The sequence below is a fragment of the Anaeromassilibacillus sp. D41t1_190614_C2 genome (genome assembly GCF_015558525.1).
Lineage (GTDB): Bacteria > Bacillota > Clostridia > Oscillospirales > Acutalibacteraceae > Anaeromassilibacillus > Anaeromassilibacillus stercoravium.
Window position 1 is genome coordinate 1 of the sequence record NZ_JADMOD010000022.1, and the last position, 43,525, is coordinate 43,525.

Here is a 43,525-nt window from a genome sequence, read left to right on the forward strand (position 1 = left end):
GCACAGCGTCTTTCACGCCTACGGCGGGCACGCAGTGCCTTTTCGCGCCTACGGCGTTCCCTAAGGAAGCAAACTGCAAGGAGTTTGCTTTCCGCTCCATATTGGAAGCCCTAAAGAAACACTTAGCCAATCGTCACGGCACAATGCTTAACAGCGTTCTGGCCCGGCAGGGTCGTATAAACGCCCGTGCTCTGGCCCGGCGTGCCGATCGCATAGACTCTGTAATAGTAGTCGTTGCCGATCTTCGCCACGAACTGCGTCTTCAGCACATCGCCGTTGCCGACCGTGAAGCTCGGTGTCATGGCGTTGCCGTTCACGACCGTCATCTTGAAGCAGTATGCGCTGCCTCTCTTCAGGGTGAAGTTCACCGTCGTGTCGGAAACCACATACGCCTGCTGGCTGGCCACGCCCTGCGCTGCGGATACAACGCCCGCTGCGCCGTATGCGTTGCCAACGTTGGCAGACGTGCTGCCCTTGCCGCTGTTGCCTGTGCCCGGCTTCTCCGCCTTGACCAGGTTATTCGCGGCAGCTTCCAGGTTGGTATATGCCTTTGCAATCGCCTGGCCGTCTGCGGTCTCGTCCGCGGCAACCGTCTTCGCAACGCTCAGCGCTGCCTTAAAGGTTGCCACGCTGCGGTCGGTGTAGCCGTCCAGATCCTTCTGCTCCATCTCCGCGATCAGCTTGTTCAGTTCATCCTTGTTCGGGATCTTCCGCAGGGCTGCCATCGCTCTCGTCAGGGCCTCGGCCTTTGCATCCACGTCGGCCTGGTCTGCATTCGCATTCGCGAGCAGTTCTTCCGCCTCTGCCAGCACGCTCTTGAAGGTATCGAACGCTTCATCCTGGATATAGTCGTCCGGGTCGAGGGTGTTCGCTTCGTCCACCAAGCTTTGCAGCTCGCTCATATCCGCACTGAATTCCAACTTTTCAATCGCTGCTTGCAAGTTGTCATATGCCTCGTCCACGTCCGCCTTCAGCGGGTTCTCCTCGGCATAGACGTCCTTCGCCGCGTTGAGCGCTTTCTCGAAGCCCTCGGTCGTGCCCGGCTTGAACTGATCCAGCATGTCTTTCAGCTGCTCTGCAATGTTGATCAGCGGCAGCAGGGTTTCCTTATCGCCCGCTTCGAATTCCAAGAGGTGCATTGCGTCCAGAAGGTCGCTCCAAGCCTCGTTGACCTCTTCCTGGGTGGCATTCGCGTTGTCATAAACGGTCTGTGCGTTCTCCAGGGCGTTCTCGAAGAATTCCTTGGCAGACGGCACCAGGCTGTCGATCACGTCCTGCGGCACCGCGTTGGCCTCTTCCAATACGATGCCCAAGATGCTCTTATCCACGCTTGTGAACGTGAAGTGCAGGGTCGTGCTCTCGCCCGGCATCGTGAAGGTGTACGTGCAGCCGTCCGCTGCAAACTTGATGTCCTCGCCGTTGAGCTGCGCTCCGGAGAACCCGTCCTTGGTCGGGGTGAAGGTGAAGGTCAGCTCTTCACCCGGCTGTACCTTTGCGCCGTAGATCGCATCTGTGAAGATGATTCCCTCCGCTTCGCCCTCGACGCTCATGGATGCGTTGCCGCTCCACTGCACCGTCAGAAGCTGCGGTTCTTCAATACTGCTGCCAGCCAAAACGACTTGGATAGTGACAGCACACGGGGGCATGACAAATGTATATGTGCCATCTTCCTGCGGGGTAACGTCAACCGTAAATCCATCTTCGTCAATGACCGTTACCGATTCGACGTACTTTCCACTTTCGACATCCGCCACGGTAACAGTGACGAGATCGTTTTCCAGGGCTTCGGCTTGGTCAACGGTGACCGTCGCCGTTCCACCTGTTACATCTGCCACGGAGACATCATACGTTGGAGGATTCACCAGATCGCCCCATGCATCGAAGGTGTACAGGGAATACCCAAAAGAGGTACTGCGCGACACGCCCTGCATGCGGAGATAGCGGCCCGTTCCCTGGACTTCCAAAATCTGTTCCCCGTCCTCAGAAGCCGTGCCGGAATAAATGGTCGTGTAGGTTTGGTTATCGTCTGAAGTCTGGATGAGATATTCCGTTGCATAGGCCGCTTCCCAAGCGAGACGAACCTTATTGATGTTGTACATATCGCCGAGATCGATGGTGATCCAAGCATTGTCGAGGTCTTCCGCAGGGGAACCTTCGATATAGGAACTCCAGCGGGTAGAATCGCTGCCATCCGTTACATTGTTGGCGGGATAGTCTTCCTCTTCAAGGCTTGCAAAGGCCTCTTTGCCTTCTGCAATGCTGACCGGACTAGTATCGATGGTCCAGGTGCGCGTGCTGGAAACCGTTTCCCCATCGCGGACATAGGAAGCCACAACGGTATATTCACCGGTGGTGGTTCTGGGAATGCGGACGGTAAAGTTCTGTACTTGGCGGTCCCCGCCGTCCGGATCTCCTGCCGCTTTCACATCGTATGCAATGGTTTCACTGGAGACTTGCTGGCCGTCTTTTTCCACAGCCAAAGTGACTTCCAGACCGTTCAGATCTTCGTTTAGTTCATTGACGATAGTAACAGGCAATTCTTTGACCGTGCCCGGGCGGACGGTCTCCGACCAATCCTTGATAATGATTCCGACCGGTGCGAATGCATTGCGGAACGCTTCCTTGATGCAGGGGCGCACCGTTGGATCGGTGATATCCGGCATCAGAATATCGCTGGTTGCACCGCCCGCGTTCGGTTTGGAATACGTCAAGCCAGCGAAGTGCATGATGCCCACATAGTGGCGTCCTTCACGCCAGAATTCCGTAGTCTGTGCAATCGCTTTTGCGTAGAATTCCAGGCGTTCTTCGCGTGTTGCATCAGGCATCCATGTGTTGTAATATCCGCCGGTCAGCGAGGTTGGGTCCCCATAGCGGTCCAACCAGAGCCAGCCATACTCATTTAGGATTTTGGGGTTGTCGTTTCCCCACGAGTCCCGGTTACTGCTCTTCATCTCGGTGTTGGGGAAACTGTTCAAATCAGACAGAGTAAACGAATTATTCAGGAATAGGTACGGATGGCATTCACAGGAGTCCGTATCGCTTTGCGGCTCCGTCCAGCCGTTGTCCCAAGGACGGTTCTGAATATCGTAATCGCGCGCTGCGCGAATGGTCGCCGAGTATTCCGGAAGGTTCGTCGCCTCATTTTGAATATCCCAGATGATCAAAGACGGATTGTTGCACCGTTCATCAATCCAGGCGAGGATTTCCGGTGTGAGGGTTTCCTGGGTGCAGCCATCGGAGCAGCCGCCGAAAACGGCGTACTCGTCCATGATTAACATTCCTTCTTCATCCGCAACATCGTACCAGATGTCCGGCGCAAAGCCGACGTGGAAGCGGAAGGAATCCCAGTGCATATCCTTAAACTCCTGATAGAGCGCGCGCGCCCATTCAGGATCAAACGGATGATCCGCACGGAGCGGGTCTTCATAGAAGCGGTTCATGGCAATATTCGTGCCGTTTAGATAATGCACCTTGCCGTTCAACATGGGGAGTTTTGTCTCCGGGTCAAAGTAGAAGGTGCGCATACCAAAGCGGTCCGAGTAGGTGTCGCCGTTGGTGATGACTTCGATCTCATACAGGAAGGGGTTACTCGGAGTCCAGAACTTGTCCTCTGTGCAATCCTCGATGGTGATCGCATCGACGTCAAATTTCATGCTGCTGTTGGCCGGAACGGTGACACCCGGTTCCGTATATGTGCCAACCAGCTTCTTTTCCTGGGTGGGTTCCCCGTTTTCATAGACGCCCAGCTCGTAGATGTGGAAAGTGACATCCGTCGTCACATCGGTATCCGATGTGTTTTCCAATGTGGTGCGGGCCTGGATGGAGCCATTTCCCAGATCGGGCGCGGTTTGCAATGCAGTGACCGTCGGATCGTCATTGAGAACCAGCGTCACGCTGTCGATGATTCCAGAATAGAAGGAATTGCGTTCGCCGTCGGTACCGACATGCGCCGGGCAGTTGGGATCGTCCCTTTGCTGGATGTAGTTCCCTAGCATAATGACGATTTCGTTTTCTCCGGCATGGAGATAGGGGGTGATGTCTGTGTTCGACGAGGTATAGTTGTATTGGTAGTCGCCGGCATATTGTCCATTCACATAGATATAGCGTCCATAGTACGCTTTTCCAATGCGCAGGGTCGCATTTCCCGTAGGGGCCTCCGGCAGGGTGACCGTCGTGCGATACCACAATGCGGAAGTCACATAATTGGGCATTTCAATGCTCGCCTGATCCCAGAAACCAGGAACGGGGATGGAATTGTCAAAGGTTTGCGGGATCGCCTGCGGGACAGCGTCCCCGGCAGCGAACGATGTACTCGTGCACTCCCAGATGCCGTTCATATTGAGTTCGATACGTTCGCCTTCTTCCGGCAAACGCTCCACCGTGAAACGGTCGATCGGCTTTGCATAGCTGAAGGCGATGCTGTCCAGATACAGCTCTCCATCTTCAAGGAGCGTGACGGTCACGATATCTCCCGACTGGAGGGGGATTTCTTTTTCGCCTGCGCTCGCATAATAATGGGGACGGGTGGCGGCAAGCGTAGTTTCCTTTGAAGAGTCGTTGATTGCGAGGGATATGGGTGTATCCGATCCTGCGCGGTATTTCAGATTATAAACGTTGATTTCCCCGATATCCTCCGGAATGGTAAAGGAGACGGATTGGCCTGCCTGGTCCAGCTTGGCAACCGTTCCAATTGTGGACATAATATCTTCCGTAACAGTTGCGCCATTCAAAGTGGCGTTTTTCGCCAGCACCGTGCTGGCGGCAATGTTTTCCTCCGTATTGAGCGGTCCATAGGAGAGCGTGAAATAGTCCAGGTTGACGTCCACCTGCGGCACTAGCTTAATCGTGGAACCCTCCGGGATATAGAGAGCGTCGGACTGGGCAATCTTCAGGGAATCCATGTACCATCCCTGTGTAGTCGAGAAGTTAATGGTGCCGATTTCCTCATAGGAACCATCGCTTTGGAGCAGGTATACCAGGATTGTAGCGGTGTTTGGGGAGGCATATGCAACGGAGATGCGGTTTGCCTGGGTGGTGCTCTCCAAGATAAACCCCTTCCCGCCGGTGCTACCCATGTATGCCCCGCCGCTGGCTAGCTCGTCCTGAACAATGTTTCCATTGATGACTTCCCCGTCTGCGTTGACGACCGTGGTGCTTTCCGCCTCAAAACGGGAGGAAGGGACGCGGCGGTAGGTGGGGACGATGGACAAATCGGTATCCGCCTGGCAGATGAGCGTGCCGTCTTCCTGGACTTGGCCGATCATTTCCTCGCCATTTACCAAGACGGATTCCAATTGGCAATTGTCCGATGGCAAAAAGCGGATAAGGGTCTCTCCACCTTTCGGGGCCCAAGTGCCAGTGGAGCAGATCGTCCAACCATTGGAAGAACTTTCAATCGCTACGTTGACCGTATCCGTTGTAACGGGCTGCTCTTCGGAAAGGGTTCCGTATACTTCAAACTCATAGAGCGAGGTGCCGTAATCTTGGCGGTATACGGAATTTGCATACATACGGATGTAACGGCCTGTTCCAGAGAGCTCCAGGTTCTGGACGGATGCTCCGCTGGCGGAACCGTTGTAAATGGTGGTAAACGTTGTGTAATCGTTGGATACCTGGATGTCGTAATCCGGCGAATAAGCGGCTTCCCAATTGAGAACAACGCGGGAAATGTCATAGACAGCGCCGAGATCAATGCAGATCCAGTTTTCATCTGTGGGGCCGTGCTGCTGCGGATAATAAGGACCGGAAGCCCATCGTGTGCTAGTGGTTCCATCCACCGCCATAGATGGGGTGATCTCCGGATTATTATAATCGGCGCGGCTTGTAGTAGCTGGTTTGTTTAATGCGATGTTCTCTTCCGCTGCAAAGGCTGCCGTGGGAGAGAATCCGATGCAGGTTAGCACCATGGACAGCGCTAATAAAAGCGCTGTAAGCCTCTTTTTCATAATCTGTTGTTTCCCCCTTTTTTCAAATGCTGTTTGCTTTGGACTTTTTGTATACGGCCCTCCTTTCTGTAATAGCAGATTCAGATTTGGATTCCCCAAATGATTGATAAAGTTGAAAAAATACTTCAAGGTTATATATAATATAATCACAAATTAAAATGAATTTCAATCTACTTTATAGAATCATTCAACAAAAAAGCGCCGTTAAAATACACAATTTATTGCTTTCAAAATTTACCTTGCTCTTGAGGGAAGCGAATGATACAATGAAGCTGGAAAGAAGGGATACTGTGGAAGGATCGGATTATTTTTTAGACTCCGGAGGGTTGAACTTACAGCAGGATATCTGGCACATCTTTGAAACCATCCAAGCGCCGCGTACCTATGCAAAAGGAGAAATGATCTATTTGCAAGGGGAACGGGCGGATTGTCTCTACTATTTGAAAGCAGGGCGGGTAAAAATTTTTCTGACCTCTGAAAATGGGATGGAAAAGACACTGACCATTTTAGAAAGCGGGAAGCTCTTTGGGGAAGCAGCCTTTTTAGACCGCCTGCCGCGCATGTCTTCCGCACGGGCCCAGATCCAATCCGAAATTATCGCCGTAGACCGGCCGCACTTGATGCAATATTTTAGTGAGAAGCCTGCCTTGGCGATGGACTTGCTGGAATATTTAGCGCGCACGGTGCGGATGCTTTCGGCGCAGGTGGATCATATGACCTTCCTTCAAGCAGACCAGCGGATTGCCCAGTTGCTTTTGAACTTGGCGGCCGCGCAAGAGCGGCATACGGTACATTGTACCCATGAGGAGCTTGCTGGGCTGGCAGGCGCCTCCCGTGTAACGGTGAGTAAAACTTTGGGGGACTTTGTCCGCCGTGGCTGGATTGCCACGCATTACCGGGAAATCGGGATTTTAAATGGGGAAGCGTTGCGCAGGTTTGCATTTGCTTCGCGCGATAAATAAAAAAGCTGCATGGCAGAATGCCATGCAGCTTTTTTATACCGGTTTGGTTCAAGCAAACGGTTTAGCGTTCCTCCAACGGGACATACTTCCGATGCTCGGAAATGCTCTTATATGCAGGGCGGATGATCTTGCCGACGTTGATCTGCTCCTCCAGCAAGTGCGCGCTCCAGCCTGCGATACGCGCCATAGCGAATACCGGGGTAAAGAGTTCCGACGGCAGGCCGAGCATGTGATAAACAAATCCACTGTAGAAATCGATGTTGGCGCTGACGCCCTTATAGGTTTTGCGCTCTTCTCCAATTACGATCGGCGCGAGACGTTCCACACGGGAATACAGGCCGTATTCGTCGGAGAGTCCCTTTTCTTCCGAAAGCTTTTTGACAAACTTCTTAAAGACGTTGGCGCGCGGGTCGGAAATGGAGTAGACCGCGTGGCCCATGCCATAGATCAAGCCGGACTTATCGAACGCCTGCTTGTTGAGCAGGGCGTGCAGGTAACTGCGGATCTCATCCTCATCTGTCCAATCCTTGATGTTCTTTTTCATGTCCTCGAACATCCTGACGACCTTGATATTGGCGCCGCCGTGTTTCGGCCCTTTCAGGGAGCCAAGTGCAGCGGCGATGACCGAATAGGTGTCCGTACCGGAAGAAGCGACGACGTGCGTTGTAAAGCTCGAATTGTTGCCGCCGCCATGCTCCGCATGCAGCACCAGGGCAAGATCCAGGATGCGGGCTTCCAGATCGGTATACGTATGATCCAGACGCAGCATATAAAGGATATTCTCTGCGATGGAGAGTTCCGGTTGGGGCGCATGGATGAAAAAGCTGTTAGAAGGATGCAGCTCACGGTAGTATGCCTGGTAGCCATAGACAGCCAACTGCGGGAACAGGGCGATCAGTTCGATGCACTGGCGCAGGACGTTGGGGAGGGAGGTGTCGTTCCCCTTCTCGTCGTAGGCATACAGGGTCAATACACTGCGCGCCAAGGTATTCATCATATCGGAGGTCGGCGCCTTCATGATAATATCCCGCACGAAGTTGGTTGGCAAGGTGCGGTATTTGTTCATAATCTGCTTAAAATCGTCCAGCTGCTGCGCATTGGGTAGTTCACCAAACAACAGAAGATAGACGGTTTCCGCAAAGCCAAAACGGTTTTCGCGGAGGAAGCCTGCGACCAGCTCTTCCACGTCGATGCCGCGGTAGTACAATTTACCCTCGCAGGGTACCGTCTTTCCGTCCACCACTTTTGAAGAAATAATATCGGAAATTTCCGTCAAGCCGGTCAGTACGCCCTTTCCGTTGATATCGCGGAGGCCGCGTTTCACGTCGTATTTTGCATATAGGCTGGTGTCGATGGTACTATGCGATTTACAAAGTTCAGTCAACTCCAAAATCTCCGGCGTAATTTCAAAGAATTCGTTGTTCTCGTTTTTTGCCATTCTGATTCCCCTTTTCCAAGTATGATAATAGGGGGAGACATCGCACGAAACTCCCCCGGGGCGAGACCGGCAGATCCTTCTTTCCCGTCCCACCGGGTTCCTTTTTGCCCAAAACAATTAACTAATATAATTAAGTATATAACATTTCGAATATTTTAGCAAGAATTCTTGTGTTAACGAACTGTGAACTCTGTGCGAAATTGCATAAAATTCACAAAGGATAGGGGAGGAAACACGCAAAAACAATGCAATATAGGTGGTGTTTCTTAAATAAAATATGTATAAAAATTCAATATATACATATGGGTTTAGAGGGCTGTGCCCTTGCAAGGATGATCCGGCTGGATTAAAATAAGAAAAAAAAGAGTCCCCTGCGGGGTGGAGAAACGAGGGATTTTCTTGCTGAAAGAATTGTTGAAACAGAACCGAAGTTACCGAGGATTCGATGAAAGCCGCAAAATTACAAGGGAAGAGCTGGAAGACCTGGTGGACTGCACGCGCTATACGCCTTCCAGCGTCAACATGCAGCCGTTCAAATACTATTTGGCCTGTGAGCCTGAGACGGTGGCTAAGATTCAGCCGCTCACAAAATGGGCCCGCGCCTTGCCGCAGATGACCCTGCCGCACCCGGGCCATTGCCCAACAGCCTTTATTGTCATCTGCCAGGATACCAACCTGAATCCGGCGCTCCAGCGGTTTCAGAAGGATGTCGGAATCGTGGCGCAGACCATGCTTCTGGCCGCTGTAGAAAAAGGGCTGGGCGGCTGCATGATCGGCAATTACAATCCGGATGAGGTGAAGCAGGCGCTCAGCCTGGCAGACCACCTGACGCCGGTGCTTTTGGTTGCCTTGGGTAAGCCGGATGAAACCATTGTCCTGACTGAGGTGGGGGAGGACGGTTCCACCGATTATTACCGCGATGAAAACGACGTGCATTATGTCCCCAAGCGCCGCTTGCAGGATATTTTGCTTTGAGGAGGGATGAGGCTTTGGACCGTTCGCCTCTTGTGGTTGGCATTGCGGGAGGAACGGGCTCCGGCAAAACGACGTTGGCCAATAAATTGAAGGCAGCTATCGCGGAAGATGCGCTGATCCTGTCCCACGATTTTTATTATCGTGCAAATACGGAGATCCCATTCGAAGAGCGGGCCAAAAGGAATTACGACCACCCGGATGCGTTTGATACCGATCAAATGATTACGGATGTAAAAAAGCTCAAAAACTTTCAGGCGGTCGACCATCCGGAATATTCCTTCGTCACGCATTCCCGCACGGAGCATACTGTCCATGTGGAGCCCGCGCCGGTGATTATCCTAGAAGGGATCTTGATCTTTGCGAATGAACAGCTGCGCGATCTGATGGATATCAAGGTGTTTGTCGATGCGGATGCAGATATCCGTTTGATCCGCCGCCTGCTGCGCGATGTGAAAGAGCGGGGACGCAGCATGGATTCTGTGCTTCAGCAGTACACGAGTACGGTAAAACCGATGCATGAGAAGTTTGTCGAACCGAGCAAACGGTATGCGGACATCATCGTCCCGGAAGGCGGGGAAAACCAAGTGGCACTGCATATGCTGGTAGACCGGATACAAGCGCTCCTGCACCATACGACTCTACATGATCTCTGCTGAGAGGCGTTTGCCGGATAAAGTGGCCGAAAGTCCAGTATGCTTGGATTTCCAGGCCGTCTTTTATGGATAGGCTGCTTTATCCTGATGGATATGAAAATTCCCACAGGATAGAAAAGGGAGACCAAATGCGATGCTGTGAAGGAAAGCCATTTGCCCGCTTTTGGATTCCATTGAAAAAACGGCTGGGTTGCAGTAAAATAAAGTTAGATTTATCTATAAAATGCGGCAACTAGGAAAAAAGGAGTGAAAGCAATATGGTGTATAAGACGTTTCAAGATATGAAATTATCGGCGTTGGGCATGGGCTGTATGCGATTGCCGGTGTTGAACGGCGACGACGCGAAAGTGGATGAAAAGGCCGCCGCTGAGATGGTCGGCTATGCGATGGCGCACGGCGTCAACTACTACGATACCGCTTGGGGCTATCACAGCGGCCAATCGGAGCTTGTCCTTGGCAAGGCTTTGGCGCAATATCCCCGGGAAACGTTCTATCTGGCGGACAAGTTCCCTGGCTATGACCTTTCCAACATGGGTAAGGTCCAGGAGATCTTTGAAGAACAGCTGAAAAAATGCGGCGTGGATTATTTTGATTTCTATCTGTTCCACAATGTCTGCGAGATGAATATCGACGCCTATCTGGACCCGCAGTATGGCATCTTCGAGTATCTGATGGAACAGAAGAAGAACGGCCGGATCCGGCATTTGGGCTTCTCCTGCCATGGGAATCTCCCCGTGTTGAAGCGGTTCCTGGAGGCTTACGGCAGCCACATGGAGTTCTGCCAGCTACAGATCAACTATATAGACTGGACGTTCCAAAACGGCAAGGAAAAGGTGGATTTGCTCAACGAGTACCATATCCCTGTCTGGGTGATGGAGCCGCTGCGCGGCGGACGGCTGGCCCGCCTCTCCGAGCAGGAGGCCGCGCCACTGAAGGCTATGCGTCCGGAGGAGACCATCCCCGCTTGGGCGTTCCGCTTTTTGCAGAGCATCCCGAGCGTGACGATGATTTTGTCCGGTATGTCCGACATGGAACAGATGAAGGCAAACATCGCTACCTTTGCGGAGGAAAAGCCCCTGAGTGCAGGGGAGATGGAGGGCCTGCTGGAGATGGCCCAGGGAATGGTGAGCAAGAGCGCGCTGCCCTGCACAGCCTGCCACTACTGCGTCAGCCACTGCCCGCAGGGGCTTGACATTCCATCGTTGTTGGCGCTGTATAATGAGCATAGTTTTACCGGAGGCGGCTTTATCGCGCCCATGGTGGTCTCCACGATTCCCAAGGAGAAGCAGCCGAGCGCCTGCATTGGATGCCGGAGCTGCGAAGCGGTCTGCCCGCAGCAGTTGAAAATCTCGGAGGCAATGGCCGATTTTGCAGCAAAACTGGGCGCTTGAGATACGGCCCGATCGGATTTCCTTCCGAAAAGAATACAAAGACGGCCGGCAGCGGGACATCCCGTTGCCGGCCGTTTTCCGGCCACATTTTCTTTGTCCCGTTCAGCCCGTTCCCCGAAAAAACTCTAAGGGTGCCAATCGTTTGCCACGTACTTTGCGGGAAAGCGGATGCAGCGGATTTCGTGCGGTGGATTTCAGCGGTTCCAAGTGATTTTATCCCTGGTAATGTCTGAAAGCGTTGCGCAGCCGGTCATTTTCATCACATCGCGCAGCTCCGCGAGGACTTTCTGGGTGTACACCGTTACGCCCTCTGCGCCGCCTCCACAGGCGGCAACCACATAAGGCCGCCCGATCAGGACAGCGTCGGCCCCCAAAGCGAGCGCTTTAAAGACGTCTACGCCGGTGCGGATGGCGCCATCCACGAGAATTTTGACCCGTGTGCCCACGGCGTCCCGGATGGCGGGAAGCATCCCCGCCGGCGCCGGGGTATGGTCCAAAACGCGCCCGCCGTGATTGGACACCACGATGCCATAGGCGCCGGTTTCAACGGCCTTCCTGGCACCCTCCGGCGTCATAATGCCCTTGAGCAGGAACGGGAGTTTGGTGGACGCGAGGATTGCTTTCAATTCGTCTACATCCTTCGAGCAGACCGGTTTCCCGGCGGCAGCTAGGAGAGGGAGCCCGGCAGAGTCGATGTCCATGCAGAGCGCCATTGCGCCAGCTTGCTCGGCCAGATGGATTTTTTCCAGGACCTTCTCCCGGTCCCAGGGTTTTATGGTCGGGACAGCGGCGCCGCCTGCCGCTGCCACGGCGGTGAGCGGGTCGGTAAAATAGTAATCCGCCGCGCCATCCCCGGTGAACGCGGCGCATCCTGCCGCAATCGTCCCGGGCACTAACGCTTCCGCGTAGGTTTTTTCGTTTAAGTAGCCATTATAGTTGTTGGACAGGCCGCTGATGGGTGCGGCAAACACCGGGCCCGCGAACGTTTTATCAAAGAAGGAACAAGAGGTGTCCTGCCCCCGGTCGGTGTAGAGCAAATCCATGTGGATTTTGATGCTTGCCAAATATTCGTAGCTGTGTGTAAAAGAGCTCCCCGTACCCTTGCCGCCGGTTCCCGGGATTTCTCCGCGGCAGGCAATGCCGTTGCATTCGCGGCATACCCGGCAATTCGGGGCCATTGTTTTTCGAGCATTTTCCAAAATTTCGCGATACTCCATGATACATTCCGCCTTTCTTGAGAGAAAGTATACCATATTTTTCACTGGTTTCCAATGCAGAATGGCCGAATGTATCCATGCTTAAAAGGGCGTGGCAATTTTTGCCACGCCCAATGGGTGCGATCTTCTAGGAAAGCGCTTCGTGGGGCTGCAACGTAAAATCGGTGATAACCTCCTTTTCGCTGCCCTCCGGGGAATAGACAAAGCGGTCGATATGTTCCCCTTCATAAAAGTATTTTGGCGGCGCGGGCCGGTAATGATAATCAAAGGTGTCGATGATGACCAATTTCACCTTCATCCGCGCGGGGAGGATGCTCTTTATGTAGACGCTTGCCTGCTGGCCGGGGATGACGTCCTCGCGGGTTTCCGCCAATCCCGCCAGGTTGGGCGATAGCTCCACAAAGATCCCATATGGTTCCACGGAACGCACAATCCCGGCGACGGTCTCCCCTGCGGAAAACAGGGCGACGTTTTCCTCCCAGGTGCCGAGCAGCTCCTTGTGGCTCAGAGTGATGCGGCCGTTTTCAATGGACTTCACCACCGCCCGGATGTTCATGCCAACGGTAAACCGTTCGCGGGGATGATCGATGCGGGAGACCGAAATGGCGTCGATGGGAAGCAGGGAGACAATTCCGCAGCCAATGTCTGCAAATGCCCCGAAGTTTTCCAAATGGGTGATCTGGGCGTTGATGATGTCGCCCGGGACCAGGCGGCGGATGAACGCCTCCCGGCATTTTTCCTGCGCGGCCCTGCGGGAAAGCAGCGCGGTTGTGCGGCCGTCCCCATCCTTCTGAAAGCCGGTCACAACGAAGCAGACGGGCCGGTTTACGCGGGAGATGATGGCGATGTCGCGCACCGTGCCTTCGCGAATCCCAAGGGCCCCCTCATCGCGCGGGATAATCCCTTTGACACACCCCAAATCGACGAGCAGGTTGTGCGAACTGTCGCATACCAGCGCGCGCCCCTCCAAAATTTGACCCGTACGGCAGGCTTCGATCAGTGCAGCGGTGCTTTGCAGTGCGGCGCGGTTTTCTGCCGTATCGATCAGCCAGCCCTCGGGATAGTATTCAACCATTTTGAACCCTCCTTATCTCTTACATGGTTATCTATATGCGTTTTAAGGCGGTGGCATTCGTTCGGAAGGAGGGCCGCAGGCAGTTTTCTTTGTGCATTTCCGCAGGGTGCCGGCCGCAAAAGTGATTTTTTTGTGAATTTCCGACGGCTTATCTTGCATATTTACCGAGAATATACTATGATTGTCATGTTGTCCCATCCAAAAGGGAAAATCTGATTGTGAAGAAAGAGAGAGTTTTGAACATGAACAATAAGAGACGTAGAGTAATCAGCGCACTGTTGGCGTGCGCATTGATTGTTTCCCTGACAGCCTGTTCCGGGGATACGGATACTTCTTCGGAGGAGACCAGCAGCGCTTCCCAGACCGAGTCTGCCACATCTTCAGAGGCTTCAACGGAAACAGTGGAGATCCCGGCGGACGCGGAGGACCATGTACGCCCCGATGACGGCAAAGAGGTCGGGTATCAGCTGGAGAAGCCCGCAGACGGCGAAGAGATCGCCGTGCTGCACACCTCGATGGGGGATATCCGGATCCGCCTGTTCCCGGACGCAGCGCCCAAAGCGGTGGAGAATTTCAAGGGCCTGATCAACGATGGCTATTACAATGGGATTGTATTCCACCGTGTCATTGATAACTTCATGATCCAAGGCGGCGACCCGACGGCCACCGGAAGCGGCGGCGAGAGCATCTGGGGCGAGCCGTTTGAGGATGAATTCAATACGAACCTCATCAATCTGCGCGGCGCGCTTTCCATGGCAAATTCCGGCGTGGACACCAACGGCAGCCAGTTTTTTATTGTGCAGTGCAAGGATACCGTCACGGATGATACAGCGGAATCCATGATGACCACCATGTATATGAACCGTGAAACCTGCAAGGCGACGCTGATGCTGAACGAGAAGGCGGCTTCCGGCGCAAGCCAGGAGGAGCTGAACGCCTACGTTGACGGGCTCAATAACACGCTGAACCAGGAATATATGAATGGAGTTCCGGAGGATCAGAAAGCGGTCCTGCAAAAGGCGATTGACCTTTATAAGGAAGTCGGCGGCACGCCGCACCTCGACTACAAGCACACGGTATTCGGCCAGGTGTTTGAAGAGGATATGGCCGTTGTTGACCAGATTGCTGCGGTGGAAACGGATGAAAACGATAAGCCGACAACGGATGTGACCATTGAAAGCGCGGAGATCACCACTTACCACGCGGAGTAATGCGCTTTTCCCCAACGACTAAGGAGAGAAAATCACCATGAATGAGAACAATCAGCCAAACCAGCAGGGTGGGCAGGAGGGGCAGCAAACCCCTCCAACGCCGCAACCGCCCTATCAGCCGCCCTACGGTTCTCAGCCGCCTTATGATGGGCAAACGCCCCCGCCGTACCAGTCCCCCTATGAGAAGCCGGGACAGCAGCCCTATCAGCCGCCTTATGGCGGGTATCCGCCGCCAGAGCCACCCAAAACGCGGGCGCCCCTCAATCCGGAGACGATCAAATTGTTCAATATCTTGTCCTATTTTAGCTTCCTATGGCTGGTGGGGCTGATCGCCGATGGGCATAATCCAAAGGTGCGCTATCATGTGAACCAGGGGATCCTCCTCACCATCTTTGAGGTGGTACTGGGGCTGGTGGTCAGCTTGCTCAGCAGCCTGTTTACGTCCCTATTTTCTGTGGCGCTGGGCGGGGTTATGGTCTTTGCGCAGCTGGGAAGCACCCTTGTTGGGCTGGTCCAACTGGCGCAGTTTGGAGCGGTTGCCGCTTTGATTATTGTCGGCGTTATGCATGCCGTGCAGGACCGGGAAGAGCCGTTGCCCTTGATCGGTTCCCTGTTTACCATACTAAAATAAGCCCTTGCATTATTTGGACAAAATAGCGGGAGAATTTCCCCAAGATTTCTACTTATAAAATATCGCCTATTGCATTGACAAATCGATGTGGTAGGCGATATAATTTTTTATGTTTTTGCAAGAACGGTTAAAGAAAGTTGCAGAAAATGCGCAGAAAGTGAATAAAAAAGAGGAATTCTGAAAGATTTTGTTTGGAATTCCGCATAGGAGGGAGAATATGTCCGTAAAGTATATTTTTGTCACAGGAGGCGTTGTCTCCGGTTTGGGGAAGGGGATCACAGCGGCTTCCCTGGGGAGGCTATTAAAAGCGCGCGGCCTGCGCGTGACCATGCAGAAATTTGACCCGTATTTGAATGTGGACCCCGGAACCATGAACCCGTTCCAGCATGGCGAGGTATTCGTCACAGACGATGGTGCGGAGACGGATCTGGATTTGGGGCACTATGAGCGCTTTATCGACGAAAATCTGTCGCAAAACAGTAACGTGACGTCGGGCCGCGTCTACTGGAATGTAATCCAGAAGGAGCGCAACGGCGACTATGGCGGCGGAACGGTACAGGTGATCCCTCATATCACAAATGAAATTAAGGCGCGCATTTCCGCGGGAAAGGAAAACGTGGATGTTGCGCTGATCGAGGTCGGCGGGACGGTGGGCGACATTGAAAGCCTGCCGTTTTTAGAGGCGATCCGCCAGTTTGCGGTCGAGGTGGGCCGTGCCAACTGCCTGTTTATCCATGTGACGTTGGTCCCGTATATCGCCTGCTCCCATGAGCAAAAGACAAAGCCCACGCAGCACAGCGTGAAAGAGCTTTTGAGCTTGGGCATCCAGCCGGATGTGATCGTCCTGCGCTCGGAGAAGCCGGTAGGGGAGGAGCAGAAGAAAAAGATTGCCCTGTTCTGCAATGTGCGCGAGGATTGCGTCATTGAAAACCTGGACCTGCCGCTTTTGTATGCTGTCCCTCTGGCTTTGCGGGACGAACGACTGGACGATATTGTCTGCCGCCACTTTGGTTTGGATACGAACGGGCCTGATTTGGGCGAATGGATCTCCATGGTGGATACCGCGATGAATCTGAAATCCGAGGTGACCATCGCGCTGGTAGGAAAGTACATCGAATTGCACGACGCCTATCTCAGCGTGGCGGAAGCGCTCACCCATGGCGGCATTGGAAACGAAGTGAAGGTGAAGATCCAATGGGTGGACTCCGAGCAGATTACGTTTGCAAACGTGGCGGAAGTCCTCGGGGACGCCGACGGCATTTTGGTCCCCGGCGGCTTTGGACAGCGCGGCGTAGAGGGGAAAATTGAGGCGATCCGGTATGCGCGCGAGCAGAAAATCCCATTTTTGGGCATCTGCTTGGGGATGCAGCTGGCTGTGGTGGAATATGCGCGGCATGTGCTTGGCTATGCCGATGCGAATTCCGTGGAATTTGATCCCCAGACCCAGCACCCGGTGATCGATTTGATGCCGGAGCAAAAGGATGTGGTGCAGTTGGGAGGCACCATGCGCTTGGGAAAATATCCCTGCAAGCTGGAAGAGGGTTCGAAAGCGGCTGCTCTGTATGGGGAGCCATTGATTGAGGAACGGCACCGCCATCGCTTTGAGGTGAACAACGATTTCCGGGAAGTTTTGGAAGAGGCCGGCGTATGCTTCTCCGGGAAATCGCCGGACGGCCGGATCGTCGAGATGATGGAATTGCCGGATCATCCCTGGTTTATCGCAGCCCAGTTCCATCCGGAATTTAAATCCCGCCCGAACCGTCCGCATCCTCTTTTTAAAGGGCTGATTGCCGCGGCAAAACAGCGCCGGGAAAAGAAATAAATATAGAATATTTGGGAAGCCTGATTTTTTCAAAAAAATCAGGCTTCTATGTATTTTACGACTAGGAACCATTTCCCAAAAAGATTTCCAAATTTCGGAATTTTTGAATTGACAAGGAAAATGGAAGGTGCTATCCTAAAGAAGAGTTTTCCGGGAAACGATACCCTTTTGTTAGCTTCTGCTAACTTGCGTTTAACTGCACGGCAAGTGCTGCTTTCAGCAGTTAGATGCAACTAAGAATACGCAAATAAGAAACAAAAGAGATCGAATGAAGGGAAGACGCAACATGAGAAAGAACGGAAAACGATTGGTACTGTCCGTTGGGGCAGTATTGACAGCCCTGTGTATTACGGCGGGCGTTACGATGGCTTGGTTCCATGACACGGAGCCGCTTGCGGCAAATTTCAGCGCAGGAAAGCTGGATATTACGGTCACACCGGATCAGGCGGAGCCGGGCGAGCAAAAGATCGATTTTGAGAACCTCCGTCCAATGACCGAGAAGGCATTTGCAGAAGAGCTGGCCGAAGCCGATGGGAACATCGTCAACGCAAATACAGAGGGATATTCCCCGGTACCGGTTTATTTCCATCCGGTGACGGTCCGCAATGAGGGAACCCTGCCAGCGCAGGTTTTGTTCCAGATGGTGGACGATGGGCCGGACGGAAAAGTCGATGTGGACGAGATCACGGTGGAAAATGTGACGGTTAACGGTCAGGTTTATGGGGAAAAGGTCACCCAGACCGGCGAACAGGTAACTTGCGATGCGTCGAATTATATTTTGAAGGACAAACTGAAAATTTTTGTCTATCAGAAGAACAGTGAAGGCAATTGGGAGAAGGTCCCAAATGTAAACCTCAACGAAGCGTCACTGGAAGAGGGCGAGACGGCCGCATTCCAGCCGTTTACCTCGGAAGAGCCGCTGCCGGCCGGTTCCGAAAATGAAGAACAGTTCCTGATCGCCGGTTACCTGCCGGAGGATGCGGGAAACGCATACCAAGCAAAGCATTATCACGGCGTGCTGTTGGTCTATGCCGGCCAGGTGGACGAGGATGCGGAATGGGGCCCGGCGGAGCCGGAGAAGCTCGCTGCTCCGACCGTCTATGGAGAGCCGGAAAAGGCGTTCTACAGTGACTATTACACCATCTCCTTCCAGGAGGAGGACTTGGACACAGTCGATGCATGGAAGGCCGCTGTGCAGAGAGTCACAGTCAATGGGGTGGAGTATTCCAAAACAGATTACATCACCTCCGATTCCAATCAAACCTACCAGCTGCCCCTTGCAGACAATGAGATCCGCATCGGAAGCGGGAGCTTCCAGTCCAGCACGACCTATCATGTGGTGGTTGAGGCAGAGGGCTATGAGAACTTCACCTGCGACATTGTTGCAGAATAAAACACCGATCCTATAGCCAATGCGGCTATGCGCCCGGCAACCCTGCCGGGCGCGTACGGTATCAGCGGCAGTTTATCCGGCGCAGGGCTTTTATAAAACATTCCTTTGGTATTTTATAGAGGCTATTCTGGAAAGACGATAAGCAAAAGGACCCGTATTGATACGGGTCCTTTTGCTTATCTGCGGTAGATTGGGTCAGCTCTTTTTAAAGACCCCAATTCCCAATAGGCCGGGGCCTGTATGGACACCCAGGGCGGGGCTGATCTGCCCCATTACGGTGATTTTTCCTTTGGGAATCCGTTTCCGGAGCTCTGCACGGATGAGTTCTGCCTCTTCCGGAGCGCCGCCGTGCATAATCGCCAATTCTACTTCATCATCGCCAGCCGTTTGCTGCGCAAGGGTTTCGATTTTGTGGATGGACTGCATCCGTCCAAGCGCCTTCCCGACCGTATAGTAGATCCCATCTGCATTGCAGGAGATCACCGGCTTTAAGTTGAGCGCCGTTCCAAATGCCGCCGCAACCAAGCCGATCCGTCCACCCTTCTGCAAATATTCCAAGGTTTTCACACAGAAAAAGACGCGGCTGTTGGGGAGCTCCGTGGGCATCTTTTGCAGCAATTCTTCCCAGCCCATTCCCTGCTCCAGATACTGTGCCGCCCGCAAAGCGAAAAAACCGCTTCCGATGGAAATGTTTTTGGTATCCAGGACAAAGCATTCCAGCCCCTCGTAGGCGTCGCCGAGGATTTTCATCACATTGCAGGTGCCGCTCAGCCCACTGGAAATGCATACGACCAAAACCTTTTCATACCCGTCCGCTTTGATGCGGTCAAAGACGCTTTGAATCATCGCTCCGTCCGGCAGGGACGTTTTCGGGACCTCCACCGGAAGCATGGCATACACCGTGTTTGCGCTGATGTTTACGCCGTCGAGATATTCCCGGTCCTTATATAAAATGCGCAAAGGGATCTGATAGATCCCGTATCTTTCCAAAAGTGCCTTGGGAATGTCCCCGCCGGAATCTGTTAAAACCGCTACTTTGTCTTTATTCATAGCAATAACCTTTCTGTTCAATGATATATAATGATAAGCACGCTATTATCTGATTTTAATAACAAGATTATAACGTGCTTGTATAGAAAAGTCAATGAACAGATTGTGAACCTTGATACGGCGCAAAATATGCCTGCGTATAGATCTCCTCGATTTCGCTGATGAGCGGATACCGCGGGTTTGCTGTGGTACACTGGTCCTCGTGCGCACGTTCTGCAAGCGCGGGCAGGCGGTCAAAGAAAAGCTTTTCGTCCACGCCGCATTCCTTGATGCTCGTGGGGCAGTCCAGCTCCTGCTCTAAGCGGTAGACCGCTTTGATCAGGTTTTGGACGCTTTCTTCTGTAGTATGGCCGCCGCATCCGATGAATGCGGCGATTTTTGCATATTTTTTGTCTGCAATAAAGGTTTCGTATTTGGGGAAAGCCGTAAACTTGGTGGGCTTTTGGGCGTTGTAAGCGATCACATAGGGAAGGATCACCGCGTTGGCGCGGCCGTGCGGGATGTGGAATTCCCCGCCCAGCTTGTGCGCCATGGAGTGATTTAAGCCCAAGAAAGCGTTGGTGAACGCCATGCCCGCAATGCAGGAGGCGTTGTGCATCTTTTCGCGCGCCACCGGGTCGGCAGCGCCGTTCTTGTAAGCGCGCGGCAGATATTCAAACACCATGCCGATCGCCTGCAGCGCTAAGCCGTCCGTGTAGTCGCTCGCCATGACGGAGACATAGGCTTCAATCGCGTGGGTGAGTACATCCAGGCCCGTGTCCCGGGTGGCTGCCTTGGGCAGGTTCCAGACAAACTGCGGGTCGATGATAGCTACATCTGGACGAACGGCGTAATCGGCGAGCGGATATTTGACGTTTCCATTCTGGCGGTCGGTGATGACCGTAAAGGCCGTCACCTCGCTGCCCGTGCCGGAGGTGGTCGGAATGGCCACCAGCTTGGCCTTTTCGCCCAGGCGTGGGAATTTGTAGGCGCGCTTGCGAATGTCCAGGAATTTCAGCCGCAGGCCGTCAAAGGAAGCCTCCGGATGCTCGTAAAACAGCCACATGCCCTTTGCCGCATCGATGGCGGAACCGCCTCCGAGCGCGATGATAACATCGGGTTGGAAGGCGCGCATGGCCTCCACACCCCTGCGGATGGTGGATACATCGGGATCGGGTTCGACATCGGAATAAATCTCAGAATGGCAATAGACCGGCCGCTTGCGCAGGAAGTACAGGATGCGATCCACGTAGCCCAGCTTTACCATTGTGGCGTCAGTCACAATGAAGGCGCGCTCGATATCCGGCATTTTCTCCAGATATTGGATCGAATCCTCTTCAAAGTAAATCTGCGGCGGTATTTTAAACCACTGCATGTTGACCCTCCTCTGTGCGATGCGCTTGCGGTTGATGAGGTTGACGGACGACACATTGGATGTGGTGGAATTGTGCCCATAGGAGCCGCAACCAAGCGTCAGGGAGGGGGTGTTTGTGTTGTAGATGTCGCCGATTGCCCCCTGGGAGGACGGCGAATTGGAGATGACGCGCCCGACCTTCATCTCTTTTCCATAGGCTTTGATGAGATCCGGATTGGTGGAGTGGATGACCGCCGAATGCCCCAAGCCGCCGAGTTCCAGCATCTTCTTGGCCATTGCAAAGCCTTCGCCGTGGCCTTTGACGGTAAAGTAAGCCAGTACAGGCGAGAGCTTTTCACGCGAAAGCGGATATTGGGGCCCTACGTCTTCCAGAGGGGCAATCAGGATCTTGGTCTTATCCGGGACTTGAATTCCGCTCTGCTCCGCAATCCAGCAGGCGGGCTTGCCGACAACGTCCGGATTGACCGCCTGCGTCTGTGGGTTGATGACAAAATGGGAGACCTTTTCGATTTCCTCCCCTTGCAGGAAATAGCAGTTGTTTGCTTTCATAATGCGTTCGAATTCGCCCGCAATCTCTTCGTCCACAATGACGGCCTGCTCGGAGGCGCAGATCATGCCGTTGTCAAAGGTCTTGGAGAGCATCAAGTCCGTGCAAGCGCGCTCCAACCGGGCGGTCTTTTCGATATAGCAGGGGACGTTTCCGGGTCCAACGCCCAGCGCTGGCTTTCCCGTGCTGTAGGCCGCACGGACCATGCCGCTGCCGCCGGTCGCCAAAACTAGGGATACGCCCGGATGGTTCATCAGCGCATTGGTGGCCGCGATCGACGGCGCAGTGATCCACTGGATGCAGTCCGCCGGGGCCCCGGCCTTGACCGCCGCGTCGCGCATCACCCGGGCCGCCTCGACGGAGGACTTCTGCGCGCTGGGATGGAACCCAAAGATGATGGGATTGCGCGTCTTCATACAGATCAGCGATTTGAACAGGGTGGTGGAGGTGGGATTGGTCACCGGGGTGACGCCGGCGACGACCCCCACCGGTTCGGCCACCTCCACATAGTCCTCCAGCTCGTTTTCTTCTATGATGCCGACCGTCTTCTGGCCTTTGATGGAGTGCCAGATGTATTCGGTGGCAAAAATATTTTTGATGATTTTGTCTTCCACAACGCCGCGCCCGGTCTCCTCATAGGCGAGCTTTGCCAGGCGCACGTGTTGATCCAGACCCGCCAGCGCCATGGCGTGGACAATGTTGTCCACCTGCTCCTGATCCATGTCCATAAAGGCGAGCAAGGCTTTTTGGGCCCGCTGCACCAGCTCATCGATCATCCCTTGGGCGTCCATTGCGGCATCTGCCGCGGCTTCGCGTGCATGCGCTTCTACGGCAACATCGGTCTCCGATTCCGGGATTCCCGCCCTTTTTACCACGGGAACCTTCTTTGCTTTCTCGTCAGGCATCCTATTTTCCTCCCACTTTGTATTTGCTGGTAGTATCTCCGGACGGGGGAAAAATATGCCGGATAGAATATGGCGCTTGCGTCTAGCGGCTTTATGCGGCGAAAATAGATTTTGGTGCGGTACATGGACGATTTCCCGAAGAAATGGCACGCGAGAAGCCCGGAAACGGGAATACAAGCCTATAATTATGCAGGAATGATAAAAAAGAGGGTAAGTTCCTTGGCAGGAACCTACCCTCTATTGGATATAATTTTTATGATTATTTTGTGGTGCGCATGGGATCATTTGTGATGCGGTAACAGAGCGTCATCAGGCTGTCGTTCAGATGGACATTCTCCACAATGGCATCCCCATATTTCATGTTGATGTCATAGTGGCTGAAATTCCAGAAACAGCGGATTCCCAGCGCATACAAGCGGTCGCTCAAGGATTCCACCGCGCTGCGCGGAACACAGAGAACGGCCATAGTCGGCTTTTCAAGGTTGCAGAACCGCTCCAGGGTGTCAATGTTGCGCACAGTGAGACCATTGATGGTCCGGCCGATTTTGGCGTCGGCATTGTCAAAGATTCCCGCCAGTGTGAAGCCCTCTGTCTCAAAGGAGAGATGGGAGGCGATCGCTTGGCCCAGGTTGCCCGCGCCGATCAAAACCGCTTTGTATGCGTGGGAGAGCCCGAGGATGTTTCCGATCTCTGTACAAAGCTGATCCACCATGTAGCCGTATCCCTGCTGCCCGAACCCGCCGAAGCAGTTGAGATCCTGACGAATCTGGGAGGCGGTGAGCCCCAGCTTTGCCGAAAGCTCGGTGGAGGAAATGCGCGTGACGCCCTTTTCCCGCAAAAGCTTGAGAAACCGATAGTAGCGGGGAAGCCGCCGGATAACGGACATGGAGATGTTTTCCCGTTTTGGCATAATTCGTAAGGTCCTTTCTATTTGAGAAAAAGAAAGCCGGTAAAGGTTGCGCCTTATACGAAGGAGATCAGAGCATCGCTGCGAGGCGCTTATCAATCTCCTTCAGGAAGGTCTCCGTGTCCACAGTGGTCTTGTTCGGCAGCTTGGAGAGGCTGGCCAGGTCGCCGGTCATCACGCCTTCTTCAATGGTCTGGATGGAGGCGCGCTCCAATTTATCCGCGAAGTCCATCAGGGCGGAGTTGCCGTCCAGCTCGCCGCGCTTGCGCAGGGCGCCCGTCCAGGCGAACAGGGTTGCCATGGAGTTCGTGGAGGTCTTTTCGCCCTTCAGATGTTTATAGTAATGGCGCTGCACGGTGCCGTGCGCTGCCTCATATTCATATACGCCATCCGGGGAAACCAGGACACTGGTCATCATAGCCAGGCTGCCGTATGCCGTGGCGACCATGTCGCTCATCACGTCGCCGTCGTAGTTTTTGCATGCCCAGATATAGCCGCCCTCGGAGCGGATGACACGGGCCACTGCGTCGTCGATCAGGGTGTAGAAATATTCGATGCCCGCCGCATCAAATTTCTCTTTGTACTCCGCGTCGAAGATCTCCTGGAAGATGTCCTTGAAGCGGTGGTCGTACTGCTTGGAAATGGTATCCTTGGTCGCAAACCAGAGGTCCTTTTTCTCGTCCAAAGCGTAGTTAAAGCAGGAGCGCGCAAAGCTGCCGATGCTCTTGTCCAAGTTATGGACGCCCTGGATGATGCCGCTGGATGTCTGGAAATCGTGGATGGTTGCGCGGGTCTCCTTGCCGTCCGCATCCGTGACGACCAGCTCTGCCTTGGAGCCTGCGGGCACCTGCATCTCCACATTGCGGTATACGTCGCCGTAAGCATGACGCGCAATGGTGATCGGCTTTGTCCAGGTGGGGATGAACGGGGTGATGCCTTTTACCAGGATCGGGGTGCGGAAAACCGTGCCGTCCAGCATGGCGCGGATGGTGCCGTTCGGAGACTTCCACATCTCTTTGAGGTTATACTCCTCCACACGGGCAGCATTCGGCGTGATGGTGGCGCACTTGACGGCCACACCATATTTCTTGGTAGCGTTGGCGCTGTCCACGGTCACCTGGTCGTTGGTCTCGTCGCGGTGCTTCAGACCGAGGTCGTAATACTCGGTTTTCAGGTCGATATAGGGCGTGAGCAGGATATCCTTAATCATCTTCCAGATGATGCGGGTCATCTCGTCGCCGTCCATCTCCACCAGCGGGGTGGTCATAGGAATTTTATTGGCCATGGGGAATCCCTCCATTTATTTTATATAGTTTAAATTATTTGGATTGCTCTCTTGTATAGTTCAGCAGGCCGCCGGCAAGGACCATTTCGCGCTGGCGTGCGGAGAGAACCGCTTCCGCCTCAAATTCAATGCCTTTGGTCAAATCTTTGACGATGATCTTCGAATTGTCGGCGATGGCGGAACGGATGTCCGGCAGTTCCAGCTCGTCCATCTGGTCGATGCGGTCATAATCGGCCTCATCCTTAAAGACCAAGGGGAGGATGCCGGCGTTTGCCAGGTTCGCGCAGTGGATGCGCGCAAAGCTCTTGGCGATGACCGCCTTAACGCCCAGATACAGCGGCACCAGTGCGGCATGTTCGCGGGAAGAGCCCTGGCCATAGTTTGCGCCGCCGATCACGATGCCCTTGCCGTACTCCCGGCAGCGAGCCGGGAATTCCTTATCGCAGACGCCGAAGCAGAAATTGCTGAGGTACGGAATGTTGGAGCGGTAGGGGAGGATCTTTGCGCCAGCCGGCATGATGTGGTCGGTGGTGATGTTGTCGCCCACCTTGAGCAGCGCTTTTGCCGCGATGGTTTCCGGCAGCGGGTCCGTCGTGGGGAACTCTTTGATGTTCGGGCCGCGCAGGATCTCGACCTTGTCCATCTCGCTCTCCGGCGCGGGCGCGACGACCATATTGTCGTTGATGAGGAACTTCTCCGGCAGAGCGATCGGCGCTTCTTCACCCAACGTCTGCGGGTTCGTAAACACGCCGGTCAGAGCGGAAGCCGCTGCAGTCTCCGGGCTGACCAGATAGATCTGGCCGTCGGCCGTTCCGGAACGGCCCTCGAAGTTGCGGTTGAAGGTGCGCAGGGAGATGCCCTTGGAGTTCGGGGACTGGCCCATGCCGATGCAGGGGCCGCACGCGCATTCCAGAATGCGGGCGCCTGCAGCGATCAGGTCGGCCAGAGCGCCGTTTTGTGCGAGCATATTGTAAACCTGCTTGGAACCCGGGGCGATCGCAAGGCTGACATCCGGATGGACGGTTTTGCCCTTCAGGATGGAAGCGACGCGCATCAGATCCAGGTAGGAGGAGTTTGTGCAGGAACCGATGCAGACCTGATCGACCTTGATTGCGCCGATCTCGTCCACAGTCTTGACGTTGTCCGGGCTGTGCGGGCAAGCGGCCAGCGGGACCAGCTCGGAGAGGTCGATGGAGATTTCTTCGTCATAGACCGCATCCGGGTCGGAGGAGAGCTCCACCCAATCCTCCTCGCGGCCCTGTGCCTTCAGGAAGGAGCGGGTGATCTCGTCGGACGGGAAAATGGATGTGGTAGCGCCCAACTCAGCGCCCATATTGGTGATGGTGGCGCGCTCCGGAACGGTCAGGCTCTTGACGCCCTCGCCGGCATACTCCACAATTTTGCCAACGCCGCCCTTGACCGAAAGGATCTGCAGGACCTTCAGGATGACGTCCTTGGCAGAAACCCACGGGGAGAGCTTACCCGTCAGATTGACGCGCAGCATTTTGGGCATGGTGATGTAGTAGGGGCCGCCGCCCATGGCGACCGCGACGTCCAAGCCGCCCGCGCCCATGGCCAACATACCGATGCCGCCGCCCGTCGGGGTGTGACTGTCGGAGCCGATCAAGGTTTTGCCCGGAATGCCGAAGCGCTCCAGATGTACCTGGTGGCAGATGCCATTGCCCGGCCGGGAGAACCAGATGCCGTGCTTCTTGGCGATGCTCTGAATAAAGCGGTGGTCGTCCGCATTTTCAAAGCCGGTCTGTAGGGTATTGTGGTCGATATAGGCAACGCTCCGCTCCGTCTTGACCCGCGGAACGCCCATTGCTTCAAATTCCAGATAGGCCATGGTGCCGGTCGCATCCTGGGTGAGGGTTTGGTCGATCTTCAGGCCGATCTCGCTGCCGACCGTCATTTCGCCGCTCACAATATGGTTTTTAATGATCTTTTGCGCCAAAGTCAGTCCCATATGATTTTCCTCCATTTTACTTTCGCAAGTTTTCGTGAGTGATCCTATCTAATTAATTATTCCTATTATCGTTCAAATTGCTAAGATTGTCAATATATTCACACAGATGCTTCTACAGGATTTCTGCGTCGTTTTTTGGCACAATTCCAAGAAATTGCCCCAAAGGAATGATCTTCGTTTGAAAAGTTCCAGAGCGAAAGGGGGATTCCCGATAGGCGCCTGGGTTGAATGCGCAAAAAAATGATGCTATAATACAGGGGAAACTTGCACCGAACCGCAATTTTTCCACTCCCACTGCGTATGAACGGCGGCGGGGCCGGAACACTAAGCGGTAGGAGGTGGCAAGTATGGAAAAAACGTATTCGGCCATGCGTGCCGCGCGCTACGCTGTGGCGCAGCCGGCCGGCGCCCGAAACGATAGCGGAGAAAATAAAGACCGCAGCGAAGCGCGCGACGATGAAAAACAGCAGACCGACCAGATTGTGGACACCGGTTCGGTGATCACCGGCGATGGCCGGCATATGATCCATTGCCTGACGGTGATCGGCCAAATCGAGGGACATAATGTTTTGCCGTCGCAGAATAAGACCACAAAATATGAGCATGTGATCCCGCAGCTTGTGGCGATTGAGGAAGAACCGCGGATCGATGGGCTGTTGATGATTTTGAACACCGTGGGCGGGGATGTGGAAGCCGGCCTTGCCATTGCGGAGCTGGTCGCCGGGATGAAAAAGCCGACCGTTTCCCTGGTGCTGGGTGGGGGGCATTCCATTGGGGTGCCGCTGGCTGTGGCGGCCAAGCATTCGTTTATTGCGCCGAGCGCGACGATGACGATCCATCCCGTCCGGATGAACGGCCTGATGTTGGGGGTCCCGCAGACGCTGGAATATTTTCAACGGATGCAGGAGCGCATTACGCAGTTTGTGACCGACAACTCCCATATTACGCCCCAGCGCTTCTACGAGCTGGCGATGAACACGGAGGAACTGGTGATGGATGTGGGGACGGTCCTCGATGGGCCGGACGCCGTGAAGGAGGGCCTGATCGATTCGCTGGGCAGCCTTTCCGATGCAATTGACTGTTTGTATCAGATGATCGACAAGGCAAAAAAGGCGGAGAAGAAGGCTTCAAAGTCCACGAAAAAGACCGGCAAAAAGGCGTAAAGGCCGTATCCTTGCGCAGGAGACGGAATCTGGCCGGCCTTTCGGCCTTGTTTTGGAAGAATGGGCGCGGCATATGCCGCGCTTTACATATTTGCTTTTCAATAGATGGCGGCTCCGATCCGCCGGAGTAATTGGGGGATAAAGTGGCTGGTAAATACGCAAAGAATACAAAAACTGCAAAAAAGAGCGCGCCTGCAAAGCGGAGCAGCAGCCCGCAGGCAAGACGGCAGGCGGAAAAACAGCGAGCGGCCAATCGCCGGGCCAGTGAGAAAAAGACCACAAAGGCCGAGCGCGAAGCGAAGCACGCAGAGGAAGCCAAGCAGCACAATCAGATTCTGGCCATCGTGCTTTTTGCGCTGTCCATCTTCATGGCCTGCTTGGTTTTAATCGAGGGCGACCATGTATGGCTTTGGCTACATAATCTGTTGATGGGCCTGTTCGGGACATGCGCCATCCTCTGGCCCGTGTTGCTGCTGTATATTTCCATTGTCACGGCGTTTGAACGGCGGAACGGACGAATGCGCGTGAAGATCGGCATTATGGTGGGAATCATCATTTTGGTGTGCGCCGCGTTCTACATCTTTGGGGAGTCGGCGCAGGAGAGCGCACCATTCTTCCAGACGCTCGGCAGCCTCTATGGAAAGGGCATCGAGCGCTCCGGCGCGGGCCTTGTGAGCGGCCTCCTTGGAATCCCGCTGGTGCTCCTGTTGGGGACGGTTGGCGCACGCATCGTGATTGTCCTGTTGCTGTTTGTGGCGGTGATGATCCTCACCGGCACCAGCCTGGTACAGCTTTTCCGCACCGTCGCAAAGCCGGCGGAGGTGGTTGCCAACAACATCGGCGAGGCGCGTGAACGCCGCCAGATCGAGCGGCAGCGCGATATGAACATCGACATTGCGTTGGACCCGGACGATCCCAACCAACTGCCTGCGCATCCGGTCAAGTCGGTCAAGCCGCAGAGGAACGAGAAACTCGAAAAATTGGAAAAAGTATTCCATTCGCCGGACCCTGTTTTGGATATGGAGGACGGACCGGGCACTTCGAAGGCGGAGGACGCTGCGGAAGTGTTCCGCAAGCCCATCGGCGTACAGCCCACGGATTCTGTGGTAGAGCCCGTGGAGGGTGCTCCCGCGGAAGAGCCGCCCATGCCCTTCGTGCCCAAGCCGGTGGAACACAGGAAGCCTGCGGCTGAGCCAGCTGCGAAAGAGGTGCAGCTCACCATGATGGACGAGCCGCCGCAGGACGGCGAATACCATTTCCCGCCGGTCTCGATGCTGGAGACCACCAAGGCGACGGATGAAAACGAAGTAGCCCACGAATTGCAGACAAACGGCCGGATGCTGGTTGAGACATTGAAGAGTTTTGGCGTGCAGACAAAGATTCTGGACATCTCCCGCGGCCCGGCGGTAACGCGCTATGAATTGCAGCCCGCTCCGGGCGTGAAAATCAGCAAGATCACCAACCTTGCGGACGACATCGCCATGAACCTGGCGGCCTCCGGCGTGCGCATTGAGGCGCCAATCCCCGGGAAGGCCGCGGTGGGCATTGAAGTGCCGAATAAAAAGGTCAGTGTGGTGCGCATGCGCGAGCTGATCGAATCGAATACCTTCGCCACCAGCAAGAGCCGCCTGACCGTGGTGCTGGGGCGCGACATTGCAGGCGAAATTGCCACGGCCGACCTCGCCAAGATGCCGCATCTGCTGATCGCTGGTTCCACGGGTTCCGGTAAGTCGGTGTGCATCAACTCGTTGATCGTCAGCCTCTTGTACAAGTCCACGCCGGACGAGGTGCGTTTCCTGATGATCGACCCAAAGGTGGTCGAGCTCGGCATCTACAACGGCATTCCGCAATTGTTGGTGCCGGTTGTGACCGACCCGCGCAAGGCCGCCGGAGCGTTGAGCTGGGCGGTCACGGAGATGCTCAAGCGGTATAAGATCTTTGCGGAGAACAACGTGCGCGATCTTGCGGCGTACAACCGCCTGGCCAGCTCCTGCGGCTATCAGGACGAGCAGGGCCAGCCCATGCAGCATATGCCGCAGATTGTCATCATCATCGACGAGTTGGCCGACCTGATGATGGCCGCGCCGAACGAGGTGGAGGACTCCATCTGCCGCCTGGCGCAGATGGCGCGCGCCGCGGGCATGCATCTGGTCATCGCCACGCAGCGCCCCTCGGTCGACGTCATCACGGGCATTATCAAGGCGAATATCCCCAGCCGGATCGCGTTTGCGGTTTCCTCACAGGTGGATTCCCGCACCATCCTCGACATGGGCGGCGCGGAAAAGCTCCTGGGCCGCGGCGATATGCTGTTTTCGCCGGTGGGCTCCCCGAAGCCGATCCGCATCCAGGGCTGTTTTGTCAGCGACAGCGAGATCGAGAGCATCGTCAACTTTATCAAGAAGTCACAGGAGCCCGGCTATGATGCGAGCATCGCAGAGGAGATTGAAAAGAACGCCGTTGCAGAAAAGGGAAGCTCCGGGGCGGACACTTCGGACTCCGACCAAGATCCCATGATGCCCGAGGCGATCAAGTGCGTGGTGGAGGCTGGCCAGGCTTCGACCTCGCTGCTGCAGCGCCGCCTGCGCTTGGGCTATGCTCGCGCGGGAAGGCTGATCGACGAGATGGAGCAGATGGGCGTTGTCGGCCCGCATGAGGGCAGCAAGCCGCGCCAAGTGCTGATTACCTATCAGCAGTGGCTGGAGATGAACATGCGCGTCAGCGACGAGCAGAGCAACCAAACAGACGAATAAAAACCATCACGGGCCGCTTCCGCTTTTCCGAAGCGGCCCGACGACGCAAAAGGGATAGGGATATGGCTTTTTTACCGATTACAAAGGAAGAGATGTTGGCGCGCGGATGGGATGCGCCCGATTTTGTGCTGGTGACCGGGGACGCCTATGTGGATCACCCGACCTTCGGCACCGCGATCATTTCGCGCCTGTTGGAGCATTACGGCTATCACGTGGCGATCTTGTCCCAGCCGGATTGGAAAACCGACCGCGATTTTCAACGCTTTGGCAAGCCGAAGCTGGCGTTCCTGGTCAACGCGGGGAACATCGACTCCATGGTGGCGCACTATACCGTAGCGCGCAACCGCCGCAAGACGGACGCCTATTCGCCGGGGAACCGCCCCGGCCTGCGCCCGGACCGCGCGGTCACGGTCTATTCGCAAAAATGTAAGACCCTCTATCCGGACGTGCCGGTCATCATCGGCGGCCTGGAGGCTTCGCTGCGCCGGTTTGCCCATTACGATTATTGGGCGGACAAGGTCCACCCCTCGGTTTTGGTGGACTCGGGCGCGGACCTGATCTCCTACGGCATGGGGGAAAAGCAGGCCATCGAGATCGCCAAGCGGCTGCTGGATGGGGAGCCGGTTGCCAGCATTACGGACGTGCGCGGCACCTGCTACCTGGTGCCGACGCGCGATTACCGGCCGGGCCCGGCGGTGGAATGTCCCAGCTATGAGCAGGTCTGCGCGGACAAGCGCGCATATGCCCTGTCCTGCCGGAAGCAGCAGGACGAACAGGATGCGGTGCGCGGCAAGCGGGTGATCCAGCGGCATGGGAATCAAATTCTGGTACAGAACCCGCCGATGCCGCCGCTGACTCAAAAGGAGCTCGACGAAGTCTATGAGCTTCCCTATGAACGGACCTATCATCCCTGCTATGAGAAGGTCGGCGGTGTGCCGGCGATCCAGGAGGTGGAATTCTCCATCACGCACAACCGCGGCTGCTTTGGCGCGTGCAATTTCTGTTCCATTGCCTTCCATCAGGGGCGCGCGGTCACCACGCGGAGCGAGGAATCCGTCCTGCGGGAAGCCAAGCTGTTGACGCAGAATCCCCATTTCAAGGGATATATTCACGACGTGGGCGGGCCGACGGCCAATTTCCGGCACCCGTCCTGCAAAAAGCAGGAGAAAGCGGGGCTGTGCCCAGGGAAAAAGTGCCTTGCGCCGAAGGCGTGCCCTGCGTTGCAGGTGGATCACAGAGAATATCTCGATTTGTTGCGCAAGGTACGCGCCCTGCCCGGCGTGAAGAAGGTCTTCATCCGGTCGGGCATCCGGTTTGACTACCTGATGGAGGACCCGGACGACACTTTTTTCCGCGAGCTGGTGCAGCACCATGTGAGCGGCCAGCTCAAGGTCGCGCCGGAGCACTGTACGGCGCGCGTGCTGGACTGCATGGGAAAGCCGCACATCGAAACATACCTCGCCTTCCAGAAGCGCTTTTTTAAGTTGACCAAAGAGATCGGCAAGGAGCAATATTTGGTTCCCTACCTGATGTCCTCGCATCCGGGGAGCACGCTGAAAGACGCGGTGGAGCTGGCGCTTTTCATCAAGAAGAACCACCTGCACCCCGAACAAGTGCAGGATTTCTACCCCACGCCGGGGACAATCTCCACCTGCATGTTCTATACCGGATTGGACCCATATACAATGAAGGAAGTCTATGTCCCGCGCACCAGCAAGGAAAAGGCGATGCAGCGGGCTTTGATGCAGTATTTTATTCCGAAGAATAAACCGCTGGTGCTGGAGGCGCTCAAGCTGGCGGGCCGCACGGACCTCATCGGCCGCGGGGAGAACTGCCTTGTCTGGGGGCCCGCGCCGGAGGCGCCCCAGAGGAAAAAGACGGATGCGAAGCGCGGGAAGCATCCGTCCAAGAACAAACCGGAGCACCGGCGGGGGAAGCGCCGGTAAGGGGGAACCTTCATGGGGCAAGAACGCATGGGACGGAAACGGTATGTTGCGATCCTGCTTCTTTTGCTGGTGATCGTGCTCTTCGCCTGTTTGCCGGCATCGTCCGCGGTGTGGCGCGACGTGCGCCGGGCCTGCGGATTGGGGACCTTTTCCGATGCGGCGGACGATGCGCCCTTTGCCCTCCACGTGTTGGATGTAGGGAAGGCGGACAGCCTTCTGCTGGAATGCGGCGGCGAGGCCATGCTGGTGGACGGAGGGACGCCGGACCGGGGCGAAGAGGTGGTCCAATATCTCACCCGTCGGGGAATTGATTCCCTGCGCTATGTGGTGAACACGCACCCGGATGCCGACCACATCGGCGGCCTGCCGGAGGTGTTGCAGGCGTTTCCCGTGGCGGCATACATCGCGCCGGAGCTTTCGGTGGATACGGTGGAATACCGCCGGACCCAGCAGATTTTACAGGAAAAGGCCATTGCGGTGCAGTATCCGCAGGCGGGGACCACATTTTCCCTCGGCGGGGCGGAGATCGAAGTATGGACGCCGCCGTCCGCCGCGGACGGTCTTAACAACCATTCGCTCGTTTTGCGCGTTGTCTACGGGGACACGGCCTTTCTATTGATGGGCGACGCAGAACGAGAGGAGGAAGAGGCGCTTTTGGCGAGCGGCATGCCGTTGCGCGCGGATGTGCTCAAGGTAGGGCACCACGGAAGCGATACCTCCACGGGGAAAGCACTGTTGGACGCAGTGCAGCCACGGTATGCGGCGATTTCCACGGCGTGGGACAACAGCCGCCTGCCGCGGGAGACCGTGCTTCGCCGGCTGCGAAGCGCCGGGGTTGCGTTGTACCGCACCGACGTCTGCGGCACGCTCCTGTTTCTGAGCGACGGTGAAACCGTGCGTGTGGTCACAGAGAATGAGGCTTGCGCCTGAGCGCACTTTCGTGTATGATGAAAAGGATTCAAACAAGGGAGGAATCCATCATGCGAATTTTGGTGATCGACCGTTTCGAAGGCACCTATGCGATTTGCGAGGATAAAGATCAGAAATTTTTCGCCATTGAAACCAATGAGCTTCCCGCCGGGGCAACGGAGGGAACGGTTTTGGAGATCGACGACGAGGGCGTGATCCGTGTTAACGAAGAAAAAACGGCGGCGCGCCGCTCGAAGATCAAAAAGCTCCAGGACAAGCTTTGGAAAGAATAAAGAAGACGGAAAAGGCCGGCCTTCCCGCAGCAGGAAGGCCGGCCTTTTTGTATTTAGAATGCAGAGAGCATGTGAATATTTTTGACATTATAGAATATTTCGGGAAACGGATTGTTTTGTATCCATGGCTGTGCTATGCTTTTTCTATGCAAAAAGAAAGAAGGCGAAAGGATGCAGAACCGGACGGATTTACGATCTTTGTTGCGTTTGGTCGGACGCAGCAGCCCGATCTGGCTTTTGTGTATGCTGTTCTGTGCCGCAGGGGTCTATGGGATTTCCGCGTATTGCATCCCGCCCTCCTATATGGCGTCCGCCACCCTCTACATATACAATTCGCAGGAGGGCGCCCGTGAACTGGACGCCGGAAATGTGGACACCTCCCGAAAACTGGTCAGCACCTGTTCCGTCGTTTTGCAAAGCGACCGCACATTGGAGCAGGTTTTGCGCCGGACGGGTGGAAAGCGTTCCCTGGAAGAGCTGCGCGGAATGTTGCACATGGAAGCCGTCGATCATACAGAAATTTTGCGCATTTCGGTGTCGTCCGGCGACCCGGAGGAGGCGGCCACCCTCTGCAATACGCTGTTGGACTGTGCGCCGACGGAACTTTTGCGCGTCTTACAAGGGGGCAGTGTGAAAGTGATCGACACAGCCACCGTGCCGGAACATCCGGATTCTCCCAATGCCGTTGTAAATGCCATTTTGGGGGCTGTGTTGGGATTGGCCGGTTCGATCACGGCGATTTTGACATGGAATCTCCTGGATGGGCGTGTCCGCACTGCGGAGGAATTGGAGCCGTGCGGCGCACCCGTGTTGGCGGAGATCCCCATCCCGTTTCATTTGGGGGAGGAGGCCACATGGTGCGAAGGAAGCAACCCAAACATTTCAAGCAATCCCCGCCTTTGTTGACGGATTTTAGCCCGCCGGAGTTGTGGGACAGCTATCGGGCGCTGTACACGCGGTTGCTTCTGCCTACGCAGGTGAAGGAGCAGCGTGCCGTGGCGGTCGCCGGGGTGCGGCCCGGCGCTGCCCATGCGGTGGTCTGTGCAAACCTGGCGGCGGTGGCGTCGCGTTCGGAACGGGTGCTTCTGGTGGACGCCTGCCTGCAAACCCCACAGCAGCACGCCCTTTTTCAGGTATCGAACGTCCACGGTTTCTCGGAGGCCCTTTTGGGGCGCTGTGAATGGGCGGCTTGCGTCCAGAAGAACGTCCGCCCCGGGCTGGACCTGTTATCCGCTGGTGCTTGGACACCGGATGTGGCCGCTTGTTTTCACACAGCACGCGTGGAAGCGCTGTTCGAGGAAGCGCGCCGCTCCTATGGCCTTGTGTTGGTGGACACCCCGCCGGTCTGCTGTTCGCCGGACGCGCTCCTGGTTGGACAGTCTGCGGCGGGCGTTTTGTTGGTCGTTTGCAAACACAGGGACCGGCGCACCGAAGTGCAGGAGTCTGTTGCGAAACTCCACGGCGCGCAGGTGCCCTGTTTGGGCAGCGTGTTGGTCCGGGAGGCGCGCAGCAGGGCGCCTTTTTGTATTACAAATTGTTAAATCACGTCCCTATTTTGCAGGGTGTATTTTCCTTTTGGGGAGAGAATACTATTTCCCAGAACCAAAAGGAGGAACTTGCGATGTTTCAGAATACCGTGCATGGGGAATGTATCTATGGAAACCTGCTCAACGGCGAATGGGTGGAGTCGGAATCGGGAAAACAGTTGGAAATCCGTTCGCCGGTCGATGGGAGCTTGATTGGAAAAATCCAGGCTATGACAAAGAAAGAGGTTGACGAGGCCATCCAGGATACCAAGATGCATGCGCGCGCTTGGGCGGAGACCCCCATCTATGAGCGTGCGGAGGTGTTTTACCGTGCAGCCGACCTGCTGGAAGAGCGCGCGCAGGAGATTGCGGAGATCCTGACCATGGAGGTTGCGAAGGAAAAGAAATCTGCTCTGTCCGAAGTGACACGTTCCGCGGACCTGCTCCGTTACACCGCGGATATGGGAAAGAGCATGGAGGGGCAGGCGATCAGCGGGGAAAATTTTCCCGGAGGCTCCCGGCGGAAGCTTTCATTTGTCCGGCGGGCTCCCCTGGGGACGGTCTTGGCGGTTTCCCCGTTTAATTATCCGGTGAATCTCTCCGTCTCAAAAATTGCGCCGGCGCTGATTGGCGGCAATACGGTGGTTTTGAAGCCTCCCACCCAGGGGTCCATCAGCGCCCTGCACCTGGCGGACGTCCTGCAAAGTGCAGGGCTGCCCGGCGGCGTGCTCAACACCGTGACCGGGCGTGGAAGTGAAATCGGGGACTATATTGTCACACATGAGGGCATTGACTTCATCAACTTTACCGGCAGCACAGAGATTGGAAGGCATATTTCCAGCTTGGCGCGCATGACGCCGCTTCTGCTGGAACTCGGCGGCAAAGACGCAGCCATCGTGTTGGAGGATGCCGACCTCGACTTTGCCGCCGACGCCATCGCGGACGGCGCATATGCCTATTCCGGCCAGCGGTGTACAGCCGTCAAGCGCGTGTTTGCAACGGACAGCGTGGCGGACCAGCTGGTGGAGAAGCTCAAAGCGCGCGTAGAGAAGATGCAGGTAGGCGATCCGCGCGACGGCGCGATGATTACCCCCTTGATCGACGAGAAGGCGGCGGAATCCGCCATGGAGCTGATTGCGGAGGCCTTGGAAAAGGGGGCGATGCTGGTGACCGGGAACCGCCGGGAAAAGAACCTGGTCTATCCAACCCTGTTGGACCGTGTGACCGAGGAGATGGAGGTGGCCTGGAAGGAGCCCTTTGCGCCAATTTTGCCAGTCATTCGAGTGAAAGACATTGACCAAGCGGTGGAACTTGCGAACCGTTCGGAATATGGGTTGCAGTCCTCCGTATTTACGAACGACATCAACCGGGCGTTTTCCATCGCGGAGCGGTTGGAGGTCGGTACGGTGCAGATCAACAATAAAACGGAGCGCGGGCCGGACCATTTCCCGTTCCTGGGCGTCAAGGCCAGCGGCATGGGGACGCAGGGCGTGCGGTATTCCATCGAAGCGATGACCCGTCCGAAGGCGATCACCGTGAACCTGCGGGAAGATTTCTAAAATGGGTTGTGTAGATATATACAGGTGTTTATCTAATAATAGCATATCTAAATCTCTTGTGCAAGAAGTATTTTCCGTAGAATAGGAAATAAGGAGTGACGGATATGCGAGATGAGGACTTTGGCACGATTCGAATCAAACTGGAAGAAGTCATTCAACAAAGTAGCTTGAGCAAAAATAAAGTCGCGCAGCTTTCGCAAACGCAGAGAGGGCAATTGAACCATTATTGCAAAGGGGACATCCAGCGCATCGACTTGGCGATTTTATCGAGGCTTTGCTATGCGTTGGATTGCCGCGTGGAGGATGTTTTGGAGTATATCCCACCACAAACAAAGAATTCTATATAAAATGGGAGAACCTGTTGTGGAATGCCGGGAAGCATCCACAGCAGGTTTTTGTAGTCATACGCGCAACGGCAGGCTGGACAAGGAACTTCCCGCCGATTCTTGCCCTTTCCCGGGGATTGTAGTACCATGTAAGGAAAGAAATCCGAAAAACATCACAGAACCGTCACAGAGCTGTGCGAAAATACGGAGTATCACAAGGAGGAGTGCACATGTATCGCATATTAGTGGTAGACGATGAGGATAAAATCCGCGCATTAATCCGGAAATATGCAGAGTTCGAGGGCCATACCGTACGCGAGGCGGCGGACGGGATGGAGGCCGTGCGCATCTGCCGCGAACATCCGGATGATTTTGACATCATCATCATGGACGTGATGATGCCGGAGCTGGACGGCTTTTCTGCCGTACGCGAAATTCGGAAATATAGTGCCACGCCCGTGCTGATGCTGTCCGCGCGCGGCGAAGAATACGATAAAATCCATGGCTTTGAACTGGGGATCGACGACTATGTGGTCAAGCCTTTCTCCCCAAAAGAGCTGATGATGCGCATCAATGCCATTATGAAACGAGCAAAGCCCGCGGCCGACCAGCCCAAAAAAGATCAGGTGAGTTTCGAAGGGCTGACCATCGATTTCACCGGCCGTATCGTCACGATCGACGGGGAAAAGGTCGATCTTTCGCCAAAGGAATACGACCTGTTGTTCTACTTTGCAAAGAACCGCAACATTGCATTGACAAGGGAAAATTTGATTACAAATGTCTGGGGCTATGATTTTTATGGGGACGACCGGACCCTGGACACCCACATCAAGCTCCTGCGGAAAAGCCTCAAGCAGTACAGCAAGTTTATTGTTACGTTGAGGGGAGTTGGCTATCGATTTGAAGTTTGAATCGTTGCTGAAACAAATGAAAGACCGTCTCAGGGAGCGTTTTTCCAACCGCATTGGGATAAAATGGGGATTGTTCTCCGGCTTTGCTGCCTTTGCTGCAATCATTTTGGTGATGCTGTGGGTCTTTCAGATTATGTTTCTAGGAAGTTTTTATAAGTTTATCAAGGTGAGCGATATCAAGAATTCTGCCCAGACCATCGAGCGCAATATCAATTCCGATGACTTGAGCACGCTCATACAGAATATCGCGCGGGACAATCAAATTTGTATCATTGTCTCGGATGAATACGGCGATTTGTTCTATTCGGAGGACGCCCTGCCCAATTGTGTGATTCATCGCCTCAACGGTTTGCAGCGCGCGTTTATTTATGAGATTACCCGCCGGAACGGGGGCGTCTATTTTGAGCAGTTCCCGGAGGACAATATGCGCACAGTGCCGAATTGGGATCAACAGATACCAGAAAACCCGGATTCGCCAGAGAGCATGATCTACACTTTCATCACCGAGCGGGAAAATGGCAAACACCTGTTGGTTTTGCTCAATTCCACCATTTCACCCGTTGGCTCCACTGTGCAGACCCTCCGCGTGCAGCTCACGTGGATCACGGTGATTATGTTGATCTTGGCATTTTTCCTGGCGCTATTTTTGTCACGGCGCATTTCAGGGCCGATTATCAAGATCAATTCCTCCGCGAAGGTCTTGGCGCAGGGAAACTACGATGTGCAATTTGCAGAAAATGGGTATCGGGAGATTGCCGAGCTGGGCGCGACGCTCAATTATGCAGCGAAGGAGCTCTCCAAGGTGGAGACCCTCCGGCGCGACCTGATCGCCAATGTCTCGCACGATCTGCGCACGCCGTTGACAATGATTACAGGCTACGCAGAGGTCATGCGCGATCTTCCCGGGGAAAATACGCCGGAGAATGTGCAGGTCATCATCGATGAGGCGAACCGCCTGACAACGCTGGTCAACGATATGCTCGACCTAAGCAAAATGCAGGCCGGGGCGCAGAAGCTTTCCCCCAGCTTCTTTGATCTGACGGAGAGTGTACGGGATATTTTAGGGCGTTATAACAAGCTCACGGATTACCATATCAGCTTTACAGCGGATCGGGACGTCACCGTGTATGCCGATGAACTGAAGATTTCGCAGGTGGTGTACAACTTGGTGAACAACGCGATTACTTATACCGGCGAGGACAAGGTGGTCCGTTTGCGCCAGACCGAACACGACGGAAAAGTTCGAATCGAGGTGCGCGACACGGGCGAGGGAATCGAGCAAGATAAGCTCAAAGATATCTGGGAACGCTATTACAAGGTGGACAAAGCCCACAAGCGCGCGCAAATCGGGACGGGCCTGGGCCTTTCGATTGTCAAGACGATTTTGGATATGCACGGCGGCGCATACGGTGTACAGAGCGAGCAAGGTGTGGGAAGTACCTTCTGGTTTGAACTGGATGTGCAAGGGGATAGCGTTGTTGAGGCTCCGAAGCCCCTCTCAAATGTCTCAAGATAAATTGCGCTGTTTTTTCCTTTGCTATATGCTATAATATGAAACAGCAGGAATCGCCTTTTTGGGGAAACAAAGCATACAATCCGTATAATCTATCGTTATTATACAAATTGGATTTTAGTTTAGCGTGTACGTATGCAAACCCCAGATATATTTTGGAGAGGAGGCGGGTATAAGCGATTTTAGATGGCTTGTACCGCATTTATGAACATATCGGTGATCGGTTGCGGGAGATGGGGCAGTTTTTTGGCATGGTACGCAGATCGTCTGCAGCACCAGGTGGTATTATACGGTCGGGAAAGTTCCCAGAAGATGAAGACGCTTTATGAATGCCGTAGCAATGGGCTGGTGACGTTGGAGGGCTCCGTCGTCTTGACCAGCGATTTGGGCGCAGCAGTGAAACATGCGGAAATCCTGGTGCTTTCCATTGGGGCCCAAAGCTTGCGGGCTTTGATGCAGCAGCTTTCTGTACTCGATTTGAACGACAAGGCGATTGTACTTTGCATGAAAGGTATTGAAGCTTTAACAGGCAAGCGCCTGACACAGATTGTAGAAGAGTACACCCCAAAGACAACCACTGTCTCCATTTGGGTGGGACCGGGCCATGTGCAGGACTTTACCGCAGGCATCCCCAATTGTATGGTCATCGATAGCCGCAGCCAAGAGGCAAAAGAAATGTTGGTCAAGGCGTTCTCTAGCGAGCTCATCCGATTTTATTACGGCAGCGACTTAATCGGCAATGAAGTCGGCGCGGCGGCGAAAAATGTGATCGGCATTGCAGCGGGGATGCTGGACGGCAAGAATAAGACGGCGCTCAAAGGGGCGCTGATGGCCCGCGGTACACGCGAGGTGGCGCGTCTGATTAAAGCCATGGGCGGCAATGAGATCACTGCCTATGGCTTGAGCCATCTGGGAGATTATCAGGCGACCGTTTTTTCGCAATATAGCCACAACCGCCGGTTTGGAGAGGCGTTTGTCCGTGGGGAACCCTATGAGGAGCTGGCGGAAGGCGTGGCAACTACAACTGCCTTACTGCGCCTGTGTGACCTGTACGGTGTAGAAATGCCGATTTGTAATGCAGTGGATGCCGTAGTCAACCGCGGCGAAGATCCCGACCAAGTTCTTCTGGATCTCTTTATGCGCAGCTTAAAGAAAGAATTTTAGCTGCCGGCTTTGTTGACAAATTTGGTATATATTATTACAATAGAAGAGCGCCTAGCTATAGAGCGGGCGAATTTTACCGCTGCACGGCGGCGGATAAAAAAGGAGAATCTGTATGAGTGAGAATTGTACGCACGATTGCAGCAGCTGTGGGGAGAATTGTCCCTCCAGGGAGGCAAATCCTGCGGATTTTTTGGAGAAACCCAATGCGATGAGCCATATTAAAAAGGTAATCGGTGTGGTTAGCGGAAAGGGCGGCGTTGGCAAGAGCATGGTCACATCTATGCTGGCTGTGCTGCTGAACCGCCGCGGCGCACATACTGCCGTGTTGGATGCAGACATCACTGGCCCTTCGATCCCGAAGGCATTCGGCATTCATCAGAAGGCAATGGGCAGTGAGTTTGGCATCCTTCCGGCGCGGACCAAAACGGGCATCGACATCATGTCGGTCAACCTTTTGCTGGACGACGAGACAGCGCCCGTTGTATGGCGTGGCCCGATTATTGCCAATACCGTCAAGCAGTTCTGGACGGACGTCATTTGGGAAAACGTTGACTATCTGTTTGTGGACATGCCTCCGGGGACCGGCGATGTGCCGCTGACCGTATTCCAGAGCATCCCGCTGGATGGAATTGTGATTGTCACTTCCCCGCAGGAGCTGGTTTCCATGATTGTGGCAAAGGCTGTGAACATGGCAAAGATGATGAACGTGCCGATCATCGGCATTGTGGAAAACATGAGCTATGTGAAATGCCCGGACTGCGGCAAGGAGATCAAGGTGTTTGGCGAGAGCCATGTGGAGCAGACGGCGGAGCAGTTTGGTTTGAAGGTGCTCGGCAAGGTGCCGATTGATCCCGAGATTGCGAAGAATTATGATGCAGGCCTGGCGGAGTTGGTCAATGTGGACTGCTTGGACGATGCGGCAGATGCGGTGGAACAACTGTAAGGCCCTGCTTTTCTAAATTTCTGATAACAGAAGTGAAAAATGGACATCCTGTTGTGTAGAGCGGACTTTTACACAACAGGATGTATTTTTATATAAAATTATAACGGGTGGTAAAATACAAACTGCAAAAATTGGAAAAAACAGTTTCATTTTCCAGAATACAGAGGTATAATGGGGACATATTTCCAAGGTCCGGCAAGCAGAGGCTGTGGTTACAACATGGGTTTCGGCGGCTGATAGGAATTGCCGTTGGCTGGCTTGTAAAAAGGGCTCGGAAAAAACTGGGCGTTAAGCTCCGCATGGATGGAGAAAACGGTTCTCTTTTCACCGGGCATAAGAGGAGGATTGTATTTTATGAAAACAGGAGTATCGAAAACACTTTGGTTGATTTCCGGTGTCCTATTGGTGTTTGCAGGTGTGCTCGCCATCGTTGCGCCGTCGTCCATTTTGTTATCGCTGACGATTGTGTTTGGGCTGGCAATGCTGATTTCGGGTATCATCAGCGTCGCGGTTTATATTTTTTGCAGTAAGCACCTTTATGGTGCAGGTTGGCTTCTAGCGGAAGGTATTCTAACCGCCCTATTGGGCCTCTTTGTTTTATGCGACCAGGTTGCAATGGTGAGCGTCATCCCCTATGTTTTTGGGTTGTGGACGGTCTTTTCCGGTGTGATCCGGGCCGTGGATTCCTTGGAGATCAAGCGATTTGGGATTAACGGTTGGTATTGGATGATGCTCGTCGGTGTTGCTGAGATTGTATTGGGGTTTGCCACTTTTATCCGCCCGGTGATCGCCATCCAGATTATTGGGATTACAATGGGGATCGTATTCCTTTTGCAGGGGGCCGCGTCCTTGTTTATGTGGTGGTTTGAGAGCCGTTTACAAATGAAATAGATGTATTTGGATAGGAGAAAAACGCCGCTTATATGCGGCGTTTTTCTTTAATCATAAGTTTTGCAAGGATACAAGTATAAGTGGGTGTATCCCCACAAAAATAGCTCATAGGGAAGCGATATGGCGTCCTATTAGATGAAAATATTTTGGAAGGCCATGGAGATTTAGGCTTTCCCTTGACAATCGTTCAGGGTTTTTATAATATTAATATGCTTAATTGTTTATAGAACAAAATATTAGGAAAAGGAACGGTTGCCATATGGAAGAATATGAGGATTGGGAAGCACATTGTGGAAAAAAAATATTGGATCTCTTCTGGCGATATAAATGCGTAAAGCCTCTTTTTGTGCAGAGGGATGGCTTGCCGATGAGCGCTTTTTTTATGTTACATAAGATTGAGGTATGCGGAAAGCTGCAAAAAGAAAATGGCGGCGATGATGGCGTACGCATTTCTGAAATAAGCCGGCGTACACAAATGTCCATGCCAGCGGTGTCACAGATGCTGAACTCTTTAGAAGGGAAAGGGCTCGTTGCCCGCAGTATGACGAAGAACGATCGCCGTGCGGTGTTTGTCTGTTTAACTGAAAAGGGCAAGGCTCTTTTGGAACAGAACCGAAAAGAAATTTTTTCCATACTGGATGAAGCGGAACACCGGTTGGGAACAGAAAACCTCAACCAGCTCATAGAGTTGTCGGCCCGTTTGTTTGATATCTTATTGGAGATCGAAAAAGAAAAGTTGAGTGACAATCGAGGATAGTGATGTGCTGCATATGATGTTTTTATTGGCTTTCCATAAATGAAAGAGTTTGCATACTCGATTTTGAGAACCTGCGCCCGATGCTGTACGAGAACTTCTACAAGGAACTGGACAAAAACGAATGGAACAACGACGTAACACAGG

Annotated in this window: 32 protein-coding genes; 23 read left to right on the top strand and 9 right to left on the bottom strand. The window is 54.4% G+C overall.

Going from position 1 to position 43,525, the window contains the following annotated elements; translation table 11 throughout:
• Nucleotides 1-122: 122 nt before the first annotated feature.
• Nucleotides 123-5,945, bottom strand: a complete 5,823-nt coding sequence (locus I2G69_RS13320) for a discoidin domain-containing protein (RefSeq protein ID WP_195560933.1) — start codon at nt 5,943-5,945, stop codon at nt 123-125.
• 326 nt (nt 5,946-6,271) lie between these two features.
• Between I2G69_RS13320 and I2G69_RS13325 the strand changes: the two genes are divergently transcribed.
• Nucleotides 6,272-6,907 (top strand): Crp/Fnr family transcriptional regulator, encoded by a 636-nt coding sequence (locus I2G69_RS13325; RefSeq protein WP_237966396.1) that lies wholly within the window; start codon nt 6,272-6,274, stop codon nt 6,905-6,907.
• A 61-nt stretch (nt 6,908-6,968) separates the two neighbouring features.
• On the opposite strand, the gene I2G69_RS13330 is transcribed toward I2G69_RS13325, so the two are convergent.
• A complete protein-coding gene (locus I2G69_RS13330) occupies nt 6,969-8,345 on the bottom strand; it encodes a citrate/2-methylcitrate synthase (RefSeq protein ID WP_087230716.1) in 1,377 nt (458 codons plus the stop codon).
• Nucleotides 8,346-8,744: 399 nt separating this feature from the next.
• Here I2G69_RS13330 and I2G69_RS13335 point away from each other — a divergent pair, with 399 nt between their 5' ends.
• The 3 genes from I2G69_RS13335 (at nt 8,745) to I2G69_RS13345 (ending at nt 11,364) form a co-directional block, all read left to right on the top strand.
• Nucleotides 8,745-9,320 carry a nitroreductase family protein gene (locus I2G69_RS13335; RefSeq protein WP_087230719.1) on the top strand — a complete coding sequence of 192 codons (576 nt, stop codon included), beginning with the start codon at nt 8,745-8,747 and terminating at the stop codon, nt 9,318-9,320.
• Between the two features lie 14 nt (nt 9,321-9,334).
• On the top strand, nt 9,335-9,976 hold the full coding sequence (gene udk, locus I2G69_RS13340; RefSeq protein ID WP_087230722.1) for a uridine kinase: 642 nt from the start codon (nt 9,335-9,337) through the stop codon (nt 9,974-9,976).
• Between the two features lie 254 nt (nt 9,977-10,230).
• Complete coding sequence (locus I2G69_RS13345) at nt 10,231-11,364, top strand: aldo/keto reductase (protein ID WP_195560934.1); 1,134 nt, start codon at nt 10,231-10,233, stop codon at nt 11,362-11,364.
• 194 nt (nt 11,365-11,558) lie between these two features.
• Here the strand turns inward: I2G69_RS13345 and I2G69_RS13350 are convergent, their stop codons facing one another.
• A complete protein-coding gene (locus I2G69_RS13350; RefSeq protein WP_191362925.1) occupies nt 11,559-12,581 on the bottom strand; it encodes an alpha-hydroxy-acid oxidizing protein in 1,023 nt (340 codons plus the stop codon).
• A gap of 127 nt (nt 12,582-12,708) precedes the next feature.
• Complete coding sequence (locus tag I2G69_RS13355) at nt 12,709-13,656, bottom strand: S1 RNA-binding domain-containing protein (RefSeq protein WP_191362924.1); 948 nt, start codon at nt 13,654-13,656, stop codon at nt 12,709-12,711.
• Nucleotides 13,657-13,898: 242 nt separating this feature from the next.
• Here I2G69_RS13355 and I2G69_RS13360 point away from each other — a divergent pair, with 242 nt between their 5' ends.
• The 4 genes from I2G69_RS13360 (at nt 13,899) to I2G69_RS13375 (ending at nt 18,713) form a co-directional block, all read left to right on the top strand.
• Nucleotides 13,899-14,867: a peptidylprolyl isomerase gene (locus I2G69_RS13360; protein WP_191441582.1), complete on the top strand. Its 969-nt coding sequence runs from the start codon at nt 13,899-13,901 to the stop codon at nt 14,865-14,867.
• 37 nt (nt 14,868-14,904) lie between these two features.
• Nucleotides 14,905-15,498 carry a hypothetical protein gene (locus tag I2G69_RS13365; protein WP_191521477.1) on the top strand — a complete coding sequence of 198 codons (594 nt, stop codon included), beginning with the start codon at nt 14,905-14,907 and terminating at the stop codon, nt 15,496-15,498.
• A gap of 217 nt (nt 15,499-15,715) precedes the next feature.
• Nucleotides 15,716-17,320, top strand: coding sequence for a CTP synthase (locus I2G69_RS13370; RefSeq protein ID WP_191362921.1), 1,605 nt, complete (start codon nt 15,716-15,718; stop codon nt 17,318-17,320).
• Between the two features lie 286 nt (nt 17,321-17,606).
• Nucleotides 17,607-18,713, top strand: coding sequence for a TasA family protein (locus I2G69_RS13375; protein WP_195560935.1), 1,107 nt, complete (start codon nt 17,607-17,609; stop codon nt 18,711-18,713).
• Nucleotides 18,714-18,908: 195 nt separating this feature from the next.
• On the opposite strand, the gene I2G69_RS13380 is transcribed toward I2G69_RS13375, so the two are convergent.
• The 5 genes from I2G69_RS13380 to I2G69_RS13400 form a co-directional block, all read right to left on the bottom strand.
• Nucleotides 18,909-19,763 (bottom strand): DegV family protein, encoded by an 855-nt coding sequence (locus tag I2G69_RS13380; protein WP_195560936.1) that lies wholly within the window; start codon nt 19,761-19,763, stop codon nt 18,909-18,911.
• Between the two features lie 91 nt (nt 19,764-19,854).
• Entirely contained in the window at nt 19,855-22,569 is a 2,715-nt protein-coding gene (gene adhE / locus I2G69_RS13385; protein ID WP_195560937.1) for a bifunctional acetaldehyde-CoA/alcohol dehydrogenase, read from the bottom strand.
• Between the two features lie 259 nt (nt 22,570-22,828).
• Nucleotides 22,829-23,479, bottom strand: a complete 651-nt coding sequence (locus I2G69_RS13390) for a redox-sensing transcriptional repressor Rex (RefSeq protein ID WP_191441578.1) — start codon at nt 23,477-23,479, stop codon at nt 22,829-22,831.
• A gap of 67 nt (nt 23,480-23,546) precedes the next feature.
• The gene (locus I2G69_RS13395; RefSeq protein ID WP_087230752.1) at nt 23,547-24,761 is read right to left on the bottom strand and encodes an NADP-dependent isocitrate dehydrogenase; all 1,215 of its coding nucleotides are present in this window, start codon (nt 24,759-24,761) and stop codon (nt 23,547-23,549) included.
• Nucleotides 24,762-24,795: 34 nt separating this feature from the next.
• Nucleotides 24,796-26,730 carry an aconitate hydratase gene (locus I2G69_RS13400; protein ID WP_191405380.1) on the bottom strand — a complete coding sequence of 645 codons (1,935 nt, stop codon included), beginning with the start codon at nt 26,728-26,730 and terminating at the stop codon, nt 24,796-24,798.
• A gap of 347 nt (nt 26,731-27,077) precedes the next feature.
• Here I2G69_RS13400 and I2G69_RS13405 point away from each other — a divergent pair, with 347 nt between their 5' ends.
• The 15 genes from I2G69_RS13405 to I2G69_RS13475 all read left to right on the top strand — a co-directional run bounded on the left by I2G69_RS13405 (nt 27,078) and on the right by I2G69_RS13475 (nt 43,381).
• A complete protein-coding gene (locus I2G69_RS13405; protein ID WP_273700992.1) occupies nt 27,078-27,893 on the top strand; it encodes a ClpP family protease in 816 nt (271 codons plus the stop codon).
• Between the two features lie 143 nt (nt 27,894-28,036).
• Nucleotides 28,037-30,643: a DNA translocase FtsK 4TM domain-containing protein gene (locus tag I2G69_RS13410; RefSeq protein ID WP_330610169.1), complete on the top strand. Its 2,607-nt coding sequence runs from the start codon at nt 28,037-28,039 to the stop codon at nt 30,641-30,643.
• A 62-nt stretch (nt 30,644-30,705) separates the two neighbouring features.
• Nucleotides 30,706-32,589: a YgiQ family radical SAM protein gene (locus I2G69_RS13415; protein WP_191395881.1), complete on the top strand. Its 1,884-nt coding sequence runs from the start codon at nt 30,706-30,708 to the stop codon at nt 32,587-32,589.
• 12 nt (nt 32,590-32,601) lie between these two features.
• Complete coding sequence (locus I2G69_RS13420; protein WP_195560938.1) at nt 32,602-33,519, top strand: ComEC/Rec2 family competence protein; 918 nt, start codon at nt 32,602-32,604, stop codon at nt 33,517-33,519.
• A gap of 50 nt (nt 33,520-33,569) precedes the next feature.
• Nucleotides 33,570-33,791: a DUF3006 domain-containing protein gene (locus I2G69_RS13425; RefSeq protein ID WP_191362912.1), complete on the top strand. Its 222-nt coding sequence runs from the start codon at nt 33,570-33,572 to the stop codon at nt 33,789-33,791.
• Nucleotides 33,792-33,962: 171 nt separating this feature from the next.
• Nucleotides 33,963-34,697 (top strand): YveK family protein, encoded by a 735-nt coding sequence (locus I2G69_RS13430; RefSeq protein ID WP_195560939.1) that lies wholly within the window; start codon nt 33,963-33,965, stop codon nt 34,695-34,697.
• The gene (locus I2G69_RS13435; protein WP_195560940.1) at nt 34,646-35,332 is read left to right on the top strand and encodes a CpsD/CapB family tyrosine-protein kinase; all 687 of its coding nucleotides are present in this window, start codon (nt 34,646-34,648) and stop codon (nt 35,330-35,332) included. Before I2G69_RS13430 ends, I2G69_RS13435 begins: the two co-directional genes overlap by 52 nt.
• A gap of 80 nt (nt 35,333-35,412) precedes the next feature.
• Nucleotides 35,413-36,876, top strand: a complete 1,464-nt coding sequence (locus tag I2G69_RS13440) for an NADP-dependent glyceraldehyde-3-phosphate dehydrogenase (RefSeq protein ID WP_195560941.1) — start codon at nt 35,413-35,415, stop codon at nt 36,874-36,876.
• 104 nt (nt 36,877-36,980) lie between these two features.
• A complete protein-coding gene (locus I2G69_RS13445; RefSeq protein ID WP_087230772.1) occupies nt 36,981-37,223 on the top strand; it encodes a helix-turn-helix domain-containing protein in 243 nt (80 codons plus the stop codon).
• 209 nt (nt 37,224-37,432) lie between these two features.
• Nucleotides 37,433-38,113 carry a response regulator transcription factor gene (locus I2G69_RS13450; protein WP_087230775.1) on the top strand — a complete coding sequence of 227 codons (681 nt, stop codon included), beginning with the start codon at nt 37,433-37,435 and terminating at the stop codon, nt 38,111-38,113.
• Nucleotides 38,103-39,629, top strand: coding sequence for a sensor histidine kinase (locus I2G69_RS13455; RefSeq protein ID WP_330396768.1), 1,527 nt, complete (start codon nt 38,103-38,105; stop codon nt 39,627-39,629). Before I2G69_RS13450 ends, I2G69_RS13455 begins: the two co-directional genes overlap by 11 nt.
• Nucleotides 39,630-39,830: 201 nt before the next feature.
• On the top strand, nt 39,831-40,790 hold the full coding sequence (locus I2G69_RS13460) for an NAD(P)H-dependent glycerol-3-phosphate dehydrogenase (RefSeq protein ID WP_087231017.1): 960 nt from the start codon (nt 39,831-39,833) through the stop codon (nt 40,788-40,790).
• Nucleotides 40,791-40,902: 112 nt separating this feature from the next.
• Nucleotides 40,903-41,733 (top strand): Mrp/NBP35 family ATP-binding protein, encoded by an 831-nt coding sequence (locus I2G69_RS13465; protein ID WP_087230778.1) that lies wholly within the window; start codon nt 40,903-40,905, stop codon nt 41,731-41,733.
• Nucleotides 41,734-42,087: 354 nt separating this feature from the next.
• The gene (locus tag I2G69_RS13470; RefSeq protein WP_191362908.1) at nt 42,088-42,624 is read left to right on the top strand and encodes an HdeD family acid-resistance protein; all 537 of its coding nucleotides are present in this window, start codon (nt 42,088-42,090) and stop codon (nt 42,622-42,624) included.
• Between the two features lie 259 nt (nt 42,625-42,883).
• A complete protein-coding gene (locus tag I2G69_RS13475) occupies nt 42,884-43,381 on the top strand; it encodes a MarR family winged helix-turn-helix transcriptional regulator (protein ID WP_195560942.1) in 498 nt (165 codons plus the stop codon).
• Nucleotides 43,382-43,525 lie beyond the last annotated feature (144 nt).

Excerpts from the sequence above, each read along its gene's own strand:
- I2G69_RS13445 (WP_087230772.1), top strand. The coding sequence starts at position 36,981 with ATGCGAGATGAGGACTTTGGCACGATTCGAATCAAACTGGAAGAAGTC.
- adhE (WP_195560937.1), bottom strand. The coding sequence starts at position 22,569 with ATGCCTGACGAGAAAGCAAAGAAGGTTCCCGTGGTAAAAAGGGCGGGA.
- I2G69_RS13365 (WP_191521477.1), top strand. The coding sequence starts at position 14,905 with ATGAATGAGAACAATCAGCCAAACCAGCAGGGTGGGCAGGAGGGGCAG.
- I2G69_RS13395 (WP_087230752.1), bottom strand. The coding sequence starts at position 24,761 with ATGGCCAATAAAATTCCTATGACCACCCCGCTGGTGGAGATGGACGGC.
- I2G69_RS13350 (WP_191362925.1), bottom strand. The coding sequence starts at position 12,581 with ATGGAGTATCGCGAAATTTTGGAAAATGCTCGAAAAACAATGGCCCCG.
- I2G69_RS13360 (WP_191441582.1), top strand. The coding sequence starts at position 13,899 with ATGAACAATAAGAGACGTAGAGTAATCAGCGCACTGTTGGCGTGCGCA.
- I2G69_RS13475 (WP_195560942.1), top strand. The coding sequence starts at position 42,884 with ATGGAAGAATATGAGGATTGGGAAGCACATTGTGGAAAAAAAATATTG.
- I2G69_RS13415 (WP_191395881.1), top strand. The coding sequence starts at position 30,706 with ATGGCTTTTTTACCGATTACAAAGGAAGAGATGTTGGCGCGCGGATGG.
- I2G69_RS13330 (WP_087230716.1), bottom strand. The coding sequence starts at position 8,345 with ATGGCAAAAAACGAGAACAACGAATTCTTTGAAATTACGCCGGAGATT.
- I2G69_RS13390 (WP_191441578.1), bottom strand. The coding sequence starts at position 23,479 with ATGCCAAAACGGGAAAACATCTCCATGTCCGTTATCCGGCGGCTTCCC.
- I2G69_RS13420 (WP_195560938.1), top strand. The coding sequence starts at position 32,602 with ATGGGGCAAGAACGCATGGGACGGAAACGGTATGTTGCGATCCTGCTT.
- I2G69_RS13345 (WP_195560934.1), top strand. The coding sequence starts at position 10,231 with ATGGTGTATAAGACGTTTCAAGATATGAAATTATCGGCGTTGGGCATG.
- I2G69_RS13440 (WP_195560941.1), top strand. The coding sequence starts at position 35,413 with ATGTTTCAGAATACCGTGCATGGGGAATGTATCTATGGAAACCTGCTC.
- I2G69_RS13370 (WP_191362921.1), top strand. The coding sequence starts at position 15,716 with ATGTCCGTAAAGTATATTTTTGTCACAGGAGGCGTTGTCTCCGGTTTG.
- I2G69_RS13470 (WP_191362908.1), top strand. The coding sequence starts at position 42,088 with ATGAAAACAGGAGTATCGAAAACACTTTGGTTGATTTCCGGTGTCCTA.
- I2G69_RS13460 (WP_087231017.1), top strand. The coding sequence starts at position 39,831 with ATGAACATATCGGTGATCGGTTGCGGGAGATGGGGCAGTTTTTTGGCA.
- I2G69_RS13450 (WP_087230775.1), top strand. The coding sequence starts at position 37,433 with ATGTATCGCATATTAGTGGTAGACGATGAGGATAAAATCCGCGCATTA.
- I2G69_RS13400 (WP_191405380.1), bottom strand. The coding sequence starts at position 26,730 with ATGGGACTGACTTTGGCGCAAAAGATCATTAAAAACCATATTGTGAGC.
- I2G69_RS13465 (WP_087230778.1), top strand. The coding sequence starts at position 40,903 with ATGAGTGAGAATTGTACGCACGATTGCAGCAGCTGTGGGGAGAATTGT.
- I2G69_RS13405 (WP_273700992.1), top strand. The coding sequence starts at position 27,078 with ATGGAAAAAACGTATTCGGCCATGCGTGCCGCGCGCTACGCTGTGGCG.
- I2G69_RS13375 (WP_195560935.1), top strand. The coding sequence starts at position 17,607 with ATGAGAAAGAACGGAAAACGATTGGTACTGTCCGTTGGGGCAGTATTG.
- I2G69_RS13355 (WP_191362924.1), bottom strand. The coding sequence starts at position 13,656 with ATGGTTGAATACTATCCCGAGGGCTGGCTGATCGATACGGCAGAAAAC.
- I2G69_RS13435 (WP_195560940.1), top strand. The coding sequence starts at position 34,646 with ATGGTGCGAAGGAAGCAACCCAAACATTTCAAGCAATCCCCGCCTTTG.
- I2G69_RS13430 (WP_195560939.1), top strand. The coding sequence starts at position 33,963 with ATGCAGAACCGGACGGATTTACGATCTTTGTTGCGTTTGGTCGGACGC.
- I2G69_RS13425 (WP_191362912.1), top strand. The coding sequence starts at position 33,570 with ATGCGAATTTTGGTGATCGACCGTTTCGAAGGCACCTATGCGATTTGC.
- I2G69_RS13320 (WP_195560933.1), bottom strand. The coding sequence starts at position 5,945 with ATGAAAAAGAGGCTTACAGCGCTTTTATTAGCGCTGTCCATGGTGCTA.
- I2G69_RS13380 (WP_195560936.1), bottom strand. The coding sequence starts at position 19,763 with ATGAATAAAGACAAAGTAGCGGTTTTAACAGATTCCGGCGGGGACATT.